This window comes from Gilliamella apis (genome assembly GCF_002142155.1).
Taxonomy (GTDB): domain Bacteria; phylum Pseudomonadota; class Gammaproteobacteria; order Enterobacterales; family Orbaceae; genus Gilliamella; species Gilliamella apis.
The window spans coordinates 57672-115342 of sequence record NZ_NASD01000004.1 but is presented as its reverse complement, the minus strand read 5'-3'; the positions used below and the strand labels follow the sequence as shown (position 1 = coordinate 115342).

The following is a 57671-nucleotide window of genomic DNA, read 5'->3' as shown; positions in this document are numbered from 1 at the left end:
AAGCAGCTCAAGATGCTAAACGCGGTAAAATCTTTACCAAAATTATTCGCGAACTTGTAACCGCAGCAAAACTTGGTGGTGGCGATCCAGCGTCTAACCCTCGTCTACGTGCTGCTATGGACAAAGCATTATCTAACAACATGACTCGAGATACCATGAACAGAGCAATTGCTCGTGGTGTCGGTGGTGAAGATGATACAAATATGGAAACTATCATCTATGAAGGTTATGGACCTGCAGGTACTGCAGTAATGGTTGAATGCTTAAGTGACAACCGAAACCGAACTGTATCTGAAGTTCGTCACGCTTTTACTAAAACTGGTGGTAACTTAGGTACTGATGGTTCAGTGTCTTATTTATTTACTAAAAAAGGTGTGATCTCTTATCCTGCTGGAACTGATGAAGATCAAGTAATGGATGCTGCGCTTGAAGCTGGTGCGGATGATGTGGTTACTTATGATGATGGTGCAATTGATGTATTTACTACACCAGAATCATTCGGTGAAGTTAAAGATGCACTTGATGCAGCCGGTTTAGTAGCTGAATCAGCTGAAGTTTCAATGATTCCAGCAACCAAAGTTGATCTTGATATTGAGTCTGCACCAAAACTACTACGTCTTATCGACATGCTTGAAGATTGTGATGATGTTCAAGAGGTTTATCATAACGGAGAAGTGTCAGACGAAGTTGCTGCAACACTCTAATGACTATCATTCTGGGTATTGACCCAGGCTCTCGTTTGACGGGTTATGGCGTAATTCGTCAGACGGGACGACAACTTACCTATCTTGGCAGTGGCTGTATTCGCACTGCTGTCGATGATTTACCCACACGATTAAAACGTGTCTATGCAGGTGTAAGTGAAATTATTCTTCAATTTCAACCAGACATGTTTGCTATAGAACAAGTCTTTATGGCACGTAATGCCGATTCTGCTTTAAAATTAGGCCAAGCACGAGGATCTGCAATTGTTGCTGCAGTCAATCATGATTTACCTGTTTTTGAATATGCTGCTCGCTTGGTTAAGCAAAGTGTGGTTGGCACTGGGGCTGCCGACAAAAAACAAGTTCAACATATGGTTAAACTACTATTGAAATTACCAGCAAGTCCTCAGGCGGATGCGGCAGATGCACTAGCCATAGCAATTACCCATGCCCATATGAGTCAACAATTAATCAAATCACATAGATAACCTGAAACTATTATTTATTAATGTCCTGCTTTTATAGCCTAAAAACCCCTTTCCTCAACTTTTATTTCAACCGAATAAAAACATTAAATTAAAATATCAAATAAACAATCAATTAAAAGTTAGATAAAAAAAAGCACCAATATTATTGGTGCTTTAAGTTCATATTAATTATTCATTAACTATTTCTCTGTTTTACCAGTATAGTTAGCTGGCAACACCACTTTATTCTTATGTTTAGTGAATAATTTCGTTATAAATAAGAAGAATAACGGAACATAGAATATCGCTAAGAACGTTGCCGTTAACATACCACCAATAACCCCTGTACCTACCGCCCTCTGACTTACAGAACCGGCACCGCTACTGGTAGCTAGTGGATAAACACCGAGGATAAAGGCAAATGAAGTCATTAAAATTGGGCGTAAACGTAAGCGACAAGCTTCTAATGTTGCATCAATTAATGACTTACCTTCTTTTTCTAACGCATCTTTAGCAAATTCTACGATCAAAATAGCATTCTTAGCTGATAGACCCATCGTTGTTAATAGACCAACGATAAAGTAGATATCATTATCAAGGCCTCTAAACATAGTTGCATATACGGTACCAATAATACCTAATGGGATAACGAACAAGATAGAAATAGGTACAGTCCAACTTTCATATAATGCAGCTAATGATAAGAACACTACAATAAGTGAGATAAGATAAAGTGTTGTCGTTTGTGAACCTGTTTGACGTTCTTGGTAAGAAATATCTGTCCAATCATACGAGAAACCTTTTGGTAAGTTTTTAGATAATTTTTCCATTATTGCCATAGCTTGTCCAGAACTCATACCTGGTGCAGCTGATCCACTGATACCCATGGCTGCAACTCCATCATAACGAACTAAAGATGGCGAGCCATAACTCTTAGTTGTAGTGGCAAATGCATCATAAGGAACCATTTCACCTTTTTGATTTTTAACATGCCAAAAGCTGAAATCATCAGGTAACATTCGATAAGCCGAATCAGATTGTAAATAGACTTTTTTAACCCGATTGTTATAAACAAAATCATCAATATAAGCAGAACCCAATGCTGTTGAAAGTACGGTATTTACGCTACTTACTGCAACACCAAGTGCTTGAGCAGTTTCAAAATCAACATTAATCTTATATTGTGGAACATCTAGCATACTACCTGGACGAACTTGTTGTAGATTAGGATTCTGTGCAGCTTGACCCAATAATTGGAAAAATGCCCCCATCAGTGCCTCATGGCCAAGTCCAGCGGTATCTTTTAACATGTAAGAAAAACCATTTGCCATACCAAGTGATGGTACAGCCGGTACATTAGTAATAATGACACGACCTTCAGTAATAGTAGAAGCAAATCCCCAACCACTACCAACTAATGCATCCACTTTTTGATCCGGGCGTTTCCGTTCATCCCAATCTTTTAAGCGAATAAAACCTAGTCCCATGTTTTGTCCACGACCAACCATACTAAAACCAGCAACGGTAAAGATTTCCTTAACTGAATCGGCTTTTTCATTCATATAAAATTGAGAGGTTTTGTTCAATACACCCATGGTTTGTTCTAGTGTCGCACCAGGTGGTAACTCAACCATTACAATCAACACCCCCTGATCTTCATTTGGTAAGAAACCAGTTGGTAAACGGTTAAAGCCAAACACTAAGCCAACAACTATCAAGACATAGCAAACAAATGAAATTAGCGGATAACGAATAAATTTAATCACACCTTTTTCATAGGCATGTAAACTCTTGTTATATAAATTATTAAACTTATTAAAAAACCATTTAGTTCCGATTGAAAGCCAGCTAAACGGAGGTATGCTTTCTAATTTTTCGCCTAGCGTAGTTATCTTAACTTTATTTTTCGATGGCGCTTTTAAAATTTGCGCACAAAGAGCTGGTGTTAATACAATTGCCATCAATACTGATAAAGCCATCGATGTTACAATTGTGATTGAAAATTGACGATAAATCCCTCCTGCTGCACCACCATAAAATGCCATTGGTACAAATACCGCTGATAGTACCACGGCGATACCCACTAGTGCCGAAGTAATTTGTTCCATCGATTTGACAGTAGCATCATAAGGCGAAAGCCCTTCGTCATGCATAATACGTTCAACGTTCTCAATTACCACGATGGCATCATCGACCAGAAGACCGATGGCAAGCACCATAGCAAACATGGATAACGTATTAATAGTAAATCCACATATATATAAAACTGCAAACGTACCTAACAACACAACTGGTACGGTGATAGTTGGAATAAGTGTAGAACGCAGATTTTGTAAAAAGACATACATAACGATAACAACCAATATGATTGCTTCAATTAATGTATGAACTACGTTATTAATCGATAACTTAACGAACGGAGTTGTATCATAAGGATAGGCAAATTTGATATCCTCAGGAAAAATCTGTGATAACTCTTGAATTTTTTGGTCAACTTTTGCTGATGTATCGAGTTGGTTTGCACCTGTCGCCAAATAAATACCTAAACCAGCTGATGGTTTACCGTCATAACGTGAAAGAAAGTTATAATCAGCCGCACCAATTTCAACTTTGGCGACATCTTTTAATAAGATGTTTGAACCATCTGTGTTAACTCGAACTAAAATATTTTGAAATTGCTCAGGTGTTTTTAACCGTGATTGAGCTGTAATGGTTGCATTAAGCTCTTGTCCTTCCGTTGCAGGTAAAGCACCAAGTTGCCCTGCTGTAACCTGCGCATTTTGCGCCTGAATGGCAGCAATAATTTCTTCAATAGATAGATTAAAATAATTAAGTTTATTTGGATCTAACCAAATACGCATTGCATATTCAGAACCAAATAACTGAGTATCACCTACCCCTTGTACACGGCGTATCTGATCTTGTACCGTTGAATAAATAAAGTCAGCAATATCTGCTTGTGTTTTTTGAGGATTGGTAGAATAGAAACCAATAACTTTTAGGAAGTTGGTATTATTTTTAGCAACCGACACCCCATTTTTTTGCACACTTTCTGGCAGACGTGATTTTATACTCTCTACTTTATTCAAAACTTGAACTTGCGCAAAATCAGGGCTAGTACCCGGTGCAAAAGTTAAAGTTGTTTGTACAACCCCCTGGGCACTACTGGTTGATTTCATATAGATCAAATTATCCAAGCCAGTCAAGTTTTGCTCAATCAATTGGGTAACTGTATTCTCAATAGTTTGAGCATCAGCCCCTGGATAAACAGCAGAAACCGTAACAGCTGGTGGTGCGATATCAGGATACTGTTCAACAGCGAGTAGCTTAATACATAAAGCACCGCCCAGCATCATCATGATAGCAATTACCCATGCAAAAACAGGTCTATCAATAAAAAACTTAGCCATAATTAACTCTACCCCTGTTTTATTTCACGCTGCTTTTGATGATATTGTCTAATTGCTCTTGAGAAAGCGTAGCTGGTTTATCTACCGCTTGAGCCTTCATTGGTTGCCCCCTTTCTACTGCGGTTAAATTAAGTAAACCTGTAGTAATCACTTGTTCACCAACATCAATACCACTGGTAACAACCCAATAACCACTTATACCTGTATAAATTTTAATGTCTTGACGATATTCAACAGTATTATCTGGTTTTAAAATCTTAGCAGTATACTGACCTTTTTGGTTACTAGTAATGCCTTGTTGCGGAACCAACACCGCATTTTTAATTGTACCTAATGTCAATTGTGGTTTTACAAACATCCCCGGTAAGATTTTTCCTTCAGCATTAGAAAATTGCGATCGTAGGGTAACAGTTCCTGTCGTTTCATTAACCGTCATATCTGAAAATTTAATATTTCCTGGTAAAGCGTATTTTGAACCATCATTAAAAAATAACTCAACATTGTCACCTTGAGCTGGCTCATAAATAATATTTTCATCTTGAAGATATTTATTATAACGAGTTGCAGCTTCAGTCATATCAACATAGATAGGATCAAGTTGTTGTACCAAAGCTAATGGAGCAGGTTGTCCTGCTGATACTAATGCCCCTTCTGTCACACTTGATTTACCAATATAACCATCAATTGGCGAGTATACTTTAGTGTAGTCTAAATTAACTTTGGCAGCGTGCTCTGCTGCCTGAGCAACTAAAACACTTGCCTCAGCTTGTTTGGCATCAGCAGCAGCTTTATCATATTCTTGTTGACTGATTGATTTGGTATTCAAAAGTCCTGCGTAACGTTTTAAGGTTAGTTGAGCTATATTAGCGTTAGCTTTAGCGCTAGCTACACTGGCCACTGCACTATCATAATTCGCTTGATAAATGGCAGGGTCAATTTGATAAAGTGATTGACCAGCTTTAACATTTGAACTTTCTTCAAATTCTCGATTTAGTACAATCCCACTAACCTGAGGTCGGATTTCAGCGATCTGGGAAGCAACAACCCGCCCAGGTAAGTTTATTTTTAGGGTATAGTTTAAAGGTTCAACTTTAAAAACAGTTACCTTTGGTAATTGGCCAGCACCATCTTGTGATTGATTATTATCACAACTGGCTAATAATAATAGACTAGTTAATGCCACTGGCAGAGTAAGTAATAGCTTATTCAATCTCATATAAAAAAGACCTCGGTAACTTAATAATTATTTTTTAAATAAAAACAATGAATATTATTCAAAAGTGATCGGAGATTTTACAAAAAATATGCATAGATTGTAAGAGTCTTAACGCCTTAATAGCACAGAGTTCTAAAAATTAACTGACTTATTAGATTTAAAAGCGAATTTATAAAAAAATTCTATTGATAATTATGATTATTTGTAGAAATAAAGTAATATATACAAATAGTTTTCGCACTGTAATAAGTAAGTAAGTATGGATTTAACTTAAATGTAAAAAGTAAAAAAATTTCATTGTGGTATTTTTTAATCCTTTTTTTTCAATTATATTATTGAATAATTTGAATCTATATTTAATTTAATTCTGAGTGGGTATTATGGATAATTTACGTACTGTTCTAATTGTGGTTGCATCCTTGGTCATTATTGCATTATTAATTCATGGGCTTTGGATCAATAAAAAAGAACGTTCTTCTTTATTTAAGTTAGGCAAAAAAGATAAATTCACAACACATACTCAGCAATATGAAGACATCTATAATGATGAAGATGATGTGATTTTACTAACGCCAAAAAGCAAAACAAAACAGGATGATACTAATGTCCATGTTAATGAAGAATTAGTAAAAGAAGAACAACTGCCTCGTCAAGTCGACCTGTTTTCAGATGATGACGACCAACAACCGAAAATCGATATTAAGGTTTCTAATGAATCGACTAGCGATTTTCAATCGAATAACTTTACTGCTCAACCAGTTAAAGAAAATACTGAAGATGAAAAACCAACTAAAGTCGGTGAGGATATCATAACTGATCATTCTCAATCGGAAGAAAAACTTGAAAAACAAGAAAAACTTACGATAGACGATAGTGAAGAAACTAAAACTGAAATTATTGTATTGAATGTTACTGGCTTAAATGGCAAGGAACTACAAGGTGATATGCTATTAGCTAGCATCATGCAATCAGGATTCCAATTTGGTGATATGCGTATTTTTCATCGCCATGTTGACCCTGCCGGTAATGGACCAATATTATTTAGTTTGGCCAATATGATCAGTCCAGGACATCTAGATCCTGAAACTATGCACGAATTTACAACACCTGGCGTATCGATTTTTATGGTTGCGCCAACTCATGGAAACAATCAACAAAATTTCAAATTAATGCTACAAACTGCGCAACGTATAGCCGATGATGTTAATGGTGTAGTTTTAGATGATGAACATCACATGATGACACCACAAAAAATCGATAGTTATAAAGAACGCATAAAGAAAGCTTGTAATGAAATTTAAGCTAGCAGTTTAAAATTCCTCATTTTTGCTACTATTCCGCTAAAAAATTAGCGGAATAGTCTGGCTTATATTAGTTAATTGACAATTTTTATTAAAATCTATTGTTCTAAAATACCTATAAATACTATTTTATTAATAAATTTAAAAACCTTCATGTTAATTTAAGAGTTTAAAATCATGCCACAATCAAATATAACTGAACATTCAGTATCGCAATCTGGATCTCACCAAAATGTAATAAAACAGATCTCGACTTTACGTAACCTTATAAGACATCATGAATACTGTTATTATGTGCTGGATACACCTGAAATACCAGATGTGGAATATGATAAATTAATCAAACAGCTACAAAATCTAGAGCTCACTCATCCCGAACTCATTACCCCTGACTCACCAACTCAACGTGTTGGGGGAGCCCCATTATCACAATTTTCTTCGATCAAACATCAACTGCCTATGTTATCTCTGGATAATGTTTTTGATGAATCAAGTTTTATCGCTTTTAATAAAAGAATAAAAGATCGTTTAGAGTTAGATGAAGATCAAGCCGTTGAATACTGTTGCGAGCTAAAACTTGATGGATTAGCTGTAAGTCTGATATATGAAAATGGCCAATTTATTCAAGCTGCTACACGAGGTGATGGCACAACTGGCGAAGATATTACCGCCAATGTACGAACCATAAAAACTATTCCTCTCGTATTGCAAGGTGAAAATATACCACCTCGTTTAGAAGTTCGTGGTGAAGTGTTTATGACACATAAAGGCTTTACTAAATTAAATGCAGAGGCGGAAAAACGCAACGAAAAAATATTTGCGAATCCAAGGAATGCTGCGGCAGGTTCATTAAGACAGTTAGATCCAAAAATCACAGCCAAAAGACCGCTTACTTTTTTCTGCTATGGCGTTGGTATTTATGAAGGAGCTGACTTACCGAATACTCATTATGCAAGACTAATGCAATTTAAAGCTTGGGGTCTACCAGTAAGTGACAAAGTTCAAATTCGCCATGGTGCCGAAGAAGCACTAGATTATTTTAAGCAAATTGGTGAGCAAAGAATGTCATTAGATTTTGATATTGATGGTGTTGTAATTAAAGTAAATAGCATTGCTGAACAAGAACAACTTGGTTTCGTTGCTCGTGCACCTCGTTGGGCTACCGCATTCAAATTTCCAGCACAAGAAGAAGTAACAAAGCTAAATAAAGTCGACTTTCAAGTTGGGCGTACTGGCGCGATAACGCCTGTGGCAAGATTAGAGCCAGTTTCAGTTGCAGGTGTAATTGTAAGCAATGCCACACTGCATAACAGTGATGAAATTATCCGTTTAGGTATTCGTGAGGGTGATTATGTTACCGTTCGTCGAGCAGGCGATGTAATACCTCAAATTGTTGCAGTAATTAAAGATCGAAGACCTGCTGATACTAAAGAAATTATTTTTCCAACTCACTGCCCGATTTGTGGTTCAATCATTGTCCGTGATGAAGGAGAAGCGATATCTCGTTGCGCCGGAGGATTAATTTGTCAGGCACAACGTAAAGAGGCCTTAAAACATTTTGTTTCTCGCCGAGCAATGAATGTCGAAGGTTTTGGCGATAAAATAATTGAACAATTGGTTGATAAAGAATATGTCAAAACACCAGCAGATCTTTATAAACTCACAGTACCAATTTTATGTTCATTAGACAAAGTTGGTGAAAAATTAGCTAATAATTTAATGAACGCATTAGATAAATCAAAAAATACGAGTTTAAATCGATTTATTTTTGCACTTGGTATTCCTAATGTTGGTGAAGTAACTGCAGAAAATTTAGTTAATCAATTAGGAAATTTAACAGCAATTGAAAACGCATCTTTGGAACAATTACAATCGGTAAATGATATTGGTGCTGTAATTGCAGAAAGTATTATCGACTTCTTTCAAGAACCTCATAACCGCACGGTAATTGATCAATTAATTAGTGAGGAAATTGGTATACACTGGCCAGATGTAGAAGTAGAACTGTTAACAACAGATTCTCCGTTTTCTAACAAAACCATTGTGTTAACAGGAACTCTATCATTATTAACGCGCGATGAAGCAAAAACCAAATTAAAACAACTTGGTGCTAAAGTAACGGGTAGTGTTTCAAAAAAAACCGACTTAGTAATTGCTGGAGAGTCAGCCGGTTCAAAACTAGCCAAAGCGCAAGAACTTGGAATAAAAGTGATTGATGAACAAGAATTGATAAATTTATTAAATCAATGAATATAAAATAGTGGAATATATTAAGCTAATCAAGCAAAATGGCTTAATCCCAAACTCAAGGAGAAAATTATGCCTTTATTAGACAGTTTTAAAGTTGATCATACTAAAATGAAAGCGCCTTTTGTGCGAATCGCTAAAACCATGGCAACCCCAAAAGGTGACGATATTACAGTATTTGATCTTCGCTTTACTATACCTAATAAAGCACTACTACCTGAAAAAGGTATTCATACTTTAGAGCACTTATTTGCAGGCTTTATGCGTGATCATTTAAATAGTGATAAAGTTGAAATTATTGACATCTCACCAATGGGCTGCCGAACCGGTTTTTATATGAGTTTAATTGGTAAACCAGAAGAATCATTAGTTGTTAATGCATGGTTACAGGCTATGCATGATGTTATGAATGTAAAATCTCAATCGCAAATCCCGGAGCTGAATGAATATCAATGCGGAACTTATACCATGCACTCTTTAGATGAAGCCAAAGTGATTGCTGAAAAAATTATCCAAACTGGAATTGAAATATGTCATAATCAAGACATTGCATTAACTGATGCGCAACTTGCCACCATTAATAATTAGGAAATATTTATGCCAAATGTAGTTATTGATTTTTTAGAAGGACGCACCATTGAACAAAAACGTGAAATGGCTAAACGAGTAACTGATGCAATTGTTGAAACGCTTAACTGTAAACCAGAGGCGGTACAAATTATTATGCATGAAGTATCAAAAGACCAAATTGCCAATGGTGGCGTACTAAGATGCGACAAAGATTAATAAATTAATTTATTTGTAAATAAAAATTAACCTCAAAATCGATAATAGATTTTGAGGTTAGACGATTAAATAATTACAACAACTAAATTAAAAATATAGCAACTCCGTAAAATTCTCTTTTTAAAGAGTTAATGATTACAGTGGTGTAAATGTAGTATATGTCCTAATTTATTAGCTTTAGTCGCTAAATAATGTTCATTGCTTGGATTTTCTCCCACTTCTAAAGGCACTCGTTCAGTAACGTTAATTCCCGCTTGTTCAAGAACTTTTATCTTTTCCGGATTGTTAGTTAATAATCGAACTTGAGACACATTTAGTAACCTAAGCATATCTGCACATAAGGTGAAATCACGTTCATCAGCAGCAAAGCCTAATTGTTCATTGGCCTCAACCGTATCTAAGCCCTGATCTTGTAGGGCATAAGCCCTAATTTTATTTAGCAAACCAATATTACGCCCTTCTTGACGATGATAAATCAAGACACCCTTACCCTCTTTAGCTATCTGCTTCAATGCAGCTTCTAATTGAAAACCACAATCACATCGTAAACTAAATAATGCATCGCCCGTCAAACATTCAGAATGAACACGTGTTAATATGGATGAATGATCATTAATGTCACCAAACACTAATGCAACATGATCCTTACCTGTTACAATTTCTTCAAAACCAACAATAGTAAAACATCCCCACGGGGTTGGTAGTTTAGCTTGTGCAACATGTTTTAATTGCATTATTATCTCCAAGTTTCATCACAACATGATTAAGATTTTTTAAAAGAAAATCGTGTTTCCATGTTAAAATAAATAAAATTTTATGCTTAATTGAGTTTTAAATGGGGTTAGTAATAAAAAAAACAATAGTGCCATTGATCTTATTTCTGATTATACCGTTATCTGTTATAACCGTAAATTGGCAGTGGCAACCAACGTCAATAAATAATATATCTAAATATTTATTTTGGGTAACTGAAACAGCTAGTTTTCCGTGGGCAATAATAACATCTGGGCTGTTTTTTTTACTCTTTTACCTAAAACTGGTTAATAAAAATAAAAAAACATTATTACTATTATGGTTAGTTTTAGTCAGTGCAATGTTAGGCGGTCAAGTTGTTAAGAGTATCATCAAACAACAAACTGCTGAATCCAGACCTTATGTTATATGGTTAGATAAAGAGTTTAATCTTGATGCAAAGCAATTTTATTCACAAACAAGAGCAGAACGTAAAGCTAATATTGAAAAATTATTAGCCAATTCAACCATTATTCCTACATGGTTATCTAATCATTGGCAAAGTGAAACAGGTTATGCTTTTCCTTCTGGGCACACTTTATTTGCAGCCACTTGGGCTTTATTAGCCATAACGCTACTAAGTTTTAAACGACATTTTTTTATTGTATCAATCATTACTATTTGGTCATTGCTCATTGAAACGAGTCGACTATTATTAGGCATGCATTCAGCTTATGATTTAATATTAGGGATATTGCTAGCTTGGTTAATTTCACTTATCTGCTGTTTTTATGTTAAAAAATGGCATATAGTAATGGAATAAAGCAAAAGAAAAGAATAGTTTTAAAGAAAAGAATTAGGTAATATCAATTTTTTAATAAAAATAATAAGGTTAGCATTATGAAATTAGTAATATCAATTTTATTGATAATTCTTATTTTCGCCATTTCGATAACTATAGGTTCAGCTAATAATCAAATAGTAACTTTTAACTATTTAATTGCTAAAACTGAAGTCAGATTATCTGTATTACTGGCAATATTATTTGGTTCAGGTTTTTTAGTTGGATGGATATTAACTGGAATATATTTCTTAAAATCTAAATTCCAACATTCATCGACGAAACGTAAATTGAATAAATTGCAAAAAAGATATGATGAAGACATATCTAATCATCAGAAAATGAATTTAACCAATACCAATTAAAATAGGTAATTATGTTTGAATTGTTATTTCTGTTACTGCCAATAGCCGCTGCCTATGGCTGGTATATGGGTGACAGAAATGCCAAACAAAAATATTTAAATCAATCGAATCGATTATCTAGAGAATACGTAGATGGTCTAAATTTTCTTTTGTCTAATCAAAAAGATAAAGCTGTTGATATTTTCCTTGATCTACTTAAAGAAGATGATGGTACCCTCGAAGCGCATCTAACACTAGGAAACCTATTCCGTTCACGTGGCGAAGTTGATCGCGCAATACGTATTCACCAAGCATTAATGGAAAGTTCATCATTAACATTTGATCAACGATTATTAGCAATTCAGCAACTTGGACGAGACTATATGGTTGCGGGGCTTTATGACCGTGCCGAAGAGATGTTTTTACAATTGATTGATGAAGAAGACTTCCAGCAACATGCTCTACAACAGTTACTTATCATTTATCAATCTACAAGCGAATGGAACAATGCGATTAATATCGCAACCAGACTGGTAAAACTTGGCAATGAAAAATATAAGATCGAAATCGCCCAATTTTACTGTGAACTAGCTGCACTCGCTATCGCTGATGATGATTTAGAACAAGCATACAGCCTATTAAAAAAGTCTGCTACTGCCGATGCTAATTGTGCTCGTACTTCATTAATGCTTGGACGAGTATTAATGGTTCAAGACAAAATCGAACAAGCAATTGAATCTTTTCAACAAATAATAAACCAAGACAAAGCTTTTATTGGCGAAGCCTTACCACTATTAAAAGAATGTTATACACAAATAAATCAGCCACAACTATTCAAACAGTTTTTAGAAATTTGTGTCAAACAAGACACTGGTAATGTAGCAGAACTTATGCTTGCCGATATTGTTGAAAAAAATAATGGGCTAGATGCGGCCCAATATTACCTTTATCGTGAATTATTAAAACACCCAAATCTTAAAGGTTTTTACCGATTAATGGATTACCATGTGGCTGATGCTGAACAAGGAAAAGCCAAACAAAGTCTATTACTTCTTCGAAATATGGTAGGTGAACAGATAAAAACAGTTCCCAATTACCGGTGCAAAAAATGTGGATTTACCGTTAATACCCTCTACTGGTTGTGCCCAAGCTGCCGTTCATGGTCAACCATAAAGCCAGTTCGAGATTTCGAACATCATTCAAATAATTAAAAGAGTTTAATATGTTTCTAATTGATTCGCACTGTCATTTAGACAGTTTGGACTATACAAATAAAACGCTTGATAGCGTTTTGCAAGAGGCATTAAATAATGATGTCAAACATTGTCTAAGTGTTGCAACAACATTGTCGGGTTATGAAGCGATGAAAGCAATGCTAATGCCATATAAAAAACAATGCTCGTTTTCATGTGGTATTCACCCACTCAATTTAGATGATGAACCTTACGACACCGAGCGTTTTGCTCGTCTTGCACAAGAAGATAATGTTATCGCTCTTGGCGAAACAGGTCTTGATTATTACTATCAACAAGATAATCTTGAATTACAGCAATACAATTTTATACAACACATTCACTTAGGTAAACAATTAAAAAAACCAATAATTGTCCACACCCGTAACGCTAAACAAGATACCCTAAAAATATTAAAAGAAGAGCAAGCTCACTCCGGTGTCTTACATTGCTTCACCGAAGACATTGATACGGCCAAAGCATTATTAGACATTGGTTTTTATATTTCATTTTCAGGGATTATCACCTTTAAAAATGCCGAATCTCTGCGAGAAGTAGCAAAATTTGTGCCTTTAGATCGCATTTTGATTGAGACTGATTCACCCTATTTAGCGCCTGTTCCCTATCGAGGAAAAGAAAATCAGCCCGCTTATGTTAAAGAGGTAGCTAATTATTTAGCTGCACTAAAAGGTGTAACTCTTGATACTATTGCACAACAAACTACAACAAACTTTTGTCAATTATTCAATTTAAAAGGAGTAATTAATGAGTAACAAATTAACAATCAATTGGGATGACTTTTTAACTAATTATTGGCAAAAAAAACCAGTTATTTTACGTAATGCTTTTAGTAATTTTATCGATCCTATCTCTCCTGAAGAACTAGCTGGTCTTGCCATGGAAGAAGAAATTGAAAGTCGAATTGTTACTAACAAAAATGGAAAATGGGACGCAAAATATGGGCCATTTATTGACTTTAGTGACTTAGGTGAAGATCATTGGAGCCTACTTGTCCAAGCTGTCGATCATTGGCATGAGCAAGCAGCTACTTTAGTTGAACCGTTTAAATGCATTCCACAATGGCAATTTGAAGATCTAATGATATCTTATGCAACCCAAGGTGCTGGCGTTGGCCCTCATATTGATAATTATGATGTATTTATCATTCAAGGTAAAGGCCGCCGTCGTTGGCAAGTTGGTGATCGTAATCCTAATTATAAACAATTTAGTGCTCATAAAGCTTTATTACATGTTGAAGATTATCAACCTATTATTGATGAGGAAATTACTGCTGGAGATATTTTATATATTCCAATTGGTTTTCCACATAATGGGATATCGATTGGCGAATCACTTAGTTATTCGGTAGGATTTAGAACCCAAACATCACAAGACTTATTAAGTGGATTTGCCGATTATATTATCGATAATTTACCTAATGGGATTTTTTATCAAGATCCAGGGTTAAAATTACCAAAAGATCCTTATTTAATTCAACCATATGAAATTGAAAAGCTTAAAAGTCAAATGATTGATTTAATAAATAATCCAGCTTTATTTAATGATTGGTTTGGTAAACATATCACAATGCCTATGCATGAACTAAATATCATTCCTGTTGAACCAGCTTATGATTTAGATGAATTCGAAGCTATTCTCAAAGCTGGAGCTGAACTCTACCGAGTTCCTAGTATCCGTATCCTAAAAATCGGTGATACCGCCTATATCAACGGAAAAAAAATACCTTTACCAATGACAACAATCAATTTGTTATGTGAAACTGAAGTACTTTGCTATGAGCAAATACAAGACGATGTAACCTTAGATGTCATGTTAAAATTTGTTAATCTTGGTTATTGGTATTTTGCCGAAGAGTAAAATTTTCATCTTAACAATATCGGTTACTAAGCTATCGGCTAACATCCGTAAAATGGCAAAATTATCGACTAATTTGTCTAAAAAATTAGATATTTTTCAATATTAAACAGATAATTTTGCCAAAACAACAATAAATAAAATAAAAGCTGATATTTTTGGATTTTCATTTAGCTTTTTACCATTTTTAAGTATATACTTGCCCCCGCTTTTTGAGCCCCTTCGTTTAATGATGAGTTAAACAAAATAACGCTTAGATTGAACCACTATCTTTTTATTGACTTGAGGTAAACATGAATATTAACGCAAACATGACCAACCAAGCTGAGAGTGAAAGCGCACAAACAACTCCTTATCAAAAACGTACTTTATTTGCATCAACAGTAGGATATGCATTAGACGGTTTAGATATGATGATTTTAGGTGTTTGTTTTAGCCTAATTGCAACTACTTTTAACCTAACCAAATCCGATCTAGGTACATTAACTTCGGCGACATTATTAGGGGCTGTATTAGGTGGAATTCTTTTCGGCGTACTTGCTGATAAATTTGGCCGTGTTAGAGTATTTTCATGGACAATTTTAATCTTCTCATTATTTACAGGCCTTTGTGCTATTTCACCAAATTATGAAAGCTTTTTAATTTTTCGCTTTCTTAGTGGCCTTGGTTTGGGAGGTGAATTTGGTATAGGCATGACATTAGTATCAGAAAGTTGGCCTAAACACAAACGTTCCAGAGCAACTTCAATTGTGGCATTAGGCTTTCAAGTGGGGATAATTCTTGCCGCCCTAACGGTTAATTTTATTGGTGAAGTGCATGGTTGGCGCTGGGCATTTGCCATGGGTGTATTACCTGCACTATTTGTTGCATGGACGCGTAAAGGTTTAAAAGAGCCTGAAATTTGGCAAAACTTAAAAGATCAAAATAAAAATAAAATAGCCATCGGAAAACTATTTAAAACCCCTAGAATTACAGCTACCACTATTGGTTTAACTATTGCTTGTGCAGTACAAAATTTTGGGTTTTATGGATTAATGGTTTGGATGCCTAATATGATTGCGACTGAATTAAAACTACCATTCAAAAATACGATGTTTTGGACCATATCAACCACGATTGGTATGTCATTAGGAATCTTAATTTTTGGTTGGTTATGTGATAAATTTGGTCGTCGCCCATCTTATATAATATTTTTACTTATATCAGCTATTTCAATATGGTTCTATTTTCACCAAACTGATATGTTAGTTTTAATACTATTTGGTTCAGTTATCGGCTTTTTTGTTAATGGTATGATGGGTGGATATGGGGCTTTGTTGGCTGAACATTATACAACGGATGCCCGTTCAAGTGCTGAAAACATTATATTTAACGTTGGTCGTGGTATTGCGGGTGTATCGCAAGTACTCATTGCCTATCTAGCGACTGTTTACTCCATCAGTTATGCATTAGCACTACTTTCTGGAGCTTACTTGTTATCAGCAATAGCCTTTATCTTCTTAATTCCAGAAACCAAAGGCAAAGCATTAGAGTAATTACATAAAAAACAGGGCTTAAAGCCCTGTTTTGCTAATAAAAATACTAATTATTTTTAACTATTTTGCATCACAATCAGCTGGTTTTAAGTGTATACTAAATACCATTTCATCTTTAATATAATAATTGTGAATCGCACCATCGGGAAAAGCATTTTTAAAGTCTTTCATTTCGCTATTATCTGAACAATAAAGAGTTTTTAATGCATCAGCAGTAACTTTTTTACTTTGGTCAATATCCAAATCATCTTTAGATACATCCATTACATATTTATAGTTAATTGAATTATTCTCTTTATAAAGATCAACTAGGTTAGAATATTCATTCACTTTTACTGGTAGTAAACGTTTAGCTTCACTAATATATTTATCCTGAGCTTTACTTAGATCTGGCTTAGTTGCCTGCGTATCATTTGAAACTGGTGCAGTTTTTGCTGGCTCACTATTAGTACTATTATCAGCTGGTTTAGATTTTGAATCATCACAACCAAATAGAGCAGCAGCTATAAAGATCAATGCTGAATATTTTAAACCTTTCATATAAATTCCTTATTATAAAATTAATTAATCACTTAATTAGATGAAGAAGACTATTAAATTGTAAATTATAACTATAAAAAAATACACAACTTTAATAGTAAAGAAGAAAGAAAAAATCATTTTTATACAATATATAAAAAGGGCTACAATAGCCCTTTAACATATTGTAATTATTATAAATTAATTAATATGCATACCACCAGTTACACCATATACTTCGGCGGTGGTATAGCTTGATTCTTCTGATGCTAAATGCACATACACGCCAGCTAGTTCTACCGGTTGCCCCGCACGTTTTAATGGTGTTTGTTTACCAAACTCTGGAATCACTTCACTTGGTTGACCACCACAAATTTGTAATGGTGTCCATACTGGACCTGGTGCTACACAATTAACACGAATACCTTTACTACCTAATTGCGCAGCTAAGCCACGAGTGAACGCGATAATCGCCGTTTTGGTTGAAGCATAATCCAATAAGTTACCACTTGGTTGGTAAGCTTGCACCGAAGAAGTGGTAATAATCGTCGAACCCGGTTTTAAATAACCCAATGCGGCTTTGGTTACCCAAAATAGTGAAAACACATTGATTTCAAAGGTTTTAATGATTTGTTCCGTAGTCAATTGCATAATATCTTCTACAGCTGTTTGTTTACCAGCCACTAAGGTTAGATTATCAAGCCCACCTAATTTTTTATGCGCTTCATCAACTAATTTTTTGCAAAATACCTCATCACTTAAATCGCCTGGAATCAACACTGCTTTACGCCCTACAGATTCGATAACTTTCGCTACATCTTCAGCATCTTTTTGTTCCGCCGGCAAATAGTTAATTGCTACATCAGCACCTTCTTTTGCATAAGCAATAGCTGCTGCACGACCAATCCCTGAATCACCACCAGTAACCAACATTTTTCGACCTTCTAACCGTTGATGACCTTGATAACTTTTTTCACCACAATCAGGCACTGGATTCATTTCATATTGTAAGCCAGGAGGAGTTTGTTTTTGTTTAGGAAACTTGTCATGATGATATTTGGTTGTGGGATTATAGGTTTGCTTACTCATAATTTTCTCCTAAGTTAGACATGTATTTGTAGACAAATTCAATATAACTTAAATAAAATCAATTAATAATCACAAAATCCTATTGCCAGACATATTTTATATCTTTAAAATACTTAATTAATTCAATTAATTATATTAACCGATAACACACTGTAAAAAATAATAACCATTGATAACCAAAAAAATTTGAGAATAAAGTAACAGTGACTTCCTTGAATGGCCTAGCGAGGACAGAAGTAACTTATGCTAAAACCATGACTGATGATAAATTGAACAACAAAAATAGTGTAACAAATAAATTAACATTAAGCTAGCAATGCAAGTTTAATAATAATTATTTATTAGTTGGGCAAGTAGTCACAACTACTGTTAGCACTCTTTACCCATCTATATATAAGATTATTTCTAATTACTTTTACTTAACTCCCATGACAATCTGCAGGGGTTAATTCAACCACGATAATCTCTTTATTATCAATAAAATAATGATAGTTTGCACCATCAGGAAATGCTGTTTTTAACTGCTGCATTTCTTCATTATTTTCACAATAAGCCTTAAACAAGGCTTGACGGATAGTATCAAACGTACTTGGCAATAATAACGTATGTTCAGAGGTATTTTTAACCTCATATTGATAATTGACGATATTACGATCTTTATCTTTATCGATACCAATTAAAGTCGTTAACTCATCAATCGCAATGGGTAAAGCTTTCTTGATAGGTTCAATCATTGCATTTTGTACCGCAACAAGTGATTCATCATTAACATTATCTACGGTATTTTCTTTCGCTTTCTCACAGCCAAACACTAAAACACTTACCAGCAAAAATGTAACCAATTTAAGTATTTTCATATAGGTATCTCTTAATGAGTAATAAATAATGATTAGCAATATAAGGTTAAAAAAGTTAGTTTACTTTTAAGCTCAATGATTGATATTTATACACTAACCAGCCATAAAATGCCAAACTAAAACCAAAATTAATCTTTTTTAAGAATTAAAAAAACCCCTTTCCTCAAAAATTTTTTCAAACAATAAACATACTAATTAAAACTGCTTTTAAAAAAAGCATAAAAAAGAGTTGCACTTTTTTTTAAAACGAGTATTTTGATTAAATATTTTTAAAAAATGACAAAATAATTACAAAAAAATTATGAATTTTTCACTCATCGTCGTCCTCATTAACATTATTGTCAGCGTGGTCATTATTCCAACGCGGGGGCGTCTTTTGAGTTAAATATATGGTTACCATATTTCAAAAACCCCCGCCCCAAAAAGCGGGGGTTTTTTTATGAACAATTTTGACATTAAAAATAAATGAGCAAAAGTAACAAGTGAGGAATAAATGTTAGGAACACAGTGGATAGTAAAAACCTTAAAAGAAAAAGGCATTACCACCGTTTTTGGATATCCTGGTGGTCAAATTATGCCTCTATACGATGCACTTTATGATGGTGGAATTGAACACGTACTATGCCGTCATGAACAAGGTGCCGCAATGGCAGCCATTGGTTATGCTCGCGCTACCGGCAAAATTGGAGTTTGTATTGCAACATCAGGCCCTGGTGCAACCAATATTATTACAGGCCTTGCTGATGCATTAATTGATTCAGTACCCGTTATAGCCATTACCGGACAAGTTCCAACTACATTAATTGGCACTGATGCCTTTCAAGAAGTTGATGTTTTAGGCTTATCCTTAGCTTGCACCAAACATAGCTATTTAATTGATGATGCCACCCAGTTGCCGAATACCTTACAAGAGGCTTTCAATTTAGCCAATTCGGGCAGGCCGGGACCAATATTAATTGACATCCCAAAAGATATCCAGCTTGCCGAACATGATTACCAAACCTATTTAACACCGACAACCATAAAAACTCCTTCTGATAATGCTCAATTATATCCAATCTCATCTGACGAGATAACTCTTGCTAAACAAATGATTTGCCAAGCCAAAAAACCAATGCTTTATATTGGTGGTGGCGTTGGACTATCAAATGCAATTGCAGAAATGCGTGAATTTATGAACTTAACGCAAATACCTAGTGTATCGACATTAAAAGGACTCGGTGTTGCTGATCTTAACAATCCTTATTACTTAGGATTAATTGGTATGCATGGTGCCAAAGCAGCTAATTTAGCGGTACAAGAGTGTGATTTACTGATTGCTTTAGGCGTTAGATTTGACGATCGAGTAACAGGCAAGCTTAATGAATTTGCTAAACATGCTAAAGTCATTCATATCGATATTGATCAGTCTGAAATCAATAAATTACGTCAAAGCCATTTAGGATTACAGGGCGATATCAAACATGTTTTACCAATGCTTCATCAAACTGTCTCTATTAAAGATTGGCACGAGAGAATTAAACAATTAAAGGCGCAACACCCTACCCGCTACGATCATCCAGGGGAAGCTATCTATGCACCGGCATTACTAAAACGTATTTCAGAAAGAAGACCTGTTAACAGCGTAATTACCACTGATGTCGGTCAACACCAAATGTGGACAGCGCAACATATGAGTTTTAATCATCCACAAAACTTTATTACTTCCAGTGGATTAGGAACAATGGGCTTCGGTCTACCCGCTGCAATAGGAGCACAAATGTCCAGACCTGAAGATATGGTAATTTGTGTATCTGGTGATGGTTCTTTTATGATGAATGTACAAGAATTAACCACAATAAAACGTAAAAAATTGCCAGTAAAAATTGTGCTAATTGATAATCAACGCTTAGGTATGGTCAGACAATGGCAAGAACTTTTTTTTAATGAAAGATATAGCGAAACCAATTTATCGGATAACCCAGACTTTCTAATGTTAGCTAAAGCATTTGATATTCCGGGACAAATGATCAGCAAAAAAGCGGAAATCGAACCAGCACTTGATAATCTATTTAATTCATCCAGTGCTTACTTACTGCATGTATGTATTGATGAACTAGAAAACGTATGGCCACTAGTACCACCAGGGGCAGCAAATGAAAATATGTTAGATAAAAGTAATAAGGAGTAAGTGATGAATCAATTAGCGACACATCAATTTACTATAAAGGCCAATGATAAATTAGGTTCTCTTGAACGCATTTTACGCGTTGTTCGCCACCGTGGCGCGCATATACAACAGATGCAAATGCAATCAATTGATAATCATTTATTTATCTTAAATCTAACATTTACTACGGAACGAGCACTATCATCATTACAAAGCCAAATTGGCAAATTGGAAGATGTTATAGCGATTGAATAAAACTTACAATAAACCTTATTCAAACAATAGGTTAAATAAAAAAGAGTATTTTTATAGAAGTTAAACAAAAAAAAAGTGATGTATAATGCTTACCATTAAATGAACAAAAGCAGTATGCATGCTTAACAAAAGTAAATTTAAGAGGAAAACAAAAATGGGTACTACAGCAAAATCTGATTATATTTGGTTAAATGGCGAAATGATTCCATGGGCAGATGCTAAAATTCACGTAATGTCACATGCCCTGCATTATGGTACTTCAGTATTCGAAGGTGTCCGTTGTTATGAAACAAACAAAGGGCCAGCAATTTTTCGTCATAAAGAACATGCACAGCGCCTATTGAATTCAGCTAAAATTTATCGTTTTCCTGTTCCTTATTCACTTGAAGAGATCATGGAAGCAACCCGCCAAGTAATTAAGAAAAACAATTTAAAAAGCGCATACATTCGTCCATTAGCATTTATTGGTGATGTTGGTATGGGTGTTATTCCACCTGCAGGTTATCAAACAGATGTTATGATTGCTGCATTCCCATGGGGTGCCTACCTTGGTGAAGACGCCTTAGAACAAGGTATTGATGCCATGGTATCATCATGGAACCGTTTTGCTCCAAATACCATTCCAGCAGCAGCAAAAGCTGGTGGTAACTACTTATCATCACTACTTATCGGATCTGAAGCTCGTGCTAATGGCTTCCAAGAAGGGATTGCATTAGACGTTAACGGTCAGCTTTCTGAAGGTTCAGGTGAAAACCTATTTATCGTTAAAGACGGTATCTTATTTACCCCATTACTATCATCATCTGCACTTCCAGGGATCACTCGTGATGCCATCATTACCCTTGCTCGTGATTTAGGCATTGAAGTACGTGAACAGACTCTGTCTCGTGAATCACTATATCTTGCTGATGAAGTGTTTATGACCGGTACTGCTGCCGAAATCACACCTGTACGAAGTGTTGATCGTATTCAAGTTGGTATTGGTCGTTGTGGCCCAATCACTAAACAAATCCAACAAACATTCTTCGGATTGTTCGATGGAAAAACTGAAGATAAATATGGTTGGTTAGATCTAATTAAATAAGCATTGATAAGTACCGCCGATTTAGATTAATTCGGCGGTGTCATCATTTTACTATTTATTAAGAACTCAAAAATGTACCGATAGAAATCGGTCGCTTGCATTAGGAAAAATTGGGAGCAACAAATGCCTAAATATCGTTCGGCAACCTCAGTTGAAGGTCGCAATATGGCAGGCGCCCGCGCCTTATGGCGTGCAACAGGCGTAAAAAATGAAGACTTTGGTAAACCCATCATTGCAGTGGTTAATTCATTCACACAATTCGTACCGGGCCATGTCCACTTAAAAGATATTGGTCAACTAGTGGCAAAAGAAATTGAAGCTTGTGGTGGTATTGCCAAAGAGTTTAATACTATTGCTGTTGATGATGGTATCGCTATGGGCCATGGTGGTATGCTTTATTCATTACCATCTCGAGAACTCATTGCCGATTCAGTTGAATATATGGTTAATGCACACTGTGCTGATGCTATGATCTGTATCTCAAACTGTGACAAAATTACCCCAGGGATGTTAATGGCGTCACTGCGCTTAAACATTCCAACCGTATTTGTTTCGGGCGGTCCAATGGAAGCCGGTAAAACTAAGCTGTCAGATCAAATCATCAAACTCGACTTAGTTGATGCTATGATCCAAAGTGCTAATCCTACTGTTAGCGATGCTGACAGCGAGGCTATTGAACAATCAGCCTGCCCGACTTGTGGATCATGCTCGGGGATGTTTACTGCTAACTCAATGAACTGTTTAACCGAAGCATTAGGCCTCTCTTTACCGGGTAATGGCTCACTGGTTGCCACCCACAAACAGCGTGAACAACTTTTCTTAAATGCGGCTAAGCGCATTGTTGAAATAACTAAGCAGTATTACGAGCATGATGATTTGGCTTATTTACCTCGTTCAATTGCGACTAAAGCTGCTTATGAAAATGCTATGTCACTTGATATCGCCATGGGTGGCTCAACAAATACCGTATTACATTTACTTGCCACAGCACAAGAAGGTGAAATAGACTTTACCATGTCTGACATCGACAGATTATCACGCAAAGTTCCTCATCTATGTAAAGTTGCACCAAGTACCGCAATTTATCATATGGAAGATGTCCACCGTGCCGGGGGGGTGGTCTCCATCATGTCTGAATTGGACAAAGCAGGATTACTAAACCGTAACGTACACAACGTACTAGGTTTAAGTTTACAAGAAACCTTTGCCAAATATGATATTACGCAAACAACTGACGAAGCCGTCAAAAAAATGTATCGCAGTGGTCCAGCAGGCATTCGCACCACCAAGGCCTTTTCTCAAGATTGTTATTGGGATAGCTTAGATGATGATCGTGAAAATGGCTGTATTCGTGATAAAGCACATGCTTATAGCCAAGATGGTGGATTAGCAACCCTTTACGGTAACGTCGCCCAAGATGGCGCTATTGTAAAAACCGCCAGTGTTGCTGCCGAAAACCTAGTCTTCCGTGGTCCGGCCAAAGTTTATGAAAGCCAAGAAGATGCTGTTGATGCAATTTTAGGTGGCAAAGTAGTGGCAGGCGATGTGGTAGTGATTGTCTACGAAGGACCAAAAGGTGGACCAGGTATGCAAGAGATGCTCTATCCGACAAGTTACTTAAAATCAATGGGGCTTGGTAAAGCCTGTGCATTAATCACTGATGGTCGTTTTTCTGGTGGTTCATCGGGATTATCTATTGGTCACATTTCACCAGAAGCTGCTAATGGTGGGGTGATTGGTCTTGTTCGTGATGGCGATATTATCGATATCGACATCCCAAATCGTAAATTAGAGCTCATCGTACCAGAAGATGAATTAGAACGTCGCCGTGTCGCAGAACTTGCTCGTGGTGATAAAGCCTTTACTCCTCATAATCGTGACCGTTATGTCTCATATGCACTAAAAGCTTATGCTAGCTTAGCAACTAGTGCAGACAAAGGTGCGGTACGTGATAAAAGCAAATTAGGTGGTTAATGTGAATCAACAAGCTAACAAACTAACCGGCGCTGATTATTTAAAAGCTACACTATGCAGTGCAGTGTATGATGTTGCCCAAGTGACACCACTGGAACATATGGAAAAAATCTCCACTCGTTTAAAAAATCAAATTTTTGTTAAACGGGAGGATCGTCAATTAGTCCATAGTTTCAAAATTCGTGGCGCCCAAGCCATGATAGCCAGCTTAAGCCCTGAAGAACGTAAATGTGGTGTAGTTGCCGCATCAGCCGGTAATCATGCCCAAGGTGTTGCATTTTCAGCAACTAAATTAGGGATTAAATCGCTAATTGTCATGCCATTAAATACGGCAGATATCAAAGTCGAAGCCGTAAAAGACTTTGGTGGTGAAGTATTACTTTATGGAGCCAATTTTGACGAAGCTAAAGCCAAAGCAATGGAGCTGGCCAAGCAACAAAATCGGATTTTTATTCCACCTTTTGATCATCCACTAGTTATCGCCGGTCAAGGCAGTATTGCTATGGAACTGCTGCAACAAAATGCCAAGCTTGACCGCATTTTTGTGCCTGTCGGTGGTGGCGGACTCGCTGCTGGTATTGCCGTATTAATTAAGCAAATCATGCCATCAATAAAAGTGATTGCGGTTGAACCTGAAGATGCGGCCTGCTTGAAAGCGGCTTTAGTTGCAGGACATCCAGTCGATCTTGATCGGGTTGGTTTATTTGCTGAAGGTGTTGCAGTTAAACGAATTGGTGATGAAACATTTAGACTCTGTCAGCAATATATTGACGATATCATTACTGTTGATAGCGATGAAATCTGTGCGGCAGTTAAAGATCTATTTGATAATGTACGTGCCATTGCCGAACCATCGGGTGCAGTAGCATTAGCTGGTCTTAAAAAGTATGTCGAACAAAATAACATTTGTGGTGAAAATTTAGCCCACATTTTATCTGGAGCTAACTTAAACTTCCATAATCTACGTTATGTATCTGAACGTTGTGAATTGGGTGAAAAACGTGAAGTACTCTTAGCGGTAACTATACCTGAACAAAAGGGAAGCTTTTTAAAATTTTGCCAATTATTAGGTGGACGAGCAGTCACAGAATTCAACTACCGCTATCATGACGACAAATCAGCTCGCATATTTGTTGGCGTTAAAATTGCCAAAAGCAATGAAAAAGACGAAATCATGCAAGAACTCAGCGCAGCTGATTATCAAGTTGTCGATCTCACTGATGACGAAATGGCAAAACTACATGTTCGTTATATGATTGGTGGCAAACCATGTCAACCTCTTAACGAACAAGTTTATAGTTTTGAGTTTCCTGAATCACAAGGTGCATTGCTTAAGTTTTTACAAACGCTAGGTACTAACTGGAATATATCAATGTTCCATTATCGTAGTCACGGTACCGATTATGGCCGAGTATTAGCTGCTTTTGAAATAGATAAAGCTAGCCATACAACCTTTACAAAACATTTAACCGAGTTGGATTATGGTTTTAATAATGAAACTGAAAATCCATCACTTAAATTATTCTTAACCAATGAGTAATTTAACTGCCCCTAAAATAAATTAGGGGCACTTTTGCCTAACTAAATAGCATATAATTTAGTAATTAATAATAATGATTTTAATCTGTTTTTTAACAAAAATACTATGTTAAGTGTTATAGTTAAGATTATAGTTAAGATATGGGTTATTAAAAAACTGCCTCAATTTTTTAAAGCTTAAAAATAGCTTTCCTTAATTTAATCCGTCCATCTCTACATTACACATAGCTAAACGATAAAACCATGCAGATTTCATTACTTCACCAATTTAGTAAAAATAAAAAGTTAAGGTAAAGGTATAGTACATAAATTATTATAATTCAAAATAATATTTAACAATTGCATTACCGTTCTCATCACTTCCAACTAACTCAAATACTTGCAGCTAAGAGGATTTAGATACATTACTTGGATCGTCTGAACTCCGTTACGATACTTGAGCGACTGGACCAGTTAGAGTGACTTGAAAGCTTGTACTTGTTACTTCCAATATAGTAACAGTAATACCTGCTTGGGAAACGGAAGGAGGTCATTTCAAAAAAACAGTACTGACTATCTTTAAATCAAAATATACCAAATCCCTCATAGTAGAAAAGTTTTAGCCGTAAGATGATTAAATTGAAGATTGAATAATATCAATTCCCAGAATTCCATATTCAAGCTGAACCAGCATACTTATCTATACCATTAACCGATATTTATTGATTAAAATATTTACTGAAAGTCTCTATTCCTCAACAATAACTCCGCCCCAATTTAGGCGGATAGTACTCACCACAAAATCTCTTTTTATCACCCACTTCGTCAGCTTAATTGAAGCTACAAATCAACCACTTTTTAATATTCCAACATTGAAGCTTCAATCTAATGGATAACAAGTAAAAACTACGCACTAAGGTGTAACACAAATTAAATGATTAGAGTTGTTATTTGAATAATCTGCTATTACGGAACCATTATAGGCATATACAAGAATTCTATGGTTATTGGCATCATTTTCGGTACCGTTATCAGTACCATTATTGCTATCACTATCAGAACCGTTATTCGTACCACTATTAATTTTGATATCGGTAGCCAAATAAGGTATCACACGCAAAAATTGAGCACCTCTGTAACCAGCCATATACCCCCACTCAGCAAAAAATCCGTTATCAATTGCACGCGTAAGATGATTATCTCGGGAAGGCGATGTAGTGCTGGCGACATCAGAAACCGGTGCATTAGTTAGCTCTTTATAATTAGGAACACGGTAACCTATATCAGCACACCAAGATATATGCTTATCTTTATTATTTTGAGTGTTTCTCCCACGATTAACAAACCACTGTTTTAACTGGAAACCATATTTGACGACTTCTTTATTACTTTGAGGGTCTACACCAACTAACTCAAATGTAATAGGCAATACCGGTTTATGTATAGATCCTAAACTACTTGGTTCATCTGAGTCATGTTGTATTTCTGTAGCGAATGGACCAGTTAAGGTAACACGAACACTGGTACTTGTTACATCGGTCATTGTAGCAGTGATACCATCATGAGTAACTTCCTTCCATAATAAAGCCTCGTTACTACCAATGATGTTTAAATCAAAATATAAATTATTAGCGCCTGTAGTAGGAAAGTTGCGATGATAAGATGATGGGGTAGCAGTTTGAGTAATAAATCCTTTATTAATATCCCATATTGGTTCAGGACCTGCAAAATCGCCTGAACTATAAATAAGGTTTGGTGTGGCAAACAAAACTGAAGGCCCGGCCTTCGGATTAATGTAATAAGTCACATTACTAGAGTTAAAATCACTACTATTAGGTTTTCCATAACGCGTTCTTAATGTTCCGTTAGTACTAGTTAATGTTAACTTATATGGCGCTTTAGTTCCCATTAATACTTCATTACGCGCAACAGTTTCATTATTTTTATCTACGATAGATAACCTTAGATCACCAGTTACTGTAACATCATCATCCCCATCATCATCCCCCCAATAATTATAAGGTGAACCAATAAGTGCATTTAATCCAATTAAATCAGTATCAATTGGTACGGCCATATCGATATCAGCAAAACTTTCACCAATTTTAGGTAATTCAATAGGGTCATTTGAGTTATATGTTATTGGTGTAAATTTTGTCCCATCAGATAGTGAAATCCACAGTAGATCGTCGATATTTGTAACACGAGTAAGATCGCCGTCAAAGGTTAAGTAAGGTTCATGACCCTGAATAGTATTTGATGTTTGAGATTTTAATGCGTGGCTAAAAAAAGGCGTTATCAATAAAAGAATAAGCAAAATCGTTAAAATAATCCGCCAAAATGAATAAAATAGACTTAACATTTTGAGTAAAGAACTTACGATTTTAAGATAAATAAAACTGTAGTGAAAAACTAAATTTTTACTACTCCTATTAAGCGAACTTAGAACAAGTATGAAGCATGTATTTTCGTGATAATTACAATACATTTTATCAATCCTTTAATTTAATTTAATGATTTACAATATTTTTAAATCTAACTAACTAAACTTTATTCGATTGTTTTAACTAAAAAACGTATTAAAAATGTAGTAACTGAAATAGTCTTTTTAATTTAACTTGTTAACTTCTATAAGAACTTTTACTGAATTGTGTATTAAAATGAGGTTTCAAAGTTTAAATAACTTCCCTCAATTTTTTGAGTAACATACTATTTTCCCCAAAATTAGATCCGTACCTTTTGGAGAGGAGTGTCAGGTATTTGGTTGATAAAACAACCATACAACTTTATCTCACAATCTTTGTGAGATCGATTGCCTCAATGAGGCAAATATTTTATTCACCAGTAGCCTAGCTTTATTTTTCGATTCCGAAAATGAAAATTAGACACTAGGAAGTGGTGCATAAATCCAAACGTCTATTGAGTATGTCAATTGATAGCGCCATAAAACAGGTTTATAAAGAGCTTTTCGTTTTTGGAACAAACAGAAGCCCAATAATGGTAAACACTATTAAAGTCAGCATTAATCTAATTGTACATACCCCCTCATTTTGATAAGAGTCCATCACTAATTCGGCACTAGTAATGAGCAACTTGCGCCGAAGTTATGGCAATCATTATGAGATCATCACACAAACTAACATAATTAGTTAATTAATCGATGAATGATGATAGACGATATTATATACACTACCGTGTATGATTGAAAGTAAGATCATGTTAATTACCCTACAGGGAGCGAATCAATTTTTTACTTAACACTATATTTTCTCAATGTATTATTAAAGAGTTAATGGTATAGAAACGCAAAAATTTGATGGTTCATTCAATGATTATATAAGTGTCGAAGTTATACCTAAGGATAAACTTGATGAAGTGTTATATAGAACACCAAATTATATATCTTGGCAACAACAAGTGATGAGTTTGCTAAACTGATTTGATTAATATTTATAGAATAAAAAAACCTCATATGAGGTTTTTTTTATTTGGTTAGGTTCTTATTTTTCTAATTTCATTCTATTATTTAAATCTTCATAAATAATTGAAACACCGTTATCAAATGCAGATGACACTGAAACATCAGATAATTTGAAGATAGTTTCTTTTCCTGCTAACAGTGTATAAGTCGATACAGTCATTGGCTTATCGTTTAGATATGATGCATGAGCAATAATATCAACATTTTCGCTAGTATCATTTTTGAGTTTAATTGTTACTGATGGCTGTATTTTAGACATTCCAGACTTACTGACTTTGTCAATTTTAGTTTTTAAGGTTGGTGACATTTTTACCACCATACCTCCACCAAAATCGGCATTAGCTAATTGGATATCACCAGTTAATTCTTTACCACCAACAGTGATAGGAATTTCAAATAACGCTTTTGAGTCCATTTTTTCTCGATAACATTCAATATATTTGGCATCACCAAATACTTCGGTTATCCCCTTTTTAGCTTCGATTAAGCTGGATGATTCATTACGAGAATCTTTATAATCAGCACACGCGGTCACTTCTACAATTAATTTTGATGAAATAGTTTTCGCTGTTTCACTATTTATATCACTTAAATTTACGGTTGGAGTCAATTCGACTTTACAGCCAGTTAATAACACCACCGACATTATAGAGATAAGTACTTTTTTCATGTATTAATTCCTTTTATTAAAACAATCTCATTAAGGTAATTGAATTAGATTTAATTGCTAATAATTAAAGTTAAGATTATAACTAAGATATATAACGATATATTACACAATAATGATTCCAATCAAATAGGCAAATAACCAATTTTTTGATAGTAATTGTGTAATTAGTATTTAATTATATGATAGTTATAAAAATAATATTATTAATTGAAAAATATGCCATTCAAAACTATCCACCAACTTCAGTTGATCCCATTGAAATAATAAAAATTAGAATGTAATAATAACGATCATCTACTAAGGATATTGCGAAGGTGATTGTTCAATTGAATCAAGTTTACAAAATTTTAAATGCTAAATATCAACGGACGTTTACCTTAATAGAGAATATAAATCGTATATTTAATATTTCATTTAAAAATTTAATTAAATAATTTGTATTGAGGTAACGTTGGGCGTAATCAATAACTGATAATAAGTCTGAAAACGCCCCTATAATCAAAATTTTTAACAATTACAAATTAATATGATCAATGTATCCTTTCACAATATCGACACTATTGGTGAATAATTTTTTTTCGTTGTCATTAAAATCAAGTTCAATAACTTTCTTAATACCATGTTGATCTAAGATTGCCGGTACGCCTATTGCTAAATCTTTATAACCATACTCACCATCTAATACACAACTAAGGGCTAATGCTCGGTGACTATTGGTAAAAATATGTTGGCAGATCTCTGCAATAGTGCTAGCTATACCATATTCAGTACAATGCTTATATTTGACAATTTCAAAGCCTTTGTTTTTAGCTTTTAGTCCAATATCATTAAAATCGATTTTTTTACTTTCTAAATCGTTGAGATTGATACCATAAACCGATGAGTGTGACCAAACTGGAAACTGCGAATCACCATGTTCGCCAACAATAAATGCATCAATACTTTGTGGACCAATATCCATCTGTTCTCCCAATAGGCGTCGTAAACGCACGGTATCAAGCCAAACACCAGTACCAATAACTCTATGACGAGGTAAACCAGATAACTTCCAAACTTGATAAGTAATCGCATCACACGGATTAGTAGCAATTAAAAATATCCCTTTAAAACCACTTTTCATCATACTAGGAATAAGATTAGCCATAATTTTAGAAGTACCAGTAAGTTCTTCAGCTCTGCTTTTTTGCGCTAATCCGGAGGTAACAGTAATAACGGCAATATCAATATCTGCACAGTCCGTCGATTCACGCAAACTGACTTTAATCATATTTTGTCGATAGGCGGCAGCATCTAACAAATCCTGACCATGACCGTAAGCTAAATCCTTATTAAGATCAACCAGTGCAATTTCTTCACAAAATCCACGATTGACCAATGTATAAGCTGTAGTTGAACCAACATTACCTACACCAATAACCATCACTTTACGTAGTTTCATGTTTAATCCTACCTATTTAAGTTGTCAAATTATAGATATTTCTAACAATGTCATTGATTTCCTATCATCATATACCTTTATCCAACATAAACAACAATTGCCTAACTGTTCATATAAGTATTTATATAAATTTTTTAACAATCATTAATTATAATAATGTAGGCGAATATTTTTTGAGCGGTTAGTGTTTATATGTTAGTCTTTTTGATTAATTAAGGAAAGAAGGAACAAATCAATGAAGAAAAGAGTACTTATAGGACTATCCCTAACTACCCCCCTAGCTGTTAACGCGCTGAATTTACAAGGCAGCCAAACTTTTACTGAAGAAGTCAATATTCCAATTACTCATGATTTTGAACGCTCTGGAACTGAAGTTTTAGCTGGTATAAATATAACTTCTGGCAGTAACACCATTTTCAAAAATAATGTCACAATAAATATGTCAAGAGACGATATTCATAATCTCGAAAGTGGTGTATACATTCATGGTATTCGATCTTTGAATGGTATAGGCCCTCAGTCATCAACAGTTTTTGATGGTGACCTCAACATTGGTGTAAAAGGGGAAAATATTGATGCTATTGCATTACTTGATAAAAATTCAACAGTTATTATTAATGGAAAAACAACCTTAACTGTTGATAATCCTGATGATTCCGACGCTATTGTGGTATCAAAAGGAAATTTAATATTAAATGGTGAGTCATTTATTAACGGTGATATTTATGCTATTGATAATGGAACAGTTAAAATAAATAATAAATCGATAATAAATGGTGATATATTCACAAATTTTGGTGGTACAGTTATTTTAGACCTAGCTGCTGGATCTAAAATTGTCGGTGAGGTTTCAGCATTTGGTGATCCAGATGATCCCGACTACCCTGGTCAAGATACCACAGGAATCATAAAAATGAATCTGGCCAAAGGCTCTTCTTGGGAAATTGTCGGCGATTACTCTTATATTACTGAACTATCAGGGCAAGGAGATATAACCTTCACTAATTTTACCAGAAGTAATAACTTTGGCGAGCTAGTAATTGAGAATTTAAAAGGTGCTTCAACCTTTAATTTACGCACCGATATTGCTTCACAACAAAGTGATAAAATTATTATCTCAAAATCATCTGACACTAATCGAACTGTCTCTGCAGAAGGCACCCATACGATAAACTTAATAAATAATGGTTCTGCACAAACTACAGGTAATGAAAAGTTAACTTTAGTTGAAATCGATGACAATGCAACAAATACCGCTGAATTTAAAACTAATCATGATGTTGAGCTTGGTGGTTATCAATATAGTTTAAATAAAGATGGGAAAGATTATGTGTTAACTGGTAAGCCGATTACTTCATCAGCTATGGCCAGTGCTGGATTTCTTAATGCCAATTATTTAATGAACTATGTTGAAACTCAAACCCTTTTAAAACGTTTAGGTGATATGCGTACTAGTGGTAAGTTTGGGGATGTTTGGTTACGAGGTTTTACTGGTAAATTAGATTCGTTTTCTGGTGGTAAATTAAGCAAATTTGATATGAGTTACCATGGTTTCCAATTTGGTGCAGATAAACAACTATCTGAAAATTCACCTTTTGTTATTGGGGCTTTTGTCGGGCAAACTTATGGTAATCCGGATTATCGTAATGGTGATGGTTCATTACGTTCATTTAACACCGGGATATATGCAACTTATTTAGATAACAGTGGTTTTTATATTGATAGTGTAGTCAAATATGATCGGCAAAAAAATCACTTTAAAGTTAAAGATACCGCTAATAATCGCATTCAAGGTACAGGGCATTCTAATGGGCTTGGCTTATCAATGGAATTAGGTCAAAAATTCAAAATTAATGATTTTTATATTGAACCACAAACGCAATTCTCTTACAGTCATCAAAATGGTAACACGATTAATGCATCTAATGGGCTTAATGTTAAATTAGGCAACTACTATTCATTACTTGGTCGAGCATCTGCTCTATTTGGCTATGAATATAAATCAGATAAAAATAGCATTAATCTCTATGCTAAAACTGGTATTGTAAGAGAGTTTGATGGCGATACCTACTATAAACTAAATAACCATAAAGAAAGCCACTCATTCAAAGGTAATTGGTGGAATAATGGTGTTGGCATAAACGCCAATTTCAACCAAAAACATAATATCTATTTGGATTTAGAAAGTTCTCCGGGTAATAAATTTGATTTATTACAGGTTAATGGTGGATATCGTTACTCTTTTTAATTCATTATTTAGCTTAAATTTTTATCTATTCATCCCACGTTGATTATTTGGCGTGGGAATTTCCAATTATCTCGCCTTTGACACTACATTAGCTATCAATCTAATAGATGTATCTATCTACGCTTTTTTTGTATCTTTATTTAACATTAATCGAATTAGTTATAAAAATAATTTGACTTTCATTAATTAAATGATAATAATTCTCATTAGCATTTAAATATTATAGTTTTGTTATTAGGAGTTTATTTAGAAAAGGATTTCATTCATTTCTAACTAATTTTATCTATAACTTATTTTTATATTTCAATCTAGCTTGAAAAGGTAGTATTTAATAAGGATTCGCTAATGAAATTTAATTTTTTTAAAAGCCGCAAAACATTATTAAACATGATATTAACATCATTGTTAGTTTTAACTGGCTTAGCTAATTCAGCATCGGCTGATGAAAAGAAATTTAAAGTGGTTACCACATTTACCGTCATTCAAGATATTGCCCAAAACGTTGCCGGTGATGCTGCAATTGTTGAATCCATTACTAAGGTAGGAGCCGAAATTCATGAATACGATCCTACCCCAAAAGATATTACTAAAGCTCTTTCTGCTGATTTAGTGCTTTGGAATGGTTTAAACTTGGAACTTTGGTTTAAACGTTTTTTTGAGGATATTAAAGATGTACCTTCAGTTGTAGTTACAGAAGGAATCGATCCAATGCCAATTCAAGAAGGCAGTTATAAAGGTAACCCAAATCCACATGCTTGGATGTCACCAACCTTAGCTTTAACCTATATTGAGAATATTCGAGCCGCTTTTGTTAAATATGATCCTAAAAATGCCGAAATCTATAATAAGAATGCCGCAGATTATGTAGCTAAAATTAAAGCGCTAGATGCCCCACTTCGTGAGCGTTTAGCTAAAATTCCAGAATCACAACGTTGGTTAGTGACTAGTGAAGGGGCATTCAGTTATTTAGCGCGTGATTATAATCTTAAAGAAGCTTACTTATGGCCAATTAATGCCGAGCAACAAGGCACGCCCAAACAAGTTAAAAGCCTTATTGATCTAGTTCGAGCGAATAATATTCCGGTCTTATTTAGTGAAAGCACCATTTCAGATAAACCAGCTAAACAAGTCAGTAAAGAAACCGGTGCTAAATACGGTGGTGTGTTATATGTTGATTCACTTTCAACTCAAGATGGCCCAGTACCAACTTATATCGATTTGTTAAAAGTGACTGTTGAAACAATCGCTAAAGGATTTGAAAAATAATGACTCAAATTTGCTTAAATGTTGATGATATTAACGTGACTTATAATAACGGTCACACCGCAATTCATGATGCAAGCTTTCGCTTAAATGGTGGCACAATCTGTGCGCTGGTTGGCGTTAATGGTAGTGGTAAATCGACACTATTTAAAAGCATTATGGGCATGATAAAACCAACTAAAGGACAAGTGACTTTTAATAATATTTCGGTAAAACAAGCATTGAAGCAAAATATTATTGCCTATGTTCCACAAACTGAGGAAGTCGATTGGGATTTTCCGGTTTTAGTTTCTGATGTGGTGATGATGGGACGCTATGGTCACATGTCTTTTTTGCGAATACCAAGTAAAGAGGACAAAAGACAAGTCGATTTGGCGCTCGAACGGGTCAATATGTTGGATTTTAAACATCGCCAGATTGGTCAACTTTCTGGTGGTCAAAAAAAACGTGTTTTTTTAGCAAGAGCTTTGGCTCAGCAAGGTAAGGTATTGTTGTTAGACGAGCCATTTACTGGCGTTGATGTTAAAACAGAAAATGCCATTATCGATCTGCTTAAAGATCTTCGTGATGAAGGCCATTTAATTTTGGTTTCTACCCACAATTTAGGTAGTGTCCCTGAATTTTGTGATCAAGTGGTGTTAATTAACCAAACCGTATTAGCTTTTGGCGAAACAAAAACCACCTTTACACCACAAAATTTGATGACAACTTTTGGTGGTGCTCTACGTTATTTAAGCTTATCAGGTGAACAATTGCATGAGGATGAAGATCCTCGCAAGATGTCGATTTTAACTGATGACGAACGTGCTGCTGTATTTTACGGTGAAGGTAGTGATAGTTCATCTCATCAGGATTTATTAGTCGAACCAACGATAATTGAACCTAAAGGGCAAAACTAAATGGAACTACTTCTAGAACCTTTTACCTATGGCTTTATGTTAAAAGCTATTTGGGTAAGTAGTATAGTTGGCGCCGCTTGTGCATTTTTATCGGCGTTTTTGATGTTAAAAGGCTGGTCTTTAATGGGTGATGCCCTTTCCCACTCTGTAGTACCAGGTGTGGCTGGTGCCTATGCGATCGGCTATCCTTATTCGGTTGGGGCGTTTTTTACAGGATTGTTGGCTGCCTTATCAATAATCATTGTCCGTGCTTTTACTCGTTTAAAAGAAGATGCAATTATAGGTTTTATCTTTTCAACCTTTTTTGCTATTGGCCTTTTAATCATCTCATTAAATCCAACCTCAATTAATGCCCAAACCATTATTTTTGGGAATATTTTGGGAATTGATGATAGTGATATGAGACAAGTGCAAATCATCATTCTGGTTTCATTTATTTTATTACTCTTATTCTGGAAAGATCTGTTAGTGGTGTTTTTTGATGAAACACATGCACGCTCTATTGGTTTAAAACCATTACCATTAAAGATTTTATTCTTCACTATTTTAAGTGCTTGTACGGTTGCAGCTCTGCAAACTGTGGGAGCAATATTAGTCATTGCGATGGTGGTAACGCCAGGAGCAACCGCTTACTTACTCACGGATAGGTTTACAAGGTTATTAATTATTTCAGTGGTTATTGGTGCATCAACTAGTGCAATTGGCGCTTGGATAAGTTATTTTTTAAATGGTGAAACCGGTGGCGTAATTGTGACACTGCAAACCTTAATCTTTTTGACTGCTTTCTTCTTTGCGCCAAGACAAGGATTGATTTCAAACCGTCGTCGAATTAAGCAAGCAAGACGTATTAAAGGGGGAGCAGTATGACTATATTATGGGAGCTTATTTATCATCCCCTAACAATTCCTTTTGTTCAACGTGCTATTCTGGCCGCCTTAGCTACGGGGATTGTTTGTGCTTTGCTGTCATGTTTTTTAGTATTAAAAGGCTGGTCATTAATGGGGGATGCTATTTCTCATGCAGTATTACCTGGTATTGTACTCGCTTATTTAATTGGAATCCCCCTAATGATAGGTGCGTTTGCTTCAGGATTATTTTGTTCTGTCGCTACCGGTTATATTAAGGAAAACAGTCGAATTAAAGAAGATACCGTGATGGGTATTGTTTTTTCGGGAATGTTTGCTTTTGGCTTGGTGTTATTTTCTAAAGTAGAAACATCCCAACATTTAAACCATATTCTATTTGGTAGCGTATTAGGTACTAGTTATCAAGAATTAATACAGATTATTGCTATTGCAGGCATTGTTTCGGTTATAGTGATTGTTAAGCGCCGCGATTTAATGTTGTACTGCTTTGATGCCGTACAAGCCAAAGTGGTTGGTTTACCAGTTAAATTATTGCATTACGGTTTATTAAGTATTTTGGCGCTAACCATTGTTGGATCACTTAAAGCGGCAGGTGTTATCTTAGTTATTGCAATGCTAATTGCCCCAGGTATTACTGCATTTTTGTTAACCAAACGTTTTGAAAAGATGTTAGTGATTGCGGTGATTGTATCAGCTTTTTCGACGGTAACCGGTACATTAATCAGTTTTCATCTAGATGCCTCAACCAGTGCTTGTATTGTGATTTTACAGGCGTTTATCTTTGTTATGGCTCAGTTTTATCGAGTCTATGCTAACCATAAGATAAAACGTTAATTGATCTAGTGTAAATGTTATGTTTTTTCACATTTACACTAGTTATTTAGTTGAGTTTATTATTCATCATCTAAATATTTACCGGCATCAGCATAATTATCAAATCTTGAAAATTGACCTTGGAATTTTAATCTCACTTTACCTATTGGACCATTACGCTGTTTACCTAAGATGATTTCGGCAATACCTTTATGTTCCGACGCTTCATTATAGACTTCATCACGATAGATAAACATAATCACGTCAGCATCTTGTTCAATAGAGCCTGATTCACGTAAGTCAGAGTTAACAGGTCGTTTATCGGCGCGTTGCTCTAAGCTACGGTTAAGCTGCGAAAGTGCAACAACTGGGATTTGCAATTCTTTTGCTAAGGCTTTTAATGAGCGTGAAATTTCAGCGATCTCAAGTGTTCGGTTTTCAGAAATATTAGGTACACGCATAAGCTGTAAATAATCGACCATGATCATACTTAATCCTTTATGTTCACGATAGATTCGTCGTGCTCGTGAACGCAACTCCATAGGTGTTAATCCTGATGAGTCATCGATATAGATATTTTTCTTCTCAAGGAGTAAGCCCATAGTGCTCGATATCCTAGCCCAGTCATCATCTTGTAGTTGACCAGTACGAATACGAGTTTGATCGACACGTGATAGCGATGCTAACATACGCATCATAATTTGCTCTGACGGCATCTCAAGACTAAAAATAAGAACCGGTTTTTCTTGCATCATGGCGGCATTTTCACAAAGATTCATAGCAAATGTGGTTTTACCCATTGATGGACGAGCAGCAATAATAATTAAATCTGAACGTTGTAAACCTGCGGTTTTCTTGTCTAGGTCAAGGAAACCTGTTGATACTCCAGTCACTCCATCATGTGGGCGTTGGAATAGTTCTTCAATTTTTGCTACCGTAGCTTCAAGCACATCGGTAATATTTTTCGGCCCTTCACCTTGCTTGGTACGACTTTCGGCAATTTGGAAAATTTTGCTTTCAGCTAAGTCTAAAATTTCCGTACTATCTCGACCTTCAGTTGAGTAGCAGTTGTCGGCTATCTCATTTGAAGCACTAATCAATTCACGCAATATAGCTTGTTGACGAATAATATCGGTATACGCAACCACATTAATCGCACTAGGAGTATTTTTAGAAAGTTCAGCTAAATACGCAAATCCACCAACATCGATCAGTAAATCCTTACTTTCTAAACTTTCAGAAAGTGTAATTAAATCAATCGGAGTACCACGACTGACTAAGGTATGCATTTCTGAAAATATTAATTGATGATGACGAGAATAAAAATCACGGTCAGTAATCATTTCTGCGACAACATCCCAACGTTGATTATCCAACATTAGGCTACCAAGCACAGCTTGTTCTGCCTCAATAGAATGAGGAGGCAACTTTATATTTTGCAATTTTGATTTTTTTGCGTCTTGATTTTTCAGTTCTTTATTCGAACTTGTTTCATCATTTTTCATTGCATTCATCTTTGTATTTTTAAATTCATTTAACCTATAACTAATTAGCTTACTGTATAAATAATGGGCCTAAAGCGCAATTAGGAAGTTGATATTCTAATGGATAATCCACCTGAACTAAATATAATCCTTCAGGTTTTGCCGTTGCTGCTGCTTGGGTACGATCTTTTGCCGCTAATAAAGCTTCGATCCATTGCGATGATTGGTTACCAGCACCAACTTCTAATAAACTGCCAACAATATTACGCACCATATGGTGAACAAAGGCATTAGCTTTAATATCGACAATAACATATTCACCCTGTCTTGTAACTTCAATATGATGAATATTACGCCATGGAGTCCGTGACTGACATTGTGCAGCTCTAAATGATGAAAAGTCATTTTCACCTAATAAATATTGTGCTGCTTGATGCATAAGCTTTTCATTTAATGGCAGATAATAATGTGACACACCTTTAGCTAAAATAGCCGGACGATAACGATGATTATAAATGATATATCGATAACGGCGAGCTGTTGCGCTAAATCTAGCATGAAAACTATCATCAACACTTTTTGCCCAGCGTACAGCAATATTATCAGGAAGATGGGAATTGACGCCCATTGTCCATGCTCCTTCAGCACGCTGAGCAGTGGTTTCAAAATGAATGACTTGCCCTGTTGCATGAACTCCGGCATCAGTTCTCCCAGCGCAAAATACCACGATAGGTTCATTAGCGATTACTGACAAAGCTGATTCTAATCTTTGTTGTACTGAATCAACATGTTGTTGACGTTGCCAACCAAAATAACCGCTACCATCATATTCGATACCTAAGGCAATCTTACAGGTAGTCATTAATTAAGATCTCTAACGTCTCGATTAACATTAAACCACCTAAATAACGGACATTATCCGCCACTGACCAAAATTGGATTTGCTCATAATTACCATAGCTGTGTCGTAAATTAGCGAGTTTGATCGTCAGATTACTTTCAGCATCAGTATTTACTTCGGTTACCGGTGTTGGTAAATCTTCACTTTTTACTTCAACGCCGAATTCACCAAAACGAGCCATATCTAATTCAATTGGTAAACTGCTTGAAACATTAACCGCTTGAGCCAATCCATAAAATACCGGAACAATAACTGATTCAATAGAGATAGGTAAATCATAATTGCTTATCACTTTACGGATTTGATTAACTTGTGAGTGTTCACCTAAACTTAGGTGGTCAGACTCATGGGAAACAGGTAATAAGTTAAAAGCAAGTTGATTGTCAAACAATTGATTATCAACAGGCATACCATTTAGTAACCGAGCACTTTGCCCAGCAAGTTCGTCAACACCTGGTTTGCCATATAATGAAGAAGGAATAAAGCTACTTACATGTAGATTAGTTAACAACTGGATATCAGCTAATGACGCCACGCAACGCAATAATTGACATACCGTTGGGCTAGCTACAGCAATGATGTTTTCATTGCGATATTCGGTTAGTACACTGTTATTTACTTTCGGTACAATTAATGGAATATGATCTTGATCAGCAAAAAAGCCACTAGCATCGATAACAATACAACCTGCTTGTGCGGCTGTTTGAGCATATTTTTCGCTGGTTTTACTGCCGGCAACAAAAAAAGCAAAATGGCATTGGCTCCAATCCATCTGCTCACTATCAATTACCGTTAAATTTTTACCCGCAAAGCGCACAACTTCACCGGCGCTGTTGTCGCTACCGACTAAATAGAGATTTTCAATTTCAATAGTTTTTGAGTTATTTAATAACTCAATTAGCGCAGAACCCACTTGTCCTGTCGCACCAACAATGGCAATATTCCATGCAGACATATGATAAACCCGAATTAAAAAATTTAGTGACAATTATACCACTATATTGCCAAATATTTCGCAAAAAGATGTTTTCTAACTTTGGAATCTTGCTCGAAAAAATAGATATTAGCTAATTACAATTTCGCTGTTCTTCGTTAAAGTAATTTTATCTGTTGTTCGGTTTCAGTAAGAATTATGGCAAAAATTACATTATCAGCGATTGCGAAAAAAGCTAAGGTCTCAGTGGCATCTGTATCTAGAGTACTAAGAACGCCGAATATGACATCGTCACAAACCCAATCTGTTGTTTATCAAGCAATGAAAGCCTTAAATGTTGATCTCTCAGAAAACTTGAAAAACTACCAACTAGATCATACCAGTAATAGAATATTAATTATTGATAATCAACTTATTTCAAAAAGTTTAATCAATTACGGTATTGAACAAGCTTTATATGAAGTTAAATTACAATTTTGCTATCTACAATTTTCTTACCAAGACGATAGTGATATTTATCATTTGATTCATTACATTACTCAAAATCGCTTTATTGGTATTTTAATAATTAATCAAGCACCTTATTTGGAGAATCTATATAGTTATAAAAAATCATTACCGCCAATGGTATTTGTAAATCATTACAAACATAATTTTTCTTGTGTCTATTTTGATCATCTCACAATTGGTTTTAAAACAACGCAACAGTTAATTAAAAAAGGTAACCAACGGATCGCTATTTTTGTTAATAGCGATAAAAGTATTAACTCATCTTTTTTCCTCCAAGGTTATCAACAATCCTTTCAACGATATAATTTACCAATTGATTCTGACTATATCATTCAAGGCTGTTTAACTTATGAACATGGACGAGATGCAATTAAAACCTTATTAAATAGTAATAAACCACCAACAGCTATTATTTTTGAAGATTTAAGCAGTTTGTCCTTCTTCGATTCAGATAGTTATCATGCACAAAATTATTTATCTTGTTATCGTTCTCTATTTGGAGCCTTACATCAAGTCAATGAAAGCCAATCAAATCAGTTAAAATCAATGTCAATTGCTTATATTAGCCATAGCAATGAATATCAATATAATGATTTGGATAAATTGAATAGAATTAACAAACCACTCTATGAAATGGGCAATAAATCAGTACACTTACTTTGTGATTTACTTAAACAAAATATGACATCGTTAGCACGATGCCATATTATTGAAACTGAAGCTTTTTTTATTAACTAATCTTCTGTTAATGAAAGGTAATAAAAAAATTAAGAAGTTGAAATCAATCTTTTAGGTGACAATTTATCCAATAGTTGAATACCAGCACCAATAAATTGTTGATCTTGATATATTCTAACTAAAGTTTCTACTGCTACACTGTCAGCTAATTTAATTGTTCTACCTAATAAGATATCGCTACCTTGGCTATCATTCAATTGCACTTTCGGGCTATCTTGTAATGGACTATCTACCGGCATGAGTAATTGTGTTTTATCAGTAATATTTTCTAACTCATCCAAGCTAATCATTTTATCGATTGGATAATTTGACACTTGCAAACGTCTTAAATAAATCACATGAGCTCCACATCCAAGTAATTCACCTAAATCATCAATGATAGTACGGATATAAGTCCCTTTTGAACAATGGATCTCTAACGTTAATTCCTGTTTAGCCGAATCGTATTGAATAAATTGGTTTTCGTAAACCGTGATCGGTCTGGCTTCTCGCTCAATGACAATACCTTGACGAGCATATTCATAAAGCGGCTTACCTTGATATTTTAACGCCGAAAACATGGTTGGAACTTGTAAAATGTCACCGCGAAAATGAGTTAATGCTTGCTCTATTTGAAGTTGAGTAACATCAACAGGTTTAGTACAGATTATTTGTCCATCAGCATCAGATGTGTCTGTGCGCTCACCCAATTTAGCAATTACTCGATAACGCTTGTCAGAATCTAATAAGTATTGTGAAAATTTAGTTGCTTCGCCAAAACAAATCGGTAGCATTCCGGTTGCTAAAGGATCGAGAGCACCAGTATGACCTGCCTTTTTAGCATTAAATAGTCTTTTCACTTTTTGTAAGGCATCATTTGATGTCATGCCTTGTGGTTTGTCTAATAACAAAACGCCGTGAACATCACGGCGAATTTTCTTTATATTCATCATAGATATTTAAATTGAAACGGATAACACTCCTCAATATTTTTTACAAAAATTGAGTGCTTTTAATTATTAATCTTTATGACGTTCGTTGTCTTGCTTAATCACATCAGAGACTAAACTAGACATCTGCATACCTTTGACAAGCGATTCATCATAAAAGAATTTAATTTCAGGAATAATTCGTAAACGCATGGCTTTACCGATCAACGTTCGAATATACCCTTTTGCATCATTTAAGACATTCAATCCTTGTTCAATAACTTGTGGATCATCATCATTTAAAAAAGTGACAAATACTTTGGCATAAGAGAGATCACGTGAAATATCTACACCAGAAACAGTCACCATGCCTAAGCGTGGATCTTTGATTTCACGCTGTAAAATAATCGCAATCTCTTTTTGTAATTCATGTCCAACTCGAGATGATCGATTAAATGCTTTTGCCATACCTATTTTCCTTAAAATGTGAATAAGCAAGGTTAAAACCTTGCTTATAACATGTTAACGTATTAATTAAATAGTACGTTTGATTTCGACAGTTTCAAAGACTTCGATATTATCACCGACACGAACATCGTTATAGTTACGAACACCAATACCACATTCCATACCATTACGAACTTCGTTAACATCATCTTTGAAGCGACGTAATGATTCAAGTTCGCCTTCATAGATAACCACGTTATCACGTAATACACGAATTGGATTATGGCGTTTAACTACACCTTCAGTTACCATACAACCTGCAATTGCACCAAATTTAGGTGATTTAAAGACATCACGTACTTCGGCAAGGCCAATAATTTCTTGCTTATATTCAGGGGCAAGCATACCGCTCATTGCTTGTTTAACTTCATCAATAAGGTCATAAATAACTGAATAATAACGTAAGTCTAAGTTTTCAGCCTCTACAACTTTACGCGCAGATGCATCAGCACGAACGTTAAAACCTAAAATAATTGCATTAGATGCTGCAGCAAGTGATGCGTCAGTTTCAGTAATCCCACCTACACCTGAACCAATGATTTTAACTTTAACTTCATCAGTAGATAGTTTAAGTAATGAATCAGAAATTGCTTCAACAGAACCTTGTACGTCAGCTTTAAGGACAATATTAAGTTCAGATACATCACCTTCCGTCATGTTAGTAAACATGTTTTCAAGTTTAGCTTTCTGTTGACGAGCTAGTTTAACATCACGGAATTTACCTTGACGATATAGGGCTACTTCACGAGCTTTCTTTTCATCACGCACAACTGTCGCTTCATCACCGGCTGACGGTACGCCAGACAGACCTAAAATCTCTACCGGAATTGAAGGACCAGCTTCAGTAACTTCTTTACCTAATTCGTTACGCATCGCACGAATACGTCCATATTCGAAACCACACAGTACAATATCGCCTTTACGTAGTGTACCTGATTGAACTAGTACGGTAGCAACAGAACCACGACCTTTATCAAGGAATGACTCAATAACAACACCGCTTGCCATTCCAGTTTCGTAGGCAGTTAATTCAAGTACTTCAGCTTGTAATAAGATCGCTTCAAGTAGTTGGTCGATACCTGTACCTGCTTTAGCTGAAACATGAACAAACTGAGTATCACCACCCCAATCTTCTGACATAACGCCATATTGAGCCAGTTCACCTTTCACGCGCTCAGGATCGGCTTCTGGTTTATCAATCTTATTTACAGCAACAACGATTGGCACATTCGCAGCTTTTGCATGCTGAATAGCTTCAATTGTTTGTGGCATTACACCATCATCGGCAGCAACAACAAGTACCACGATATCCGTTGCTTTAGCACCCCGAGCACGCATTGAAGTAAATGCAGCATGGCCAGGAGTATCTAAGAAAGTGATTTCACCACTTGAGGTTTTAACATGGTAAGCACCAATATGCTGAGTAATACCACCGGCTTCACCTGAAGCAACTTTCGCTTTACGAATATAGTCAAGAAGTGATGTTTTACCATGGTCGACGTGTCCCATGATAGTCACAACTGGAGCGCGTGATACTTTTTCAGCACCTGTATCACGGTCGCTCATTAGTGATTCTTCAAGTTCGTTTTCACGACGAAGTACCACTTTGTGTCCCATTTCTTCAGCTACCAATTGTGCTGTTTCTTGGTCAATAACCTGATTAATAGTTGCCATTGCCCCCATTTTCATCATGGTTTTGATAACTTCTGAGCCTTTTACAGCCATTTTGTTAGCTAGCTCGGCAACAGTGATGGTTTCACCAATAATTACATCTCGGTTAACAGCCTGAACTGGTTTGTTAAAACCTTGTTGTAAAGTACTTTTGCCTTTTTTCTTGTGGTTACCACGAGTTACAGCTCGAGCTTCTTCACGTTCAGCTTTACCTTCAGATAATTTGCTAGCTTTTTTCTGTTTAGTCTGTTTAGTACCACGACCACGACCTCGACCTCCTTCGACTTCACGATCGGTATCATCTTCAGCCGCACGAGCATATTTAGAGGTAGTTACGTGATAATCTTCATCATCACTGTTATTATTGGTTTCTTCTGTTTCATTATATTGTTCAGCAAGTTTGCGCGCTTCTTCCGCCATACGTTTAGCTTCTTCTTCAAGTTTACGGCGGTTTTCTTCTTCAGCTTTACGTTTAATTTCGTTAGCTTCAGCTTCTAAACGTGCTTTTTCTTCCTGTGCTTTTTTCACTTTTGGATCAGCGGCTTGTTCTTGAGCAGCTTTAGCTTTTTGTTCTTGACTACGCTTTTTAGCTTCTGCTTCTTCACGTTTCTTTTGTTCTTCAGCAGCTAATTTTGCCTTTTGTTCGACTTCTTTACGCGCTTTTAATTCAGCTTCTTGTTTGGCTTTTTGTTCCGCTTCAAGACGTGCTTTTTCTAACTCAGCGGGATCTTGTTTAACAATAGTTCGTTTTTTACGAACTTCAACTTTAATTTCTTTGCTTTTACCACCGCCACTTGACACATTAAGTGTTGAATGTGTTTTACGTTGCAAAGTTAATTTTGTTGGGCCTTGCTGAGGTTTTAAATGCGCAAGCAAAGCTTCTTTTTCCTTTTGAGTCACAGTGTCAGATGCGGTTTTTTTCATACCAGCATCAGCAAACTGTTGCAAAAGCGTTTCCACTGGAGTTTTTATCTCTTGAGCCAGTGTTTCGATTGATACTTTGGTCATGTATTACTTTCCCTCAATTATTCATTTGCAAACCAACAAATATTACGGGCAGCCATAATAAAATCGCCAGCTTGTGTGCTTGTTAAACCTTCAATATCCGCAAGATCATCTGTACCTTGTTCAGCTAAATCTTCTAAAGTTACCACATCTCGTTGTGCTAATTGATAGGCCAATTCTTGTGTCATACCTGGTAGATCTAATAAATCTTGGGCAGGTCGTTTATCACCACTATGAGCAAGCGCAATAGTTGTTAATGCATCTTTTGCTCGATTTCTTAATGCTTCAACCAGCTCTTCATCAAGTTCATCAATTTCTAATAACTCTTCAACTGGTACATAAGCTAGTTCTTCTAATGAAGTAAAACCTTCTTCAACTAAAAGCTGGGCAAGATCTTCTTCAATATCTAAATGTTTCATTAGATTATTAATTGCTGCAAAAGATTCAGCTTGATGTTTTTCTTGCAAATCTTCTGTGCTCATGACATTTAACGTCCAACCAGTAAGTTGTGATGCTAAACGAATATTTTGTCCGTTACGACCAATAGCTTGTGGTAATGTTTCAGCATTAACTGCGACATCCATAGTGTGTTTATCTTCATCAACCACGATTGACACAACATCGGCTGGCGCCATAGCATTGATAACATATTGTGCAGGATTATCATCCCAAAGAACGATATCGATACGCTCACCACCAAATTCATTTGAAACAGCTTGAACACGTGCGCCTCGCATACCAACACAAGCACCAACAGGATCAATACGACGGTCGTTACTGCTAACCGCAATTTTAGCACGGGAACCAGGATCACGAGATACACCTTTAATGTCTATCATCTCTTCACCGATTTCCGGCACTTCAATGCGGAATAACTCTTCCATCATTTGAGGATTTGAACGACTAACACAAAGTTGTGCTGGTTTATTATCTTGTTCAACAAGATATAAAATACCACGTACACGATCACCAATTCGGAAATTTTCACGAGGTAACATATCATGGCGAGACATCATTGCATCAGCGTTATTACCTAAATCAAGGATAACACTATCACGATTGGTCTTTTTAACAATACCAGTCACGATATCACCGATTCGGTTTCTAAACATGTCAATCACCATTGCACGCTCAGCTTCACGTACTTTTTGGACAATAACTTGTTTAGCGGTTTGGGTTGTAATACGGTCAAACGCGACTGACTCAATTTGTTCTTCTACATAATCACCTAATTTTACATCAGGATCTTCAAACTGTGCTGCTTCAAGGGTTATTTCTTTGGTAGGTTGAGTGACTTCATTCACTACTAACCAACGACGAAACGTATCATAATCGCCAGTTTTATGATCGATTTTTACAATAACGTCGATATCAACAGTATGTTTCTTTTTAGTGGCCGTCGCTAATGCGGTTTCTAGCGCTTCGAAAATCTTATCTCGGGTAAGAGCTTTTTCATTAGATACTGCTTCAACAACAGCTAAAATTTCTTTATTCATCCTTTACACCTGTACTCTATTTAAGGTTAAAATTTGGTACAATGTTTGCTTTTTGAATATTACTAAAAGCAAACACTTCATCATTTCCATCTACATTAAACGTAATCATTTCATTCTCAATGGATTTAATCTGTCCTTTCCACTTGCGGCGATTGGCAACCGGAATACGCAAACTGACGATGACTTCTTCACCAACAAAACGTTGATAGTGTTCAAGCGTAAACAAAGGCCTATCCATACCTGGAGATGAAACTTCAAGATTGTAGGCATCTGTAATAGGGTCTTCAACATCAAGTACCGCACTAATTTGTCGACTAACATCAGCACAATCATCAACGGTAATACCATTTTCACTATCAATATATACGCGTAAAACGGGATAACGACCACGAATATATTCAATACCAACTAGCTCAAAACCAAGTGCATTAACTGGTTCTTGAATGATATCGGTCAATTGCTGTTCTAAATTAGCCAAACAAACCTCCACTGCAGAAAATAAAAAAGGGCATAAAGCCCAACATTCCTTTTAAACTTGCGTTTAAATCATAACATATAAAAAAACCCCGACAAGCGAGGCTACATTTAAAATTTAATATAATGAAGCCACTTGATTCGAACTTTCAGACAATAAAAATGGGATAGATTAATATGAATGAAAATTTAAGTGGTTGCGGGGGCTGGATTTGAACCAACGACCTTCGGGTTATGAGCCCGACGAGCTACCAAGCTGCTCCACCCCGCGATAGATGGCTGAAGATTATACTGTCTTTTGTAAAAATTGCAACCGAAAATCATAGCATAATTAACAAAAAGACCTTAAAGTTATTGAAAACTAAATTGCTATGATTTTGTGTCGCAACTAATTCCAATTAATCTAAAGTTAAGGTTAATATAAGTACAATTATTGTTTTTTCAAGTAATAAATTCCGCTGAATAATCAGCGGATAGTTTTACTATTATTATTTTTGCGTTGCAGCTTTCATCGTTTTAACGAAACTAGCTAGTTCGCTCAACATTTTCGCTGGATTATTAAGGTTATTTTCAATAATTTTCACCGTTGCCGATCCTGCAATTGCGCCAGCAGCACCAGCTTTAATTGCTTCACTCACTTGAGTTGGTTCTGAAATACCAAATCCTTGAATCGCAGGGGGGGCTTTAAACTCCATCAATTTTTCCAGTAAATGAGTTAACGGTTTATTCGCACGATTTTCAGTACCAGTTACACCAGCTCGTGAGACTAAATAAGTATAACCTTTACCATGCTTAGCAATATTTGTTATCACCTCATCGTCAGCATTAGGTGGACAGATAAATATCGGAGCTATGCCATGTTTTTCTGCAACACCAGTAAACTCTTGTGCATATTCAACCGGTAAATCGGCAACTAATACAGAATCAACACCAGCTTTGGCGCATTTAGCATAAAAGTTGTCAATACCATTTTTAAAAACTAAATTGGCATAGATTAATAATCCGATAGGAATATCTGGGTTACTAGTTCGAATGTTAGTTAAGATTTCAAAGCATTTTTCAACGGTTATACCACCATTAAAAGCACGAATATTAGCATTTTGAATTGTTGGTCCATCCGCCATTGGATCAGAAAAAGGAATGCCTAATTCTAACGCATCAGCCCCAGCATCAATCATAGTTTGAATAATTTGACTTGAAAGTTGTGGGTTTGGGTCACCAACCGGAACAAAAGGAACAAATGCACCACGTTTTTCGACTGTTAAACGATCAAACAGTTTTTGATAACGACTCATTCTATTTCTCCTTTTGCTTTTAATACATCATAAACCGTAAAGATATCTTTATCACCACGACCAGATAAATTAACAATTAATAGTTGTTCTTTGTTTGGATTTTCTTTAATCATTTTCAGTGCATAAGCTAATGCATGCGATGACTCTAATGCAGGAATAATGCCTTCACTACGAGATAATGCTTTGAAGGCTTCAAGCGCCTCATCATCAGTAGCAGAGACATATTCCGCTCGACCAATACTATCTAAATATGCATGTTGTGGTCCTACTGCCGGAAAATCAAGACCAGCAGAAATCGAATAAGACTCTTCAATTTGCCCTTCATCCGTTTGCATCATTGGTGTTTTCATACCAAAGTAGATACCGAGTTTACCATGTTTTAACGATGCACCATGTTCACCACTTTCAATACCATGCCCACCTGGCTCTACACCAATTAATCTAACTGATTTATCATCAATAAAATTAGCAAACATACCAATTGCGTTTGAACCACCGCCAACACAGGCGATTACTGCATCAGGCAAACGCCCCTCTTTTTCCATAATTTGTTGTTTTGCTTCACGACTAATCATTTGTTGAAATTCACGCACAATGGTCGGAAATGGATGAGGTCCAGCAGCTGTACCTAACATATAGTGTGCGGTTTCATAACTACCAGACCAATCACGTAATGCTTCATTACAAGCATCTTTTAACGTGGCTGAACCTGTTTCCACCGGAATAACAGTGGCGCCCATCAGTCGCATTCTAAATACATTCGGTGCTTGACGTTTAACATCTTTGGCTCCCATGTAGATCCGGCATTTTAAACCTAATAATGCGCAAGCTAATGCTGAAGCGACACCGTGCTGACCAGCACCAGTTTCGGCAATAATTTCGGTTTTACCCATTCTTTTAGCTAGTAATGCTTGGCCTAGGACTTGGTTAGTTTTATGGGCTCCACCATGAACTAAATCTTCTCGTTTTAAATATAGTTTTGTTTTGGTACCTGCAGTAAGATTTTTACACAATGTTAATGCGGTTGGGCGACCTGCATAGTTAACCAAAAGGTCATTAAATTCTTTTTGAAAACTCGGATCGTGTATCGCCGATATAAAAGCATCCTCAAGTTGTTCTAGTACTGGCATTAATATTTGCGGTACATATTGACCACCAAACTCGCCAAAATAAGGATTTAATTTAGACATAACCATTCCTTCAATATAATTAGTTAAATTTGTTCAAATACTGCTGTAATTTTTTGTTTATCTTTAATTCCGGGTGAAACTTCAACGCCCGAGTTAAGGTCAACACCAACAACATCAGTAGCGAGTGCTTCACTTACATTTTGTGGATTAATACCACCAGCTAAAATGACGTTACTTAAATCTTTGCCACGTAACAGCGACCAATTAAAACTTTTACCTGTTCCACCGGCGCCATTATCAAATATATAACGAGAGACTAATGGATTATCATGGTTCGGAATACTATCACTAATACTTAATGCTTTCCAAATTTGACAGGCTGCTGGCAATTTTTGGCGAAGTGTTTGAATATAATTATCATCCTCATGACCATGTAATTGCACTGCGAAAAGTGATAATTGTTGCGCTATCTGGCAAACTTCGTCTATATCGCTATTTTTAAAAACACCCACCCAATTTAGCGGAGCTGCTGCTATAACACTTCGTGCTTTAGTTGCTGTAATATATCTTGGTGAATTAGAGACAAAAATTAATCCGCCATAAATCGCGCCAGCTTGATAGACAGTTATCGCGTCCTGCGCTCTGGTTAAACCACAGACTTTATTTTCACCTAACATCACTTTACGAATAGCTAGGTTTAAATTTGACTCAGACATTAACGCGCTACCAATTAAAAAACCGTTAGCATAATGGCTAAGATCTTTAACTTGATTATGAGTGTAAATACCCGATTCACTGATAATAATTCGATCATCAGGGATAGATTTAGATAATGTTTTTACTCGATTTAAATCTACTGACAGATCACGAAGATTACGATTATTAATACCAATAACTTTGGCGCCAAGATTAATGGCTCGCTCAACTTCTTGTTCCGTACTGGCTTCAGTCAAAATTCCCATATTAAGTTGATGAGCAATTTGGCTAAGATGGCGATACTCATCATCATTTACCACTGATAACATTAATAAGATAGCATCCGCTTGATAATATCGCGCTAAGTAAATTTGATATTCATCGATAATAAAATCTTTGCAAAGTACTGGTTGTGTGACTTCATTACGTACCATAGGCAAAAATTCAAAGCTACCTTGAAAATATTTTTCATCAGTTAAAACTGAAATCGCTGAAGCATAATCTTTATAAACTTTAGCAATAGTTGCCGGATCAAAATCATCACGAATTAAGCCTTTAGATGGTGACGCTTTTTTACATTCTAAGATAAATACCGTTTTCGGTTGTGTTAATGCTTGATAAAAATCACGATCACTCGGTACAACTTTGCTTTTAAAGTTAGCCAGTGGATTTTTAGCTTGCTGTTCAGCCAGCCATAGTTGTTTATCTTCAATGATTTTTTTTAATACTGTTGCCATTTCAACATTTTCGGTTAATGCTTCAATTGCCATGTTATTCTCCACTTATTATCTTGCTGCTAACTTTTGTAATAGCTCATAAGCCTTGCCACTATGCATCAATTCAATTGCACGTTGAGCATTTTGTTTTAAGTCTGGTTCACCAAATAAGCTAATTAACATTGCTACATTAGCCGCGATAGCCGCTTCATGAGCTGGTTTACCATGTCCTTGTAAAATAGCTAACAACAAATCACGATTCATTTCCGGTGTACCACCTTCAATATCTTTTAAAGTATATTGTTGTAAACCAAAATCTTGTGGTGTCAGGGTGAAATAGCGAATTTCGCCGTTTTTTACTTCTGCAACTTGGGTTTCTCCATGAATCGCGACTTCATCCATACCGGCACCGTGTACCACATAAGCATGGGTATAGTTCAACATTTTTAATGTTTCTGCAATCGGTTTTATCAAATCAGGATGATAAACACCGAGTAAAATACGTTTTGGTCGAGATGGATTAATCAACGGCCCAAGAACGTTAAAAATTGTCCGTGTTTTTAATTGCTGACGCACTGGAGCAGCATGACGAAAGCCTGAATGATATTGTTGAGCAAATAAGAAACATACTCCTAATTCATCAAGCGCTTTACGTGAGGCTTCCGCTGACATGTTTAATTTGATACCTAAAGCAGATAGTACATCGGAAGATCCTGATTTACTTGATACCCCTCGATTACCATGTTTAGCAACTTTATACCCTAAGGCTGCAGTAACAAAAGCACTAGCTGTTGATATATTAATACTATTAGTGCCATCACCACCGGTACCAACAATATCGGTAAAATCATAATCAGGAGCTTCAAAAGCATCAGCATTTTCAAGTAAGGCTTGCGCAGCACCAGCAATTTCATCCGGTTTTTCACCTCGTACTTTCATACTTATAATCGCAGTTGCCAAAACTGTTGGTTCAATCTTACCTTGAATAATTAAGTTAAATAGTATTTTGCTTTCTTCTTGTGACAATACTTGTCCTAAGTACAATTTATTTAAAATCGGTTGAATATTGTATTCTTGCTTATCGACAATTGCCTCTTGTCTTGCCTGTGGTTGTTTTTGGACTGGATTAAGTGCCCATTCAATGGTTTGCTCTAATAATTTTACCCCTTGAATGGTTAAAATCGATTCAGGATGAAATTGAAAACCACAAACCCGATCCTCATCATTACGTACTGCCATAACAATGTTATTACACATGGCATTAATCGTTAATGTTTTCGGTATATTTTCACCTTTTAAAGAGTGATAACGAGCCACCGGTAATGGATTTGGTAAGCCTTTAAACATAGCTTGACCATCATGTTCAATTAATGAGGCTTTACCATGCAAAATATCACCAGCTGGTACAATCATACCACCATAAGATTCGACAATCGCTTGATGGCCTAAGCAGATACCAATAATCGGTAATTTCCCTTTTAAACGTTTTAGTAATTCAGGCATTGAACCTGCTTCACTTGGCGTACCTGGACCTGGCGATAACATTAAGATAGGATTTTGCATATGTGATAATTTTTCGATAATCACATCGGCAGGAATAGTGTTGCGATAAATTGTCACATTATGTTGATTATGACGTAACTGATCAACCAAGTTATAAGTAAACGAATCAACATTATCAATAAATAAGATATTAGCCATTAGAATACACCTTCTACATTATGTGCTGCCATAATCGCGCGAACAACAGCACGAGCTTTGTTACGTGATTCGTCCGATTCTGATTGAGGTTCTGAGTCTAAAACCACCCCACCACCTGCTTGCACCGTAGCAATACCGTCTTCCACATAGGCACTACGGATAACAATACAGGTATCCAAATCACCACTAGCGGTTAAATACCCCACTGCTCCACCATAACTACCACGTTTTATTTTTTCCGATTCAGCAATTAGTTGCATTGCTCTTACTTTGGGTGCGCCGGTTAATGTTCCCATATTCATTGTTGCTTGATAAGCATGTAGTGCATCAAGATCAGTCCGTAACTGGCCAACTATTCTTGAAACAAGGTGCATAACACACGAATAACGGTCCACTTTTAATAACTCTTTAGTATAACGAGTGCCCGGCTGGCAAATACGAGCTAAATCATTACGGGCTAAATCAACCAACATTAAGTGTTCAGCCAACTCTTTTTTATCAGTGCGCATTTCAAGTTCTAGTCGGCTATCCAAATCATAATCAATCTCACCACTTGCGGATAAACCACGAGGTCGAGTACCGGCAATAGGGTAAATTTCAACTTGATTATTGGTCTTGTTATATTTAAGGGCACTTTCTGGTGATGCACCAAACAGAACAAAATCGCTATCTTGCATATAAAACATATATGGACTTGGATTGGTATTTTTTAACACTTGATAAGCAGATAATGGTTCAGGGCATGGTAATGAAAAACGTCTTGAAGGAACGGCTTGGAAAATTTCACCTTGTTGGATAGCATCCTGCATTTTTTTAACTATGGTATTGAAATCATCATCACTCTTATTACATGAAACATTTATTTCTGCTAAAGATTGAGTCTTAATCGCTTTCATCGGTTGATTAAGTTTACTGTGTAACTCAATTAAGCGTTGATTCAAGCGTTTTGTCTCATCAGGACAAGAAGTAAATGCCGTAGCTTTTAACAATGAAACACGATCTTTATGATTAATTTCCAGTAATGTTTCAGCTAAATAAAAGCGAAAGTCTTGGCAACGTTGTTCGGTTGGTAACAGAGGTAAATCCTCAAAGCCAGCAACAAGATCATAAGCAAATAAACCACCGACAAACACTGCATCAGAACTCGCTTGTTGTGGGATATTAACGATATTTAATAATGTTCTTAGTGCATCAAAAATTGATAATGACTTTAAGCGAGAATCTTCATCTTGCAAATTATCAATAGCCGGAAAAACTAATTTAAGATTATTTTCATCTAATTGTGTTTTAGCAACATTATCAGGAAAAGCTTGTTGTAATAAAGGTAATAATTTTTGTCCGTTACTGGTTAAAGCTTGAAAAGTGACTTGATTATTGAGTGCAGAAATAGTCAAAGCGCTATCAACTATCATTACACTTTTGATACCTTGCTTGTTATCAATTTCAGCTGATTCCAGTAACAATGTTGCCGGTTTGTTATCACAAAGTTGATAAAATACCTGAGTCGGATCCTGATAATAACCAATGGTTTTAATTATCTGTGTTAATGTAGGCTTATTCATTGTTGACTCTCTTTTATAAAATTATATTTATCTTTATAAAACTAAAATACCCGCACTGAGCGGGTATTATGAAAAAAGGACATCATCACATCACCCGCAAAAAGTGATGCGCCACCAACCCAAAACGGTAGTTTGTTGACAATGAGTTAATATGGATTGCTGATTTATCATTATTGTATCTGCTAAAAAAGATTTTGTACTATTAAACTAGTTCATTGGTGTATTGTCAAGTGAATATTTTGTGTACATTTAAATTAAGTCTACCTGTACCAATCAGAAGGTCTTTACACAGTAAACAGTTTTCTACTTTTTAATAAACGAATTAAAACTAGCCAAACAAGATTTTAGTCTTTAAAATGAGCAACTCCGATAAATTATTAATAAAAATTAGAGATTTTGATCTATGCCAATCTTTTTTATTCTTATTGCAGTAATCGTTTTACTTGCAGTTGTAACAGTTTTTAAAGCTATCACTATTGTTCCACAAGGATACCAATATACTATCGAGCGTTTCGGTAAATATACTCATACCTTAGAACCGGGTTTAAATATTATTATTCCTTTTATGGATGGTGTGGGCCGTAAAATTAATATGATGGAACAAGTACTTGATATCCCATCTCAAGAAGTTATTTCTAAAGATAATGCAAATGTACAAATTGACGCAGTTTGCTTTATACAAGTACAAGAAGCAGCAAGAGCCGCTTATCAAGTTAATCAACTTGAACGTGCCGTCATTAACCTAATGATGACAAACATTCGTACCGTACTTGGTAGTATGGAGCTTGATGAGATGTTATCACAACGTGACCATATTAACTCAAAACTACTTAGTATTGTCGATGATGCAACTAGCCCATGGGGAATCAAAATTACCCGTATTGAAATTCGTGATGTTCGTCCACCGGCAGAACTAATTGCAGCCATGAATGCGCAGATGAAAGCTGAACGTAATAAACGTGCAGAAATTCTTGAAGCAGAAGGTGTTCGTCAAGCGGCTATTTTACGTTCTGAAGGTGAAAAACAGTCAGAAATTTTAAAAGCTGAAGGTGAAAAACAAGCTGCATTTTTACAAGCTGAAGCACGTGAACGTGCGGCCGAAGCGGAAGCTAAAGCAACACAAATGGTTTCGGACGCTATTGCAGCTGGTAATATTAATGCCATCAACTACTTTGTTGCGCAAAAATATACTGAAGCGTTACAACAAATTGGAGCTTCAGATAACAGCAAAGTGGTAATGATGCCACTTGATGCATCTAGCTTAATGGGTAGCATTGGTGGTATTGCTGAATTAATCAAAAATACTAAATAGGCTGTACTAAATTAAATTTAAGTAAATCATATTTCCTAACTGATAATAAATTGGTTAGGAATATGATAGGAAATATAATTCAATTAATAATAGGTAACAACCAATGACAGATTTTTTAATGGTTATTTATAATTCTCCTCACTGGATATTTATTGCTTTAGGTGGTATTTTGCTGATTGCTGAGTTATTAGGAACCGGTGGATATGCACTTTGGAGTGGGATTGCTGCCATTATCGTTGGTTTAATTGCTTGGGTTTTACCGCTGTCTTGGTCTGTTTTATGGATTTTGTTTGCTATTTTTACGTTAATATCTGCTTATCTTTGGTGGGTATGGTTAAAAAGACGCGATAACAACAAATCTAATAAAGTTGAAATCAATCAACCACAACAAGAACTAATTGGTATTAGGACAATCGTTACTGATGCCATTACTAATGGTTCAGGACGAGTAAAAATAAAAGACGGCACATGGTCAGCAAAATGTAATCAAGATCTAGAAGTAGGTCATCCAGTTGAAGTTGTTGCAGTTGAGGGCATAATACTGAAAGTAAAGGCACTCAATAAATAAATCAATAATTAAATACGAGTCAATGGCTCGTATTTTTTTGTTTATCATAAAACATAATCAATTAGTTAAATCGATTACTAAATATCCTTTTCAGTAAAAAATATTGGTAATTATCACAATAAGATAATTACCGTTAATCCAGCTCCAATATAGAATTTAAAGAGCTTATAACAGTAATTATCATTTTACTAAAAACTAGTGTAAAAATAAGCCAATAAGAATGCTAGCACTAATTCGATTGTTTAGGATC

49 protein-coding genes and 1 tRNA gene (2 of these 50 cut by a window edge) are annotated in these 57671 nt (G+C 35.6%); 26 read left to right on the top strand and 24 right to left on the bottom strand.

All coding sequences use genetic code 11. The features are described from left to right. Both B6C84_RS03290 and ruvC read left to right on the top strand, forming a co-directional pair. Positions 1 to 704, top strand: partial view of a YebC/PmpR family DNA-binding transcriptional regulator gene (locus B6C84_RS03290; protein ID WP_034901594.1) — the 3' portion only. The gene continues 40 nt to the left of window position 1, outside the view; the window shows 704 of its 744 coding nt (coding positions 41-744); the start codon falls outside the window, past its left edge; it ends in the stop codon at positions 702 to 704. Beyond that, positions 704 to 1192, top strand: a complete 489-nt coding sequence (gene ruvC, locus B6C84_RS03285; protein ID WP_034901596.1) for a crossover junction endodeoxyribonuclease RuvC — start codon at positions 704 to 706, stop codon at positions 1190 to 1192. The genes B6C84_RS03290 and ruvC overlap by 1 nt, the downstream gene beginning before the upstream one ends. A gap of 179 nt (positions 1193 to 1371) precedes the next feature. On the opposite strand, the gene B6C84_RS03280 is transcribed toward ruvC, so the two are convergent. Both B6C84_RS03280 and B6C84_RS03275 read right to left on the bottom strand, forming a co-directional pair. Continuing rightward, complete coding sequence (locus tag B6C84_RS03280) at positions 1372 to 4581, bottom strand: efflux RND transporter permease subunit (RefSeq protein ID WP_086321022.1); 3210 nt, start codon at positions 4579 to 4581, stop codon at positions 1372 to 1374. A 19-nt stretch (positions 4582 to 4600) separates the two neighbouring features. Beyond that, positions 4601 to 5797, bottom strand: coding sequence for an efflux RND transporter periplasmic adaptor subunit (locus tag B6C84_RS03275; RefSeq protein ID WP_086321021.1), 1197 nt, complete (start codon positions 5795 to 5797; stop codon positions 4601 to 4603). 380 nt (positions 5798 to 6177) lie between these two features. Between B6C84_RS03275 and zipA the strand changes: the two genes are divergently transcribed. From zipA to B6C84_RS03255, 4 genes are all read left to right on the top strand, one after another. Continuing rightward, a complete protein-coding gene (zipA, locus tag B6C84_RS03270; RefSeq protein ID WP_086321020.1) occupies positions 6178 to 7098 on the top strand; it encodes a cell division protein ZipA in 921 nt (306 codons plus the stop codon). 177 nt (positions 7099 to 7275) lie between these two features. Continuing rightward, positions 7276 to 9348, top strand: coding sequence for an NAD-dependent DNA ligase LigA (gene ligA, locus B6C84_RS03265; protein WP_086321019.1), 2073 nt, complete (start codon positions 7276 to 7278; stop codon positions 9346 to 9348). Positions 9349 to 9417: 69 nt separating this feature from the next. After that, positions 9418 to 9933 (top strand): S-ribosylhomocysteine lyase, encoded by a 516-nt coding sequence (luxS, locus tag B6C84_RS03260; RefSeq protein WP_065650933.1) that lies wholly within the window; start codon positions 9418 to 9420, stop codon positions 9931 to 9933. Between the two features lie 9 nt (positions 9934 to 9942). Further along, positions 9943 to 10131 carry a 2-hydroxymuconate tautomerase gene (locus B6C84_RS03255; RefSeq protein ID WP_034901609.1) on the top strand — a complete coding sequence of 63 codons (189 nt, stop codon included), beginning with the start codon at positions 9943 to 9945 and terminating at the stop codon, positions 10129 to 10131. A 128-nt stretch (positions 10132 to 10259) separates the two neighbouring features. Here the strand turns inward: B6C84_RS03255 and ribA are convergent, their stop codons facing one another. Then, on the bottom strand, positions 10260 to 10865 hold the full coding sequence (gene ribA, locus B6C84_RS03250; RefSeq protein WP_086321018.1) for a GTP cyclohydrolase II: 606 nt from the start codon (positions 10863 to 10865) through the stop codon (positions 10260 to 10262). A 101-nt stretch (positions 10866 to 10966) separates the two neighbouring features. On the opposite strand from ribA, the gene B6C84_RS03245 reads away from it, so the two are divergent. The 6 genes from B6C84_RS03245 to B6C84_RS03220 all read left to right on the top strand — a co-directional run bounded on the left by B6C84_RS03245 (position 10967) and on the right by B6C84_RS03220 (position 16690). After that, positions 10967 to 11686: a phosphatase PAP2 family protein gene (locus B6C84_RS03245; protein ID WP_086321017.1), complete on the top strand. Its 720-nt coding sequence runs from the start codon at positions 10967 to 10969 to the stop codon at positions 11684 to 11686. 77 nt (positions 11687 to 11763) lie between these two features. Then, a complete protein-coding gene (locus tag B6C84_RS03240; RefSeq protein WP_034901614.1) occupies positions 11764 to 12069 on the top strand; it encodes a LapA family protein in 306 nt (101 codons plus the stop codon). 11 nt (positions 12070 to 12080) lie between these two features. Beyond that, positions 12081 to 13259 carry a lipopolysaccharide assembly protein LapB gene (gene lapB, locus B6C84_RS03235; protein WP_065614107.1) on the top strand — a complete coding sequence of 393 codons (1179 nt, stop codon included), beginning with the start codon at positions 12081 to 12083 and terminating at the stop codon, positions 13257 to 13259. 11 nt (positions 13260 to 13270) lie between these two features. Beyond that, a complete protein-coding gene (locus B6C84_RS03230) occupies positions 13271 to 14053 on the top strand; it encodes a YchF/TatD family DNA exonuclease (protein WP_065578426.1) in 783 nt (260 codons plus the stop codon). After that, a complete protein-coding gene (locus tag B6C84_RS03225) occupies positions 14046 to 15158 on the top strand; it encodes a ribosomal protein uL16 3-hydroxylase (RefSeq protein ID WP_086354087.1) in 1113 nt (370 codons plus the stop codon). Before B6C84_RS03230 ends, B6C84_RS03225 begins: the two co-directional genes overlap by 8 nt. A 290-nt stretch (positions 15159 to 15448) precedes the next feature. After that, entirely contained in the window at positions 15449 to 16690 is a 1242-nt protein-coding gene (locus tag B6C84_RS03220) for an MFS transporter (RefSeq protein ID WP_086354086.1), read from the top strand. Between the two features lie 60 nt (positions 16691 to 16750). On the opposite strand, the gene B6C84_RS03215 is transcribed toward B6C84_RS03220, so the two are convergent. The 3 genes from B6C84_RS03215 to B6C84_RS03205 all read right to left on the bottom strand — a co-directional run bounded on the left by B6C84_RS03215 (position 16751) and on the right by B6C84_RS03205 (position 19155). Then, on the bottom strand, positions 16751 to 17230 hold the full coding sequence (locus B6C84_RS03215; RefSeq protein WP_034901625.1) for a hypothetical protein: 480 nt from the start codon (positions 17228 to 17230) through the stop codon (positions 16751 to 16753). 180 nt (positions 17231 to 17410) lie between these two features. Next, complete coding sequence (locus B6C84_RS03210) at positions 17411 to 18298, bottom strand: SDR family oxidoreductase (RefSeq protein ID WP_065578430.1); 888 nt, start codon at positions 18296 to 18298, stop codon at positions 17411 to 17413. Between the two features lie 419 nt (positions 18299 to 18717). Beyond that, on the bottom strand, positions 18718 to 19155 hold the full coding sequence (locus tag B6C84_RS03205) for a hypothetical protein (RefSeq protein ID WP_086354085.1): 438 nt from the start codon (positions 19153 to 19155) through the stop codon (positions 18718 to 18720). A 493-nt stretch (positions 19156 to 19648) separates the two neighbouring features. On the opposite strand from B6C84_RS03205, the gene ilvG reads away from it, so the two are divergent. The 5 genes from ilvG to ilvA all read left to right on the top strand — a co-directional run bounded on the left by ilvG (position 19649) and on the right by ilvA (position 26157). Beyond that, complete coding sequence (gene ilvG / locus B6C84_RS03200; protein WP_086321014.1) at positions 19649 to 21325, top strand: acetolactate synthase 2 catalytic subunit; 1677 nt, start codon at positions 19649 to 19651, stop codon at positions 21323 to 21325. Between the two features lie 3 nt (positions 21326 to 21328). Beyond that, positions 21329 to 21559: an acetolactate synthase 2 small subunit gene (gene ilvM / locus B6C84_RS03195; protein WP_086321013.1), complete on the top strand. Its 231-nt coding sequence runs from the start codon at positions 21329 to 21331 to the stop codon at positions 21557 to 21559. A gap of 154 nt (positions 21560 to 21713) precedes the next feature. After that, positions 21714 to 22643, top strand: a complete 930-nt coding sequence (locus tag B6C84_RS03190) for a branched-chain amino acid transaminase (RefSeq protein WP_065650940.1) — start codon at positions 21714 to 21716, stop codon at positions 22641 to 22643. 123 nt (positions 22644 to 22766) lie between these two features. Next, a complete protein-coding gene (gene ilvD, locus B6C84_RS03185; RefSeq protein WP_086354084.1) occupies positions 22767 to 24617 on the top strand; it encodes a dihydroxy-acid dehydratase in 1851 nt (616 codons plus the stop codon). A 1-nt stretch (position 24618) separates the two neighbouring features. Then, on the top strand, positions 24619 to 26157 hold the full coding sequence (ilvA, locus tag B6C84_RS03180) for a threonine ammonia-lyase, biosynthetic (protein ID WP_244893528.1): 1539 nt from the start codon (positions 24619 to 24621) through the stop codon (positions 26155 to 26157). A gap of 891 nt (positions 26158 to 27048) precedes the next feature. Here ilvA and B6C84_RS03175 read toward each other — a convergent pair. Continuing rightward, on the bottom strand, positions 27049 to 28497 hold the full coding sequence (locus B6C84_RS03175; protein ID WP_086354082.1) for a hypothetical protein: 1449 nt from the start codon (positions 28495 to 28497) through the stop codon (positions 27049 to 27051). A 935-nt stretch (positions 28498 to 29432) separates the two neighbouring features. On the opposite strand from B6C84_RS03175, the gene B6C84_RS11795 reads away from it, so the two are divergent. Further along, positions 29433 to 29573, top strand: a complete 141-nt coding sequence (locus B6C84_RS11795) for a CbrC family protein (protein WP_081300002.1) — start codon at positions 29433 to 29435, stop codon at positions 29571 to 29573. Between the two features lie 62 nt (positions 29574 to 29635). On the opposite strand, the gene B6C84_RS03165 is transcribed toward B6C84_RS11795, so the two are convergent. Both B6C84_RS03165 and B6C84_RS03160 read right to left on the bottom strand, forming a co-directional pair. After that, the gene (locus B6C84_RS03165) at positions 29636 to 30286 is read right to left on the bottom strand and encodes a DUF7424 family protein (protein ID WP_086354081.1); all 651 of its coding nucleotides are present in this window, start codon (positions 30284 to 30286) and stop codon (positions 29636 to 29638) included. Positions 30287 to 30800: 514 nt separating this feature from the next. Beyond that, positions 30801 to 31724: an L-lactate dehydrogenase gene (locus B6C84_RS03160; RefSeq protein WP_086321008.1), complete on the bottom strand. Its 924-nt coding sequence runs from the start codon at positions 31722 to 31724 to the stop codon at positions 30801 to 30803. A 235-nt stretch (positions 31725 to 31959) separates the two neighbouring features. Here B6C84_RS03160 and B6C84_RS03155 point away from each other — a divergent pair, with 235 nt between their 5' ends. From B6C84_RS03155 to B6C84_RS03135, 5 genes are all read left to right on the top strand, one after another. Beyond that, positions 31960 to 33972, top strand: a complete 2013-nt coding sequence (locus B6C84_RS03155) for an autotransporter outer membrane beta-barrel domain-containing protein (RefSeq protein ID WP_086354080.1) — start codon at positions 31960 to 31962, stop codon at positions 33970 to 33972. A gap of 387 nt (positions 33973 to 34359) precedes the next feature. Continuing rightward, a complete protein-coding gene (locus B6C84_RS03150) occupies positions 34360 to 35238 on the top strand; it encodes a metal ABC transporter substrate-binding protein (RefSeq protein WP_086321044.1) in 879 nt (292 codons plus the stop codon). Further along, positions 35238 to 36134 carry a manganese/iron ABC transporter ATP-binding protein gene (locus tag B6C84_RS03145; protein ID WP_086321006.1) on the top strand — a complete coding sequence of 299 codons (897 nt, stop codon included), beginning with the start codon at positions 35238 to 35240 and terminating at the stop codon, positions 36132 to 36134. Before B6C84_RS03150 ends, B6C84_RS03145 begins: the two co-directional genes overlap by 1 nt. Further along, a complete protein-coding gene (locus B6C84_RS03140) occupies positions 36135 to 37001 on the top strand; it encodes a metal ABC transporter permease (protein ID WP_065578440.1) in 867 nt (288 codons plus the stop codon). Beyond that, positions 36998 to 37834, top strand: a complete 837-nt coding sequence (locus B6C84_RS03135) for a metal ABC transporter permease (RefSeq protein ID WP_065650945.1) — start codon at positions 36998 to 37000, stop codon at positions 37832 to 37834. The genes B6C84_RS03140 and B6C84_RS03135 overlap by 4 nt, the downstream gene beginning before the upstream one ends. A gap of 59 nt (positions 37835 to 37893) precedes the next feature. On the opposite strand, the gene dnaB is transcribed toward B6C84_RS03135, so the two are convergent. Genes dnaB through B6C84_RS03120 form a run of 3 tightly spaced genes read right to left on the bottom strand, consistent with a single transcriptional unit; the run spans position 37894 to position 41153 of the window. After that, entirely contained in the window at positions 37894 to 39318 is a 1425-nt protein-coding gene (gene dnaB, locus B6C84_RS03130) for a replicative DNA helicase (RefSeq protein WP_086321043.1), read from the bottom strand. 49 nt (positions 39319 to 39367) lie between these two features. Then, entirely contained in the window at positions 39368 to 40159 is a 792-nt protein-coding gene (gene truA, locus B6C84_RS03125; protein WP_086321005.1) for a tRNA pseudouridine(38-40) synthase TruA, read from the bottom strand. Then, positions 40146 to 41153: an aspartate-semialdehyde dehydrogenase gene (locus B6C84_RS03120; protein WP_086321004.1), complete on the bottom strand. Its 1008-nt coding sequence runs from the start codon at positions 41151 to 41153 to the stop codon at positions 40146 to 40148. Before B6C84_RS03120 ends, truA begins: the two co-directional genes overlap by 14 nt. Before the next feature lie 177 nt (positions 41154 to 41330). Between B6C84_RS03120 and B6C84_RS03115 the strand changes: the two genes are divergently transcribed. Next, positions 41331 to 42380 carry a LacI family DNA-binding transcriptional regulator gene (locus B6C84_RS03115; RefSeq protein WP_086354079.1) on the top strand — a complete coding sequence of 350 codons (1050 nt, stop codon included), beginning with the start codon at positions 41331 to 41333 and terminating at the stop codon, positions 42378 to 42380. 29 nt (positions 42381 to 42409) lie between these two features. On the opposite strand, the gene truB is transcribed toward B6C84_RS03115, so the two are convergent. From truB to B6C84_RS03060, 11 genes are all read right to left on the bottom strand, one after another. Next, positions 42410 to 43312, bottom strand: coding sequence for a tRNA pseudouridine(55) synthase TruB (gene truB, locus B6C84_RS03110; protein ID WP_217332106.1), 903 nt, complete (start codon positions 43310 to 43312; stop codon positions 42410 to 42412). Positions 43313 to 43378: 66 nt separating this feature from the next. After that, the gene (rbfA, locus tag B6C84_RS03105; RefSeq protein WP_034882735.1) at positions 43379 to 43756 is read right to left on the bottom strand and encodes a 30S ribosome-binding factor RbfA; all 378 of its coding nucleotides are present in this window, start codon (positions 43754 to 43756) and stop codon (positions 43379 to 43381) included. Between the two features lie 66 nt (positions 43757 to 43822). Next, positions 43823 to 46474: a translation initiation factor IF-2 gene (gene infB / locus B6C84_RS03100; RefSeq protein WP_086321001.1), complete on the bottom strand. Its 2652-nt coding sequence runs from the start codon at positions 46472 to 46474 to the stop codon at positions 43823 to 43825. 17 nt (positions 46475 to 46491) lie between these two features. Beyond that, positions 46492 to 47967, bottom strand: coding sequence for a transcription termination factor NusA (nusA, locus tag B6C84_RS03095; protein ID WP_065614089.1), 1476 nt, complete (start codon positions 47965 to 47967; stop codon positions 46492 to 46494). Between the two features lie 16 nt (positions 47968 to 47983). Then, a complete protein-coding gene (rimP, locus tag B6C84_RS03090; RefSeq protein ID WP_065578449.1) occupies positions 47984 to 48445 on the bottom strand; it encodes a ribosome maturation factor RimP in 462 nt (153 codons plus the stop codon). A gap of 190 nt (positions 48446 to 48635) precedes the next feature. Beyond that, positions 48636 to 48712 (bottom strand) — tRNA-Met (locus tag B6C84_RS03085). A 217-nt stretch (positions 48713 to 48929) separates the two neighbouring features. Next, positions 48930 to 49736: a tryptophan synthase subunit alpha gene (gene trpA / locus B6C84_RS03080; RefSeq protein WP_086321000.1), complete on the bottom strand. Its 807-nt coding sequence runs from the start codon at positions 49734 to 49736 to the stop codon at positions 48930 to 48932. Continuing rightward, the gene (gene trpB, locus B6C84_RS03075) at positions 49733 to 50926 is read right to left on the bottom strand and encodes a tryptophan synthase subunit beta (protein WP_086320999.1); all 1194 of its coding nucleotides are present in this window, start codon (positions 50924 to 50926) and stop codon (positions 49733 to 49735) included. Before trpB ends, trpA begins: the two co-directional genes overlap by 4 nt. 23 nt (positions 50927 to 50949) lie before the next feature. Continuing rightward, positions 50950 to 52332, bottom strand: coding sequence for a bifunctional indole-3-glycerol-phosphate synthase TrpC/phosphoribosylanthranilate isomerase TrpF (gene trpCF, locus B6C84_RS03070; protein ID WP_165754934.1), 1383 nt, complete (start codon positions 52330 to 52332; stop codon positions 50950 to 50952). Positions 52333 to 52347: 15 nt separating this feature from the next. Continuing rightward, a complete protein-coding gene (trpD, locus tag B6C84_RS03065; RefSeq protein WP_065614085.1) occupies positions 52348 to 53979 on the bottom strand; it encodes a bifunctional anthranilate synthase glutamate amidotransferase component TrpG/anthranilate phosphoribosyltransferase TrpD in 1632 nt (543 codons plus the stop codon). Beyond that, positions 53979 to 55541, bottom strand: coding sequence for an anthranilate synthase component 1 (locus B6C84_RS03060; protein WP_086354077.1), 1563 nt, complete (start codon positions 55539 to 55541; stop codon positions 53979 to 53981). Before B6C84_RS03060 ends, trpD begins: the two co-directional genes overlap by 1 nt. Positions 55542 to 55944: 403 nt before the next feature. Between B6C84_RS03060 and B6C84_RS03055 the strand changes: the two genes are divergently transcribed. Together B6C84_RS03055 and B6C84_RS03050 are read left to right on the top strand one after the other, a co-directional pair. Beyond that, the gene (locus B6C84_RS03055) at positions 55945 to 56853 is read left to right on the top strand and encodes an SPFH domain-containing protein (protein WP_065578455.1); all 909 of its coding nucleotides are present in this window, start codon (positions 55945 to 55947) and stop codon (positions 56851 to 56853) included. Positions 56854 to 56956: 103 nt separating this feature from the next. Continuing rightward, complete coding sequence (locus tag B6C84_RS03050) at positions 56957 to 57421, top strand: NfeD family protein (protein WP_198198573.1); 465 nt, start codon at positions 56957 to 56959, stop codon at positions 57419 to 57421. A 229-nt stretch (positions 57422 to 57650) separates the two neighbouring features. Here the strand turns inward: B6C84_RS03050 and B6C84_RS03045 are convergent, their stop codons facing one another. Beyond that, positions 57651 to 57671 carry the end of a bifunctional metallophosphatase/5'-nucleotidase gene (locus B6C84_RS03045; RefSeq protein ID WP_086320996.1) on the bottom strand. Its footprint extends 1659 nt past the window's final position, so the window shows 21 of its 1680 coding nt (coding positions 1660-1680); the start codon falls outside the window, past its right edge; the stop codon is at positions 57651 to 57653.

Coding starts and splice junctions, on each gene's coding strand:
- B6C84_RS03205 (WP_086354085.1), bottom strand. CDS start 19,155: ATGAAAATACTTAAATTGGTTACATTTTTGCTGGTAAGTGTTTTAGTG.
- trpA (WP_086321000.1), bottom strand. CDS start 49,736: ATGAGTCGTTATCAAAAACTGTTTGATCGTTTAACAGTCGAAAAACGT.
- lapB (WP_065614107.1), top strand. CDS start 12,081: ATGTTTGAATTGTTATTTCTGTTACTGCCAATAGCCGCTGCCTATGGC.
- B6C84_RS03145 (WP_086321006.1), top strand. CDS start 35,238: ATGACTCAAATTTGCTTAAATGTTGATGATATTAACGTGACTTATAAT.
- B6C84_RS03060 (WP_086354077.1), bottom strand. CDS start 55,541: ATGAATAAGCCTACATTAACACAGATAATTAAAACCATTGGTTATTAT.
- B6C84_RS03225 (WP_086354087.1), top strand. CDS start 14,046: ATGAGTAACAAATTAACAATCAATTGGGATGACTTTTTAACTAATTAT.
- B6C84_RS03240 (WP_034901614.1), top strand. CDS start 11,764: ATGAAATTAGTAATATCAATTTTATTGATAATTCTTATTTTCGCCATT.
- trpD (WP_065614085.1), bottom strand. CDS start 53,979: ATGGCTAATATCTTATTTATTGATAATGTTGATTCGTTTACTTATAAC.
- ribA (WP_086321018.1), bottom strand. CDS start 10,865: ATGCAATTAAAACATGTTGCACAAGCTAAACTACCAACCCCGTGGGGA.
- B6C84_RS03215 (WP_034901625.1), bottom strand. CDS start 17,230: ATGAAAGGTTTAAAATATTCAGCATTGATCTTTATAGCTGCTGCTCTA.
- rbfA (WP_034882735.1), bottom strand. CDS start 43,756: ATGGCAAAAGCATTTAATCGATCATCTCGAGTTGGACATGAATTACAA.
- B6C84_RS03155 (WP_086354080.1), top strand. CDS start 31,960: ATGAAGAAAAGAGTACTTATAGGACTATCCCTAACTACCCCCCTAGCT.
- ilvD (WP_086354084.1), top strand. CDS start 22,767: ATGCCTAAATATCGTTCGGCAACCTCAGTTGAAGGTCGCAATATGGCA.
- B6C84_RS03175 (WP_086354082.1), bottom strand. CDS start 28,497: ATGTTAAGTCTATTTTATTCATTTTGGCGGATTATTTTAACGATTTTG.
- B6C84_RS03220 (WP_086354086.1), top strand. CDS start 15,449: ATGAATATTAACGCAAACATGACCAACCAAGCTGAGAGTGAAAGCGCA.
- ilvG (WP_086321014.1), top strand. CDS start 19,649: ATGTTAGGAACACAGTGGATAGTAAAAACCTTAAAAGAAAAAGGCATT.
- B6C84_RS03150 (WP_086321044.1), top strand. CDS start 34,360: ATGATATTAACATCATTGTTAGTTTTAACTGGCTTAGCTAATTCAGCA.
- ruvC (WP_034901596.1), top strand. CDS start 704: ATGACTATCATTCTGGGTATTGACCCAGGCTCTCGTTTGACGGGTTAT.
- luxS (WP_065650933.1), top strand. CDS start 9,418: ATGCCTTTATTAGACAGTTTTAAAGTTGATCATACTAAAATGAAAGCG.
- B6C84_RS03055 (WP_065578455.1), top strand. CDS start 55,945: ATGCCAATCTTTTTTATTCTTATTGCAGTAATCGTTTTACTTGCAGTT.
- B6C84_RS03140 (WP_065578440.1), top strand. CDS start 36,135: ATGGAACTACTTCTAGAACCTTTTACCTATGGCTTTATGTTAAAAGCT.
- B6C84_RS03210 (WP_065578430.1), bottom strand. CDS start 18,298: ATGAGTAAGCAAACCTATAATCCCACAACCAAATATCATCATGACAAG.
- truA (WP_086321005.1), bottom strand. CDS start 40,159: ATGACTACCTGTAAGATTGCCTTAGGTATCGAATATGATGGTAGCGGT.
- ligA (WP_086321019.1), top strand. CDS start 7,276: ATGCCACAATCAAATATAACTGAACATTCAGTATCGCAATCTGGATCT.
- B6C84_RS03050 (WP_198198573.1), top strand. CDS start 56,957: ATGACAGATTTTTTAATGGTTATTTATAATTCTCCTCACTGGATATTT.
- ilvM (WP_086321013.1), top strand. CDS start 21,329: ATGAATCAATTAGCGACACATCAATTTACTATAAAGGCCAATGATAAA.
- zipA (WP_086321020.1), top strand. CDS start 6,178: ATGGATAATTTACGTACTGTTCTAATTGTGGTTGCATCCTTGGTCATT.
- nusA (WP_065614089.1), bottom strand. CDS start 47,967: ATGAATAAAGAAATTTTAGCTGTTGTTGAAGCAGTATCTAATGAAAAA.
- B6C84_RS03135 (WP_065650945.1), top strand. CDS start 36,998: ATGACTATATTATGGGAGCTTATTTATCATCCCCTAACAATTCCTTTT.
- dnaB (WP_086321043.1), bottom strand. CDS start 39,318: ATGAAAAATGATGAAACAAGTTCGAATAAAGAACTGAAAAATCAAGAC.
- B6C84_RS03120 (WP_086321004.1), bottom strand. CDS start 41,153: ATGTCTGCATGGAATATTGCCATTGTTGGTGCGACAGGACAAGTGGGT.
- truB (WP_217332106.1), bottom strand. CDS start 43,312: ATGATGAATATAAAGAAAATTCGCCGTGATGTTCACGGCGTTTTGTTA.
- B6C84_RS03230 (WP_065578426.1), top strand. CDS start 13,271: ATGTTTCTAATTGATTCGCACTGTCATTTAGACAGTTTGGACTATACA.
- B6C84_RS03165 (WP_086354081.1), bottom strand. CDS start 30,286: ATGAAAAAAGTACTTATCTCTATAATGTCGGTGGTGTTATTAACTGGC.
- B6C84_RS03115 (WP_086354079.1), top strand. CDS start 41,331: ATGGCAAAAATTACATTATCAGCGATTGCGAAAAAAGCTAAGGTCTCA.
- B6C84_RS03255 (WP_034901609.1), top strand. CDS start 9,943: ATGCCAAATGTAGTTATTGATTTTTTAGAAGGACGCACCATTGAACAA.
- B6C84_RS03190 (WP_065650940.1), top strand. CDS start 21,714: ATGGGTACTACAGCAAAATCTGATTATATTTGGTTAAATGGCGAAATG.
- B6C84_RS03280 (WP_086321022.1), bottom strand. CDS start 4,581: ATGGCTAAGTTTTTTATTGATAGACCTGTTTTTGCATGGGTAATTGCT.
- infB (WP_086321001.1), bottom strand. CDS start 46,474: ATGACCAAAGTATCAATCGAAACACTGGCTCAAGAGATAAAAACTCCA.
- B6C84_RS03275 (WP_086321021.1), bottom strand. CDS start 5,797: ATGAGATTGAATAAGCTATTACTTACTCTGCCAGTGGCATTAACTAGT.
- trpCF (WP_165754934.1), bottom strand. CDS start 52,332: ATGGCAATTGAAGCATTAACCGAAAATGTTGAAATGGCAACAGTATTA.
- B6C84_RS03245 (WP_086321017.1), top strand. CDS start 10,967: ATGGGGTTAGTAATAAAAAAAACAATAGTGCCATTGATCTTATTTCTG.
- B6C84_RS03160 (WP_086321008.1), bottom strand. CDS start 31,724: ATGAAACTACGTAAAGTGATGGTTATTGGTGTAGGTAATGTTGGTTCA.
- trpB (WP_086320999.1), bottom strand. CDS start 50,926: ATGTCTAAATTAAATCCTTATTTTGGCGAGTTTGGTGGTCAATATGTA.